57 protein-coding genes and 2 pseudogenes (2 of these 59 running past the window's edge) are annotated in these 54,801 nt (G+C 66.2%); 21 read left to right on the top strand and 38 right to left on the bottom strand.

What is annotated here, in order from left to right; genetic code table 11:
* The 4 genes from NQ204_RS01895 to NQ204_RS01910 form a co-directional block, all read left to right on the top strand.
* Positions 1–460 carry the final stretch of a glycoside hydrolase family 15 protein gene (locus NQ204_RS01895; protein WP_256642915.1) on the top strand. 1,382 nt of this gene lie to the left of the window's left edge, so 460 of the gene's 1,842 nt are visible here — the last part of the coding sequence; its start codon lies beyond the left edge, outside the window; the stop codon is at positions 458–460.
* Positions 461–498: 38 nt separating this feature from the next.
* Positions 499–1,392, top strand: coding sequence for an SDR family oxidoreductase (locus NQ204_RS01900; protein ID WP_256642916.1), 894 nt, complete (start codon positions 499–501; stop codon positions 1,390–1,392).
* Between the two features lie 129 nt (positions 1,393–1,521).
* Complete coding sequence (locus NQ204_RS01905) at positions 1,522–3,147, top strand: histidine kinase famiy protein (protein WP_488192332.1); 1,626 nt, start codon at positions 1,522–1,524, stop codon at positions 3,145–3,147.
* Between the two features lie 123 nt (positions 3,148–3,270).
* Positions 3,271–3,747, top strand: coding sequence for a hypothetical protein (locus tag NQ204_RS01910; RefSeq protein ID WP_256642917.1), 477 nt, complete (start codon positions 3,271–3,273; stop codon positions 3,745–3,747).
* A gap of 40 nt (positions 3,748–3,787) precedes the next feature.
* Here the strand turns inward: NQ204_RS01910 and glgX are convergent, their stop codons facing one another.
* The gene (gene glgX / locus NQ204_RS01915; protein WP_256642918.1) at positions 3,788–5,932 is read right to left on the bottom strand and encodes a glycogen debranching protein GlgX; all 2,145 of its coding nucleotides are present in this window, start codon (positions 5,930–5,932) and stop codon (positions 3,788–3,790) included.
* 623 nt (positions 5,933–6,555) lie between these two features.
* Between glgX and NQ204_RS01920 the strand changes: the two genes are divergently transcribed.
* Positions 6,556–6,963 (top strand): BLUF domain-containing protein, encoded by a 408-nt coding sequence (locus NQ204_RS01920; protein WP_116862315.1) that lies wholly within the window; start codon positions 6,556–6,558, stop codon positions 6,961–6,963.
* Here NQ204_RS01920 and NQ204_RS01925 read toward each other — a convergent pair.
* The 3 genes from NQ204_RS01925 to NQ204_RS01935 all read right to left on the bottom strand — a co-directional run bounded on the left by NQ204_RS01925 (position 6,948) and on the right by NQ204_RS01935 (position 10,406).
* Positions 6,948–7,124, bottom strand: a complete 177-nt coding sequence (locus NQ204_RS01925; protein ID WP_165835650.1) for a hypothetical protein — start codon at positions 7,122–7,124, stop codon at positions 6,948–6,950. The two genes, NQ204_RS01920 and NQ204_RS01925, sit on opposite strands and share 16 nt — an antisense overlap.
* A 301-nt stretch (positions 7,125–7,425) precedes the next feature.
* Complete coding sequence (locus NQ204_RS01930; RefSeq protein ID WP_116862316.1) at positions 7,426–8,733, bottom strand: chloride channel protein; 1,308 nt, start codon at positions 8,731–8,733, stop codon at positions 7,426–7,428.
* A 305-nt stretch (positions 8,734–9,038) separates the two neighbouring features.
* A complete protein-coding gene (locus NQ204_RS01935; protein WP_256642919.1) occupies positions 9,039–10,406 on the bottom strand; it encodes a putative bifunctional diguanylate cyclase/phosphodiesterase in 1,368 nt (455 codons plus the stop codon).
* A 312-nt stretch (positions 10,407–10,718) separates the two neighbouring features.
* On the opposite strand from NQ204_RS01935, the gene NQ204_RS01940 reads away from it, so the two are divergent.
* Positions 10,719–11,279, top strand: coding sequence for a fasciclin domain-containing protein (locus NQ204_RS01940; protein ID WP_256642920.1), 561 nt, complete (start codon positions 10,719–10,721; stop codon positions 11,277–11,279).
* A gap of 55 nt (positions 11,280–11,334) precedes the next feature.
* On the opposite strand, the gene NQ204_RS01945 is transcribed toward NQ204_RS01940, so the two are convergent.
* From NQ204_RS01945 to NQ204_RS01970, 6 genes and pseudogenes are all read right to left on the bottom strand, one after another.
* Positions 11,335–11,760, bottom strand: coding sequence for a hypothetical protein (locus NQ204_RS01945; RefSeq protein WP_256642921.1), 426 nt, complete (start codon positions 11,758–11,760; stop codon positions 11,335–11,337).
* Positions 11,761–11,806: 46 nt separating this feature from the next.
* Complete coding sequence (locus NQ204_RS01950) at positions 11,807–12,472, bottom strand: carboxymuconolactone decarboxylase family protein (RefSeq protein WP_256642922.1); 666 nt, start codon at positions 12,470–12,472, stop codon at positions 11,807–11,809.
* A 76-nt stretch (positions 12,473–12,548) separates the two neighbouring features.
* A pseudogene (locus NQ204_RS01955) lies at positions 12,549–13,035 on the bottom strand ((R)-mandelonitrile lyase).
* Between the two features lie 37 nt (positions 13,036–13,072).
* Positions 13,073–14,284 (bottom strand): MFS transporter, encoded by a 1,212-nt coding sequence (locus NQ204_RS01960; RefSeq protein WP_256642923.1) that lies wholly within the window; start codon positions 14,282–14,284, stop codon positions 13,073–13,075.
* A complete protein-coding gene (locus NQ204_RS01965; protein WP_256642924.1) occupies positions 14,284–15,318 on the bottom strand; it encodes an alpha/beta hydrolase in 1,035 nt (344 codons plus the stop codon). The genes NQ204_RS01960 and NQ204_RS01965 overlap by 1 nt, the downstream gene beginning before the upstream one ends.
* 13 nt (positions 15,319–15,331) lie before the next feature.
* Positions 15,332–16,387, bottom strand: a complete 1,056-nt coding sequence (locus NQ204_RS01970; protein WP_256642925.1) for an NAD(P)-dependent alcohol dehydrogenase — start codon at positions 16,385–16,387, stop codon at positions 15,332–15,334.
* 125 nt (positions 16,388–16,512) lie between these two features.
* Here NQ204_RS01970 and NQ204_RS01975 point away from each other — a divergent pair, with 125 nt between their 5' ends.
* Positions 16,513–17,409, top strand: coding sequence for a LysR family transcriptional regulator (locus NQ204_RS01975; RefSeq protein ID WP_116862325.1), 897 nt, complete (start codon positions 16,513–16,515; stop codon positions 17,407–17,409).
* Between the two features lie 39 nt (positions 17,410–17,448).
* Here the strand turns inward: NQ204_RS01975 and NQ204_RS01980 are convergent, their stop codons facing one another.
* The 4 genes from NQ204_RS01980 to NQ204_RS01995 all read right to left on the bottom strand — a co-directional run bounded on the left by NQ204_RS01980 (position 17,449) and on the right by NQ204_RS01995 (position 22,000).
* A complete protein-coding gene (locus NQ204_RS01980) occupies positions 17,449–18,402 on the bottom strand; it encodes an alpha/beta fold hydrolase (RefSeq protein WP_256642926.1) in 954 nt (317 codons plus the stop codon).
* Positions 18,403–18,609: 207 nt separating this feature from the next.
* Positions 18,610–20,253: an MFS transporter gene (locus NQ204_RS01985; protein WP_256642927.1), complete on the bottom strand. Its 1,644-nt coding sequence runs from the start codon at positions 20,251–20,253 to the stop codon at positions 18,610–18,612.
* Positions 20,247–21,578, bottom strand: coding sequence for an alginate export family protein (locus NQ204_RS01990; protein WP_256642928.1), 1,332 nt, complete (start codon positions 21,576–21,578; stop codon positions 20,247–20,249). The genes NQ204_RS01985 and NQ204_RS01990 overlap by 7 nt, the downstream gene beginning before the upstream one ends.
* 80 nt (positions 21,579–21,658) lie before the next feature.
* On the bottom strand, positions 21,659–22,000 hold the full coding sequence (locus tag NQ204_RS01995) for a hypothetical protein (RefSeq protein ID WP_116862467.1): 342 nt from the start codon (positions 21,998–22,000) through the stop codon (positions 21,659–21,661).
* 154 nt (positions 22,001–22,154) lie between these two features.
* Here NQ204_RS01995 and NQ204_RS02000 point away from each other — a divergent pair, with 154 nt between their 5' ends.
* The gene (locus tag NQ204_RS02000) at positions 22,155–22,922 is read left to right on the top strand and encodes a tetratricopeptide repeat protein (protein ID WP_256642929.1); all 768 of its coding nucleotides are present in this window, start codon (positions 22,155–22,157) and stop codon (positions 22,920–22,922) included.
* Positions 22,923–23,426: 504 nt separating this feature from the next.
* Here NQ204_RS02000 and NQ204_RS02005 read toward each other — a convergent pair.
* The 8 genes from NQ204_RS02005 to NQ204_RS02040 form a co-directional block, all read right to left on the bottom strand.
* On the bottom strand, positions 23,427–25,787 hold the full coding sequence (locus NQ204_RS02005; protein WP_256642930.1) for a TonB-dependent hemoglobin/transferrin/lactoferrin family receptor: 2,361 nt from the start codon (positions 25,785–25,787) through the stop codon (positions 23,427–23,429).
* Positions 25,788–25,913: 126 nt separating this feature from the next.
* Positions 25,914–27,365: a DUF2271 domain-containing protein gene (locus tag NQ204_RS02010; protein WP_256642931.1), complete on the bottom strand. Its 1,452-nt coding sequence runs from the start codon at positions 27,363–27,365 to the stop codon at positions 25,914–25,916.
* Positions 27,366–27,477: 112 nt separating this feature from the next.
* The gene (locus tag NQ204_RS02015) at positions 27,478–28,383 is read right to left on the bottom strand and encodes an EF-hand domain-containing protein (RefSeq protein WP_256642932.1); all 906 of its coding nucleotides are present in this window, start codon (positions 28,381–28,383) and stop codon (positions 27,478–27,480) included.
* 30 nt (positions 28,384–28,413) lie between these two features.
* On the bottom strand, positions 28,414–29,211 hold the full coding sequence (locus tag NQ204_RS02020) for a DUF4198 domain-containing protein (RefSeq protein WP_256642933.1): 798 nt from the start codon (positions 29,209–29,211) through the stop codon (positions 28,414–28,416).
* A gap of 144 nt (positions 29,212–29,355) precedes the next feature.
* Positions 29,356–29,604: a hypothetical protein gene (locus NQ204_RS02025; RefSeq protein ID WP_256642934.1), complete on the bottom strand. Its 249-nt coding sequence runs from the start codon at positions 29,602–29,604 to the stop codon at positions 29,356–29,358.
* A gap of 28 nt (positions 29,605–29,632) precedes the next feature.
* Positions 29,633–29,794, bottom strand: coding sequence for a hypothetical protein (locus NQ204_RS02030; protein WP_256642935.1), 162 nt, complete (start codon positions 29,792–29,794; stop codon positions 29,633–29,635).
* Positions 29,791–29,922, bottom strand: coding sequence for a hypothetical protein (locus tag NQ204_RS02035; protein WP_256642936.1), 132 nt, complete (start codon positions 29,920–29,922; stop codon positions 29,791–29,793). The genes NQ204_RS02030 and NQ204_RS02035 overlap by 4 nt, the downstream gene beginning before the upstream one ends.
* 36 nt (positions 29,923–29,958) lie before the next feature.
* A complete protein-coding gene (locus NQ204_RS02040) occupies positions 29,959–31,170 on the bottom strand; it encodes a YbfB/YjiJ family MFS transporter (RefSeq protein WP_256642937.1) in 1,212 nt (403 codons plus the stop codon).
* A gap of 164 nt (positions 31,171–31,334) precedes the next feature.
* Between NQ204_RS02040 and NQ204_RS02045 the strand changes: the two genes are divergently transcribed.
* The 5 genes from NQ204_RS02045 to NQ204_RS02065 all read left to right on the top strand — a co-directional run bounded on the left by NQ204_RS02045 (position 31,335) and on the right by NQ204_RS02065 (position 35,317).
* Positions 31,335–32,369 carry a YeiH family protein gene (locus NQ204_RS02045; protein ID WP_256642938.1) on the top strand — a complete coding sequence of 345 codons (1,035 nt, stop codon included), beginning with the start codon at positions 31,335–31,337 and terminating at the stop codon, positions 32,367–32,369.
* A 15-nt stretch (positions 32,370–32,384) separates the two neighbouring features.
* Positions 32,385–33,263: a LysR substrate-binding domain-containing protein gene (locus tag NQ204_RS02050; RefSeq protein ID WP_116862336.1), complete on the top strand. Its 879-nt coding sequence runs from the start codon at positions 32,385–32,387 to the stop codon at positions 33,261–33,263.
* Between the two features lie 152 nt (positions 33,264–33,415).
* The gene (locus NQ204_RS02055) at positions 33,416–34,021 is read left to right on the top strand and encodes a TetR/AcrR family transcriptional regulator (protein ID WP_256642939.1); all 606 of its coding nucleotides are present in this window, start codon (positions 33,416–33,418) and stop codon (positions 34,019–34,021) included.
* A gap of 98 nt (positions 34,022–34,119) precedes the next feature.
* Positions 34,120–34,803 (top strand): type 1 glutamine amidotransferase domain-containing protein, encoded by a 684-nt coding sequence (locus tag NQ204_RS02060; RefSeq protein WP_116862338.1) that lies wholly within the window; start codon positions 34,120–34,122, stop codon positions 34,801–34,803.
* 118 nt (positions 34,804–34,921) lie between these two features.
* Positions 34,922–35,317, top strand: a complete 396-nt coding sequence (locus NQ204_RS02065; RefSeq protein WP_256642940.1) for a hypothetical protein — start codon at positions 34,922–34,924, stop codon at positions 35,315–35,317.
* Positions 35,318–35,332: 15 nt separating this feature from the next.
* Here the strand turns inward: NQ204_RS02065 and NQ204_RS02070 are convergent, their stop codons facing one another.
* Positions 35,333–35,761: a hypothetical protein gene (locus NQ204_RS02070; protein ID WP_243402600.1), complete on the bottom strand. Its 429-nt coding sequence runs from the start codon at positions 35,759–35,761 to the stop codon at positions 35,333–35,335.
* Between the two features lie 417 nt (positions 35,762–36,178).
* On the opposite strand from NQ204_RS02070, the pseudogene NQ204_RS02075 reads away from it, so the two are divergent.
* A pseudogene (locus NQ204_RS02075) lies at positions 36,179–36,920 on the top strand (DNA/RNA non-specific endonuclease).
* A 117-nt stretch (positions 36,921–37,037) separates the two neighbouring features.
* Positions 37,038–37,964, top strand: coding sequence for a GAF domain-containing protein (locus NQ204_RS02080; protein ID WP_256642941.1), 927 nt, complete (start codon positions 37,038–37,040; stop codon positions 37,962–37,964).
* A gap of 126 nt (positions 37,965–38,090) precedes the next feature.
* Here the strand turns inward: NQ204_RS02080 and NQ204_RS02085 are convergent, their stop codons facing one another.
* The 4 genes from NQ204_RS02085 to NQ204_RS02100 all read right to left on the bottom strand — a co-directional run bounded on the left by NQ204_RS02085 (position 38,091) and on the right by NQ204_RS02100 (position 41,292).
* On the bottom strand, positions 38,091–38,642 hold the full coding sequence (locus NQ204_RS02085; RefSeq protein ID WP_256642942.1) for a cysteine hydrolase family protein: 552 nt from the start codon (positions 38,640–38,642) through the stop codon (positions 38,091–38,093).
* Positions 38,643–38,845: 203 nt separating this feature from the next.
* Positions 38,846–39,505, bottom strand: coding sequence for an NAD(P)H-binding protein (locus NQ204_RS02090; RefSeq protein WP_256642943.1), 660 nt, complete (start codon positions 39,503–39,505; stop codon positions 38,846–38,848).
* Between the two features lie 226 nt (positions 39,506–39,731).
* Positions 39,732–40,535: a DNA-formamidopyrimidine glycosylase family protein gene (locus NQ204_RS02095; RefSeq protein WP_256642944.1), complete on the bottom strand. Its 804-nt coding sequence runs from the start codon at positions 40,533–40,535 to the stop codon at positions 39,732–39,734.
* Complete coding sequence (locus NQ204_RS02100; RefSeq protein ID WP_116862344.1) at positions 40,528–41,292, bottom strand: DUF72 domain-containing protein; 765 nt, start codon at positions 41,290–41,292, stop codon at positions 40,528–40,530. Before NQ204_RS02100 ends, NQ204_RS02095 begins: the two co-directional genes overlap by 8 nt.
* A gap of 172 nt (positions 41,293–41,464) precedes the next feature.
* Here NQ204_RS02100 and NQ204_RS02105 point away from each other — a divergent pair, with 172 nt between their 5' ends.
* Entirely contained in the window at positions 41,465–41,866 is a 402-nt protein-coding gene (locus NQ204_RS02105) for a response regulator (protein ID WP_116862345.1), read from the top strand.
* A gap of 29 nt (positions 41,867–41,895) precedes the next feature.
* A complete protein-coding gene (locus NQ204_RS02110; protein WP_116862346.1) occupies positions 41,896–42,090 on the top strand; it encodes a hypothetical protein in 195 nt (64 codons plus the stop codon).
* An 18-nt stretch (positions 42,091–42,108) separates the two neighbouring features.
* Here NQ204_RS02110 and NQ204_RS02115 read toward each other — a convergent pair whose 3' ends face one another.
* The 4 genes from NQ204_RS02115 to cho all read right to left on the bottom strand — a co-directional run bounded on the left by NQ204_RS02115 (position 42,109) and on the right by cho (position 45,110).
* Positions 42,109–42,438 (bottom strand): hypothetical protein, encoded by a 330-nt coding sequence (locus NQ204_RS02115; RefSeq protein ID WP_116862347.1) that lies wholly within the window; start codon positions 42,436–42,438, stop codon positions 42,109–42,111.
* Positions 42,435–43,598 (bottom strand): zinc-dependent alcohol dehydrogenase, encoded by a 1,164-nt coding sequence (locus NQ204_RS02120; RefSeq protein WP_116862470.1) that lies wholly within the window; start codon positions 43,596–43,598, stop codon positions 42,435–42,437. The genes NQ204_RS02115 and NQ204_RS02120 overlap by 4 nt, the downstream gene beginning before the upstream one ends.
* Positions 43,599–43,697: 99 nt before the next feature.
* Positions 43,698–44,174, bottom strand: coding sequence for a DUF421 domain-containing protein (locus tag NQ204_RS02125; RefSeq protein ID WP_116862348.1), 477 nt, complete (start codon positions 44,172–44,174; stop codon positions 43,698–43,700).
* 78 nt (positions 44,175–44,252) lie between these two features.
* A complete protein-coding gene (gene cho / locus NQ204_RS02130; RefSeq protein ID WP_256642945.1) occupies positions 44,253–45,110 on the bottom strand; it encodes an excinuclease Cho in 858 nt (285 codons plus the stop codon).
* 179 nt (positions 45,111–45,289) lie between these two features.
* Between cho and NQ204_RS02135 the strand changes: the two genes are divergently transcribed.
* Positions 45,290–45,676 carry a sensory rhodopsin transducer gene (locus NQ204_RS02135; protein WP_116862349.1) on the top strand — a complete coding sequence of 129 codons (387 nt, stop codon included), beginning with the start codon at positions 45,290–45,292 and terminating at the stop codon, positions 45,674–45,676.
* Positions 45,677–45,772: 96 nt separating this feature from the next.
* Positions 45,773–46,639, top strand: coding sequence for an SDR family oxidoreductase (locus tag NQ204_RS02140; RefSeq protein ID WP_116862350.1), 867 nt, complete (start codon positions 45,773–45,775; stop codon positions 46,637–46,639).
* Positions 46,640–46,777: 138 nt separating this feature from the next.
* On the opposite strand, the gene NQ204_RS02145 is transcribed toward NQ204_RS02140, so the two are convergent.
* The 5 genes from NQ204_RS02145 to xth form a co-directional block, all read right to left on the bottom strand.
* Positions 46,778–47,467 (bottom strand): glycosyltransferase family 2 protein, encoded by a 690-nt coding sequence (locus NQ204_RS02145; protein WP_256642946.1) that lies wholly within the window; start codon positions 47,465–47,467, stop codon positions 46,778–46,780.
* Positions 47,464–48,051, bottom strand: coding sequence for a class I SAM-dependent DNA methyltransferase (locus tag NQ204_RS02150; RefSeq protein ID WP_116862352.1), 588 nt, complete (start codon positions 48,049–48,051; stop codon positions 47,464–47,466). The genes NQ204_RS02145 and NQ204_RS02150 overlap by 4 nt, the downstream gene beginning before the upstream one ends.
* The gene (locus NQ204_RS02155) at positions 48,048–48,800 is read right to left on the bottom strand and encodes a PIG-L deacetylase family protein (protein WP_256642947.1); all 753 of its coding nucleotides are present in this window, start codon (positions 48,798–48,800) and stop codon (positions 48,048–48,050) included. The genes NQ204_RS02150 and NQ204_RS02155 overlap by 4 nt, the downstream gene beginning before the upstream one ends.
* Complete coding sequence (locus NQ204_RS02160; RefSeq protein WP_116862354.1) at positions 48,788–49,726, bottom strand: acyl-CoA/acyl-ACP dehydrogenase; 939 nt, start codon at positions 49,724–49,726, stop codon at positions 48,788–48,790. Before NQ204_RS02160 ends, NQ204_RS02155 begins: the two co-directional genes overlap by 13 nt.
* Positions 49,727–49,861: 135 nt before the next feature.
* A complete protein-coding gene (gene xth, locus NQ204_RS02165) occupies positions 49,862–50,653 on the bottom strand; it encodes an exodeoxyribonuclease III (RefSeq protein WP_256643000.1) in 792 nt (263 codons plus the stop codon).
* A 274-nt stretch (positions 50,654–50,927) separates the two neighbouring features.
* On the opposite strand from xth, the gene NQ204_RS02170 reads away from it, so the two are divergent.
* On the top strand, positions 50,928–51,623 hold the full coding sequence (locus NQ204_RS02170) for an HAD family hydrolase (RefSeq protein WP_256642949.1): 696 nt from the start codon (positions 50,928–50,930) through the stop codon (positions 51,621–51,623).
* A 58-nt stretch (positions 51,624–51,681) separates the two neighbouring features.
* Here the strand turns inward: NQ204_RS02170 and NQ204_RS02175 are convergent, their stop codons facing one another.
* Positions 51,682–53,916: a TonB-dependent siderophore receptor gene (locus NQ204_RS02175; protein WP_256642950.1), complete on the bottom strand. Its 2,235-nt coding sequence runs from the start codon at positions 53,914–53,916 to the stop codon at positions 51,682–51,684.
* Positions 53,917–54,143: 227 nt separating this feature from the next.
* On the opposite strand from NQ204_RS02175, the gene NQ204_RS02180 reads away from it, so the two are divergent.
* Positions 54,144–54,422 (top strand): hypothetical protein, encoded by a 279-nt coding sequence (locus NQ204_RS02180; protein ID WP_256642951.1) that lies wholly within the window; start codon positions 54,144–54,146, stop codon positions 54,420–54,422.
* A 41-nt stretch (positions 54,423–54,463) separates the two neighbouring features.
* Here NQ204_RS02180 and NQ204_RS02185 read toward each other — a convergent pair whose 3' ends face one another.
* Positions 54,464–54,801: the 3' portion of a hypothetical protein gene (locus NQ204_RS02185; RefSeq protein WP_256642952.1), read on the bottom strand. It continues 10 nt past the right edge of the window; 338 of the gene's 348 nt are visible here — the last part of the coding sequence; the start codon falls outside the window, past its right edge; the stop codon is at positions 54,464–54,466.

The raw sequence follows: 54,801 nt of genomic DNA on the forward strand, positions 1-54,801 counted from the left end.
CGACCGCATCAGTGACTGGATCGAGACCCATTGCTGGTCCGATGCCCTGCAGGCGTTCGAGATGTACCCCGGCAGCGGCAAGCTGGATGCATCGGTGGCGCTGGCGGTGCGCTTCCGCTTCGACGGCCGGGACCGCCTGCTGGCCACCCTGCGCGCCATCGACCGCGAGCTGGGCCAGTCGGATTTCCACTACCGCTACTCGGGCATGCCCGAAGAGGAAGGTTGTTTTATCGCCTGCTCCTACTGGATGGCTGAGGCCTATGCGCGCCTGGGCTTCGTCGATGACGCCCGCGCCCGCGTGGATGCCCTGAACGGCGCACTTGGCCGCTGCCAGGGCGTGCTCAGCGAAATGGTGGACCCGGACACCGGCCACTACCTCGGCAACACCCCGCAAGGCCTGAGCCACCTGGCCCAGGTGATGGCCATGGCCACTGTTGAAGACTCCCAGCGCTGCCCCTGAGCGGCCCACTTTCCCCCGCCCAACGATAAGGATCGACCATGAATGATCGTCTGAAAATGCAGGACCCGCGCAGCCAGTATCCGCAGCCGCCCTTCCCCGCCCAGCCGCAGCCCGTCCCGGGCAAGGCCGCAGCCATGGACCCCGTGCCGGACCACGGTGAAACCAGCTACCAGGGCTCGGGCAAGCTGAGCGGACGCCGGGCACTGATCACCGGCGCCGACAGCGGTATCGGCCGCGCTGCAGCCATTGCCTATGCCCGCGAAGGCGCCGATGTTGCCCTGTCCTATCTGCCGTCCGAAGCCTCGGACGCGGAAGAAGTGTTCGCACTGGTCGAAGCCGAAGGCCGCAAGGCGCTGGCGCTGCCGGGTGACATCACCGACCCGGAGTGGTGCAGGACGATGGTCGAGCGCACCGTGGAAGCCTTCGGCGGCCTGGACATCCTGGTGGTCAATGCGGCCCGCCAGCAATATCGCGAAAGCATTGCCGAGCTGAGCGCGGAGGACTTCGACAAGACGATGAAGACCAATCTCTACGCCATGCACTGGATCTGCCAGGCAGCGGTTCCGCACCTGCCGCCGGGCGCAGCGGTCATCACCACGGCATCGGTGCAGGCCTATGACCCCTCGGCGATCCTGCTGGATTACGCCACCACCAAGGCGGGCATCGTGGCCTACACCAAGGCGCTGTCGGCACAGTTGGTCGAGAAGGGAATCCGGGCCAACGTGGTTGCGCCGGGTCCGTTCTGGACCGCGCTGCAGTCTTCCGGTGGGCAGCCGACCGAGGCGGTGACGAAGTTCGGCACGCAGGTGCCGATGAAGCGCCCGGGACAGCCGGTGGAGATCGCGCCGATTTATGTGCTTCTGGCTAGCCAGGAAGGCAGCTACCTGACTGGTGAAGTCTTCGGTGTAACGGGTGGTGCGGGCATCGCCTGAGCAACGTGCGGCTTAAACTGAACTGTTAAGACTGAACGCGGTCATTTTCACGCCGGTTGTGGCAAGGTGCCGGGCTCTGATGGGCCCGGTGCCATTCCGGTGATCCGATCCAACCGAACAGGGAATCGCGTGTCGAACGATCAATTCAAGGGCTTTCCTTCGCCGTCGGTAAGAAGCGAGAACGCGTTGCCGATCGGTGACAAGCGCTCGGACATCTTCTTCAGCGCCGTTGAAACCACGCGGATGCCGATGATCATCACCGACCCGCACCAGCCCGATAATCCGATCATCTTCGCCAACCGGGCATTCGTTGAAATGACCGGCTATGAGCGTGACGAGTTGATTGGCCGCAACTGCCGCTTCCTGCAGGGGCCGGAAACCGATCGTGACGCGATCGCCGAGATTCGCGAAGCCATCGCCGAGACCCGCGAGGCCGCAACCGAGGTGCTGAACTATCGCAAGGATGGTTCGACCTTCTGGAATGCACTTTTTGTGTCGCCGGTGTTCGATGACGACGGCAGGCTGGTGTACTTCTTTGGTTCGCAGCTGGATGTGTCGCGCCGGCGGGATGCGGAGGATTCACTTCGCCAGGCGCAGAAGATGGAAGCCCTCGGCCAGTTGACAGGTGGCATTGCGCACGATTTCAACAACCTCCTGCAGGTCATGTCCGGTTATCTGGAAATGATCACCGGCACCTCGGAGGAGGAGCTTCGACCCGACAGCTTCGTCAGGCGCGCGGCGACGCAGGCGCAGTCTGCCGCCAACAAGGCCGCGGTGCTGACCCAGCAGCTGCTGGCCTTCTCGCGACGGCAGAAGCTGGAAGGGCGGACCGTCAATCTGAATTCGCTGGTGTCCTCCACGGTTGAACTGGCCGAGCAGCGTGTCGGCGCAGACGTGGCGTTGAAGATGGATCTGGCGCCCGGGCTGTGGAACTGCAGGATCGACACGACCCAGGCCGAGGTGGCCATCCTCAACCTGGTCATCAATGCACGCGATGCACTGAAAGGACGCCCGGGCCAGCGCGTGCTGCTGACCACACGCAACGTGGAGGTCTCCAAGGCTGCGGCCGCCAATGAACTCGATCACCTGCCGGCGGGTCGTCTTGTCTGCATTTCAGTGCAGGACAACGGCAGTGGCATGTCGCCGGACATCGTGCGGCGGGTGATGGATCCGTTCTTCACCACCAAGGAGGAAGGTGAAGGTACTGGACTGGGACTGTCGATGGTCTACGGCTTCGTCAAGCAGTCTGGCGGCACCGTACGGATCGCCTCTGAGCCCGGCGCAGGCACAACGGTCAGCCTGTACTTCCCCGCCACGAACGATGCGCTGACCAAGGATGCCGCACCCACCAACATGGCCATGGACCGGGGTGGCAGCGAGCGCATCCTGATTGTCGAAGACCGCGATGATGTCGCCGAACTGGCGCAGATGCTGCTTGAAGCGGGGGGCTACCAGACCCGTATTGCCAACGATGGCGTATCGGCGCTGGCGCTGCTGGAACAGGGCGAGGTATTCGACCTGCTGTTCACCGATCTGATCATGCCGGGTGGCATGAACGGCGTGCTGCTGGCCCGTGAGGCCAAGCGCCGCCTGCCGAGGATGAAGGTGCTGCTGACGACCGGCTACGCGGAAGCGAGTCTGGAGCGTACCGACGCCGGCGGTTCCGAGTACGAGGTGCTGAACAAACCTTTCAACCGGCAGCAGCTGCTGCGCAAGGTCCGGCTGGTCCTGGAGGGGCCGACCGGCGTTGGCTGAGTGTTCGACTGACCTGAAGCGGGCAACCTGCGCTGAACCTCTGCGCAGCGCTCCATTGAGCGTACGCGGTGCGGCACCCACCTGATTCCTGCGCCCGAGCATGGGCGCCCTCAGGAGAAATACATGCCGCACCACGAAAAAATCGCCTTGTCCGGCGTTGTTGAACACGTGTTCGCCCACCGTTTCACCCTGCTGGCAGATGGCCGGCCTTACCTGGCGGATCTAGGGCCCAAGGGCGCCGACGCCTTCACCATCGCGCCCGGCCTGGCCGTCACTCTGGAAGGCGAACGTCGCCCTTCGGAGATCAAGGTGCTCAGCATCGCCCGTAAAGGTGGCAAGCGGGTGGAGATCGAGCACAAGAAGCCGCACCACGGGCCAGGCCACCATGCCGGGAAGCACGTGCAGATAGACCCCGCCGTCGCGCTGGATGCCGTGAAGCGGGCGGGATGGACACCCGCAGGCGAGCCGCAGCGTCACCCCAAGCACTTTGAGGTGCTGGCCCGCCAGATCAATGGCGACTGGATGGAGCTGCATGTGGACTTCGTGGGCGGGATCTACAAGCAGAAGCCCGCGTCCGCGCACAAGTGGGATATTGCCTAAACAACAGAAGCCCCGCGAAAGCGGGGCTTCTGTATATGGCTCAGCCTGCAGACACGGTCCCGCACCGGAACACGGTGAGGCTGCGCGGTGGGGCCAGGAAGTGGCCGGCACCCTGCAGTTCCTGTTCGCTCGCGAGGGCTGCATCCGTGGTCAACAGCATCGACCAGGCGAGCGAGGCGCCCTCGTCGTCCGGAAGGGCGAAATCGACCCCTTCGTGATAGGCGTTGATCACCACCAGCAGGCTCGCATCGCTGGCATGCTCGCGCACGCCTGATACCTGTGCCCTGCCCTCCAGCAGCAGCCCGACCGAGCGCGCACCCGCGTCATTCCAGTCCTCATCGGTCATCTCCCGGCCTGCGGGATTGAGCCAGGTCAGGTCGCGCACATCGGCCTGTTCGTTGTATTGACCGTTGAGGAAGCGGCCGCGGGTCAGGATCGGATGCCTTTGGCGCAGGGCCAGCAGATCGCGGACGAACTGGGCCAGTCGGCCCTCGGTGGTGTCGCGTTCCCAATCGATCCAGGCCGTTTCGTTGTCTTGGCAATAGGTGTTGTTGTTGCCGCCCTGCGTCTGCGCGCGCTCGTCGCCGGCAAGCATCATCGGCGTGCCCTGCGAAAGCAGCAGTGTGGCCAGCAAGTTGCGCATCTGTTGTTCGCGCAGCGCGTTGATCCCTGCATCGTCGGTCGGCCCCTCGGCGCCATGATTGCAGGACGAATCGTTGCTGGAGCCATCACGATTGTCTTCGCCGTTGGCGTCGTTGTGCTTTTCGTTGTAGCTGACCAGGTCGTTGAGCGTGAACCCATCGTGCGCGGTGATGAAGTTGACCGATGCCCACGGGCGGCGGCCGCGCCGATCGAACAGGTCTGCCGAGCCAGTCAGTCGCGTGGCGAACTCGGCCAGCTTGCCTTCGTCGCCCTTCCAGAAGCTGCGCGCGGTGTCGCGGAACTTGTCATTCCACTCTGCCCAGCCCGGCGGGAAGTGCCCGACCTGGTAGCCGCCGGGGCCGCAGTCCCAGGGCTCGGCAATCAGCTTCACCTGGCTGAGCAGGGGGTCCTGGCCAACCGCATCGAGGAAGCCGCCGCGCTGGTCGAATCCCATTGGCTCCCGCCCCAGGATGGTTGCCAGGTCGAAGCGGAAGCCGTCGACGTGCATTTCCTGCGCCCAGTAACGCAGGGAATCGCAGACGAAGCGAATGGCCTGCAGGTTGCTCAGGTTGAAGGTGTTACCGGTGCCGGTATCGTTGATGTAGTACCGCTTGTCTTCGGCCAGGCGATAGTAGGTGGCATTGTCGATGCCCTTGAACGACAGCGTCGGCCCGAGCTCATTGCCTTCGGCGGTATGGTTGTAGACCACGTCCATGAAGACCTCGAGACCTTTCCCGTGCATGGCCTTGACCATGTCGCGGAATTCGTCGCGGTGGCCGCTGGCCAGGTAACGACGCTTGGGCGCGAAGAAGGCCAGCGTGTTGTAGCCCCAGTAATTACGCAGGCCCTTTTCCAGCAGATGGTGGTCGTCCAGATAGGCGTGCATGGGGAGCAGCTCCACGGCGGTCACTCCCAGGCTGCGGATGTAATCCAGTACGGCAGGCTGGGCGAGGCCGGCACAGGTTCCACGCACGTCCTCGGCTACCTCGGGATGGCGCTGGGTGTAACCGCGCACGTGGGTCTCGTAGACGACCGTGCGGTTCCAGGGCGTGAGCAGGTGCTCGTCCCCTTCCCAGTCATAAGAATCTTCCACCACCACAGCCTTGGGCATGAATGGTGCGCTGTCACGTTCATCAAAGCTCAGGTCGCCGTCGGGGTGACCAATGGTGTAGCCGTAGAGCTCATCTGCCCAGGTCAGGTCGCCATCGATTTCGCGTGCGTAGGGATCGAGCAGCAGCTTGTGGTGATTGAAACGGTGGCCTTCAGCCGGGGCGTAAGGCCCATGCACCCGGTAGCCGTAGCGTTGGCCGGGCTTCACCTCGGGAAGATAGCCGTGCCAGATTTCGTTGGTGTACTCGGGCAGCTCGATGCGCTGTTCGTTGCCGTCGTCATCGAACAGGCACAGTTCGACCTTGGTGGCGTGTGCGCTGAACAGCGCGAAGTTGGTTCCCTGGCCATCGAAGGAAGCGCCCTGGGGAAACGGACGCCCTTCGCGGACGCGGGACGGGGTGGCGTAACGGGTGGATCTGACCTGGTCGCGCATGGGGGAGGCTCTGTGTTCCGGCTGCGGGTTTGCAGCCGGGGAGTCGGGAGCATCCCGGTCCTGCTGTAGAGACCATGTGGCGACGACATCACGCGGATTTGCAATGCGAGCCGCGTGCTGAAGCTTTCAGAATCGGGGGCTTGGGGTTCTATTTCCAGGCTGTCTATGGGCGTCCAGAGGTTCGCAGGCTGTCAAATACGCCCTGGCCTATGGCCTGGCGGTTGCTGCAATGCGTGCAGCTGAGCACGGCGCCGCCTGAAATCGCGGTCAGTCCGACCGGCTCGCACGCGACGAAGTCGCTGTCGCAGGTATGGCAGTGCGCGTGCACCTTCACGATGCTTGGCCCCGTTCCGCGGTCATTCTCACCGCGTTCAACCCGCTCCAGTCGAAACCGGCCTGTCTCGCCGGCTGCGCCGCAGCTGTAGTGATTCTCTCGCTCGCACATGGTCTTTCCAGCCGTGATGTCTGCCAAAGCATCCCTGTCGTGGGGAGAACGTGGTGTGCTGCAGCGTTGATCCCCATGTGAAACCACATGGCGCACGGCCGAGCCATTGGGCGGAAATGATCAAGCACGGCCTGACGGGAAGGCGTACATTATCTTCAGAACCTGACCGGACTGATCCATGCTGCGTGCTGTTGCCTATCGAAGCTTCGCTGTGCCGGGCATTGATGCCCCCCGCCTTGAACGCATCGTACAGGGTGCCCAGCGCTTCAACCGGATGGCCGGCGTCACCGGCGCAATGCTGTTCGATGGGTCGCGCTTCCTGCAGTACATCGAAGGGCCTGCGGATGGCATCGAGGGTGCCATCGGCCGCATCAGGGCCAGCAGTGACCATGTACGGCTGCATATGCTGGGTGACACCGTGGTCGAGGCCCGGCGATTTCCGGCATGGGACATGAGTTGCCTGATGCAGACGAACACTGTGCTGGACCGCTTGTTCGTCGCGCCTTGGGGTAGCTTGGGCGGTTCGTTGGATGACGCCGGGAACCCTGTCGGCGGCGCGCTGCTTCTGCGTCAGTTGCTGGGTTGATCCTCGACCGGCAGAGGCAGATCGACGCTGCTGTCTTCCACAGGGTCGAGAAACGCGTCGAGCTGCTCCGCACGCACGCCCTGCGTGGGTGCTGGTGCGGCTGTGATCGAGCCGGAGAACAGAAGTGCCGGAAACAGCAGCAGTGCAGCCAGTATTTTCATGGTGGTCTTCGGTGTGAGTGGAAGCCGCGCAGAGCTGCTGACGCTACGCCCAAACCTGACCCGGAGATCATCCCGATCAAAATGAGCCCATCAGCCCTCAATCCAGGACCACAGTGAAGCGGGGGGCCAACGCGGACGGGACCATGGCGGCCCGCTGCCGCTTCAGCGCAACCAGTCCATGGAAGCGGTCCGTGCGGCGTTGTAGTTTCGCTCTCCACCCCAAGGCTGGATTGAACAAACAGCGCATTCTCATGCTTCTGGCGGGCGGGTTCTGATGGTTTGCCCCAGCCAGCGGCGGGCACTACCGGGCTGCGTTGGGAAGCAGCTGCTCGGCCAGGCCGCGATAGATCGGCACGGGGCAGACCAGACCGGACACGGCGCGGGCGATCAGCACTGTGGCCAGGATCGGCAGCAGCAGGTCACCGCTGTCGGTCAGCTCAAGCGAGATGACCGCCGACGTCAGCGGCGCCTGGGTCACGCCGGTAAGGTAGGCGCACATGCCCAGCAGCACGAAGGCGCGCGGATCGACGGCGGGCATCAGCGCAGCCAGGTTGTGGCCGATGCCCGCGCCCACGGCCAGCGCCGGCGAGAACAAGCCGCCGGGAATGCCCGCGATGTACGAGGCCAGATTGGCAAGCAGTTTCATCAGGCCGAATTCGTGGCCGACCTCAGCATGGCCCTGCACCAGGCTGCGTGCCTGCTCATACCCGGTTCCATACGCACCATCGCCGAATGCGGCGGCCAAGCCGACCACCACCAGGCCGCACGCTGCGGCGAGCAGCACCGGGTGCCGCTGCCGCAGCGTGCCCAGCCAGCGCGGTCGGCCGGCCACGCTGGCCAGCACCATGCGCGCGAACACCCCGCCCAACAGGCCCGCCACCACCCCGCACAGCAGGATGGCCAACCAGGCCTGGCCTAACGGCATGCGTGCAGCCACGTGGCCGAAGTAGGTGTAGTTGCCGAGCAGGCCCAGCGAGACCACGCCGCCCACGATGACCGCGGTCAACAGCGTGCCCGAGAACCGATGCTCGAAGCGCCCGCTCAACTCTTCAATGGCGAACACGATACCCGCCAGGGGCGTGTTGAAGGCCGCCGCGATGCCGGCCGCACCGCCGGCGAGCAGGAAGTGCGACAGCTCTTTGGGATCCTTGAAGCCGAACCAGCGGCCGAACAGGTACATCAGGCTGGCGCCAACGTGGACAGTGGGGCCCTCGCGGCCGACCGATGCGCCACCGAGCAGCGAGAGCGAGGTCAACAGGAGTTTGCCGGCGGACACCCCGGGCGAGAGATTGACCTGCCGGAAGGTCTCATCGGGTTTTTCCAGCGCGGCGATGACCTGGGGAATGCCGCTGCCCCGGGTCGGGCGCAGGGCGCCGCTGGTCAGCCAGGCGAGCAAGGCGAAGATACCGGGTGTGAGCAGCAGCGCCCACCACGGCGAGTGGTCGATGGCGCGCTGGAACAGGCCGAACGCAGCGTCGCTGGCCTTGGCGAACAGAATCGCGACGAGCGCGACGGCCACGGCGCCGATCCACAGCGCGGCGCGGCGACGCCAGGCCTCGCTGCGCAGGTGGCCGGCCAGAGAGGCCTGGATACGGCGGAATGGGTTCATGCGGACCAGTATGGTCAGTCTCGGGCGCCTGGGAAAGCTGGCGCCGTGGCGGCTGACCTTGCGGCATGCGGTGGCTGGGCCGGGAACATCTGGCGCCAGCGACTACCCGTGCTTTGCGTTACAGCCCGAGGTCCGACAGTCCCGGGGGATCATCCGGCCGACACCCCAGCGGCCAATGGAGACCGCTGGGGCGCGTGAGCGGCAGGCGCAATGGCTCCGTCAGGACTTCGGTTCGGGCGCCAGGATGCGCTGCTCTGCGGCCTCAAAGCGGACGCGGACTATCTCACCTGCTGAAGCTGAGGGCTCTAGCCAGCGCTGCGGGGCACCACCAGGCAGTGGCCTCTCAGCCAGCTGACAAGTTCCGCCTTCGGCATAGGCTTGGCAAACAGATAGCCCTGGAAGTGATCACAGCCCAGACCCATCAGCAGGTCGCGTTGCGCCGCGGTTTCCACGCCTTCGGCCAGCGCGCTCATGCCCATCACCTGGGAAATCTCCACGATCTTGCCCAGCAGGTGCTGCGCGCGCTCCTGGGTGGTGGCCTCGTCAACGAAGTTGCGGTCGATCTTCAACTTGCGTACCGGTAACGTGCGCAGCGTGGACAGGCCGGAGAAACCGGTGCCAAAGTCGTCCAGCGCCCAGGTCACGCCCAGTGCTTCCAGCCCCTTCATCTTCTCGATCGTCTCAGCGGTCTCCGCCGACAGCGCCGACTCGGTCAGTTCCAGCTCGACCAACGCCGGATTCACCCCCGCATCGCGGATGACGGCGCTGATCGCTGATACGAAGCCGTCGTCCAGCAACTGGATGGGGCTGATGTTGACCGCCACCCGCAGGTTGCGGGTCTCGGCTTGGCTGGCCCACTGCACCAGCAGCTCGCAGGCCTGCCGCAGCACCTCAAGTCCGATGTCACGGATCGCGCCGCTTTCCTCGGCCTGCGCAATGAAGGCACCCGGCGGCAGCAGTTCGCCGGAAGGACGCCGCCAGCGAACCAGCGCTTCCACGCCAGTCACCACACCATTACCGCGCACCTGCGGCTGGTAGTGCACTTCGATCTCGCCATTGCGCACTGAGCGACCCAGCTCGCGCTCCAGGCGCAGCCGGTTGCCGATGTCCTTGCGGTAGATCGCGAAGATCGCGGCCAGTAGGGTCATCGATATGACCGTATTGGAGCGCGCGCCCCACACGCGGACTTCAATGGGCGGCGACGTGCCGGGGGCCAGGAAATCCAGCGCGCCGATGGCGAATGACGCAAACGTCGCCAGGCAGACCAGCGGGAACACCAGCGAGCCGTAACGCTCGCGCGCATCGAAGGTGAAGGCAGCGCCCGCCGCGAGCGGCAGCATGAACAGATGCCCAGAGCGCGGCACCCAGGCGATCGGGGCATCAATCACCGCCACGCCCACCACGGACAGGAATACGCCATGGGCGACGATCAGCAAAGACGTGGCATCGGCGCGCCGGCTGCGGGCCAGGGCGAGAACGCCGACCGCCATCACGCCGAGGAAGGGCGCGGCCAGCTCGGCGCGGTCAACGTAGAGGTAGCACGCCGTCCAACCCAGGCCCAGGAGAATGCATGAGACGCCGGCAAGCTTCAAAATGGTGCCGATCTTCCTGCGGCGCGGTGCCTCCTGGAACTTCGGCAGGCCCTGCCATTTCCGCGCTGCTCTGTTGGGCATCTACCGAAGCATCCTTTTGGCATCCGGAGCGCGCGTGGTCGCGCCCCGGACGGAGGGTAGCAAAGCCCGCGCCCGGGCCAAATAGTGTCGATTTTCTGGCGCGGGCCCGCTTCATGCGTCCTGCCCCTCATCACGCCTCGTCAACGTCGTTGAACCATTCAAAAGACGCTTGAAATCCGCTGCATCCAACCGGCCTCGATGGGACGTAGAGGTAGGCACAACGCGCTGCAAAAGCTGCCACTGGCGCGTTATCCGCAGGCACCCCTGCATTCATCAAGAGGCCGAACGGCCTCGTCCAGTGAGGAAACGAACATGCGTAGCCAGATCCAGCGTCTTGCCATTGCCGCGGGCATCGCGGTCGCCTGTACCGCACCCGCAGTGTTTGCCGCCGACAACCCGATGGTGGGCGGCGCACCGATGTATGCCAACAAGACCATCGTGGAAAATGCCTCCACGGCCAAGAACCTCAGCACCTTGGTGGCTGCGGTGAAGGCTGCCGGGCTGGTTGATACGCTGAGCGGCAAGGGCCCGTTCACCGTGTTCGCGCCCGCCAACGAAGCCTTCGACAAGCTTCCGGCCGGTACCGTGGATACGCTGCTGAAGCCTGAAAACAAGGCCAAGCTGACCAAGCTGCTGACCTACCACGTGGTATCGGGCACCTACACCTCGACCCAGCTGACCGCCGCCGCCCGCAGCCATGGTGGCACCAGCACGTTGAAGACCGTGCAGGGCGAGCCGCTGACAGTGAAGCTGCAGGACGGCAAGGTCTGGGTGATCGATGCCAAGGGTGGCAAGGCCTCGGTGACGACCGCTGATGTCATGCAGTCCAACGGCGTGGTGCACGTAGTCGACAGTGTATTGATGCCGAAGTGAAAGCGGCCGGCGGAGCCCATGCTCATGCATGGGCTCCGCTCTGCGGCGACAGCGCTCAGTGCGCCTGCTGCGGCCGGCGCGCGTCCAGTGCTTCCTTGATGCGCGCAATATCGCGGCCGCCCGCGTCGGCGAGACGACGGACCTGCTGCCGCTCTTTGCGCGGTAACGGCGCCGCATGATCGTGCGGGGCAGCTTGGACGAGCCGGGCGACCGCTTCGCGCAACGGCAGCTCCGGGTACAACCGCGCGGCACACCAGCGCTCTGCGAAGCGTTTGCCCTGGCGGATGCTGGCAGCTCGCACATCCTTGGTCCGCCACATCTTCTGCCCCTTCATCCAGAGGCGAACGCCCGGCCGTCCATCCGGAATGACCGCGGCTACTTCGCGCGCGTTCCACCACAACGTCCAACGCTCGCCGGTCTGCACCCAGCCAGAGGGGTTGGGTGCGCGCTGGAAGCCTTGATGTGCGGAGGACGCAAGCATGGCGCAGAGAATACGGAGGACGGTCTCACGGTCTGCGACGTCGGCGCTACGGCTGCATTTTCCGCTGCAGCGCCTGCCGGATCCGCTGCGCCGGCGCCCCATCCACGCGGGCCTCCAGTATGTCCGCGAGCTCGGCAAGTGCGCCCTGCTCCACGCCGATGTTCATGCTCATTCCGGTATGGGCGAATACCTGCGCCTCCGTACCCTCGATCACGGACAACATGCCGAGCGTTGCCAGTTCGCGGCTCTGCCAACCCAGGTTGTCGCGCGCGAAGAGGTCGCCGAACAGGTGGGTGCGCAGGTACGTATTGGCCTCGGGCGCGAAATCAAATAGCGGACCCGCCACCGGGGCACCAGCCAGCCGCGTCTGGTTGTCCGTCCCGACCTTCAATAAGGCCTCGCCCTGCGGCGCAGGTGTGCTGGGTTGGCGCCCGGCGTCGTCATGCAGGCCACGCGCCGCGCGTGCCTGCACAACCTCCATCAACTGACCCAGTGCGTTGAGGCTGCGGGGAAAGCCCGCGTAGGCGTACAGCTGCAACAGCACCTCGCGCACCTCGCTGATGCTGAGGCCCTCATCCAGTCCCGCGTCCAGCGTCGGCTTCAGGCGCTCGAAGTTGCCTGAGGCCGCGAACGCTGCAATCGGAACCAGCGCTTGCTGCCGGGGGCTCAGCGATGCAAGGGCCGGCATTTGGTTATGGGATGAGGTGTTCATGGGCAAGGGCTCCCGTGCGTTGGTGGCGGGCAGCCCCGCCAGGATGAGTGTGGCGAGCAGCAGCCACGAGCTGGCTTTAGTGGGCGTTGTACTGGGCGTCGTCCACCTTCTCCATCCACGCCACGTTGCGGCCATCCATCGTGCCGGTCACTGCCAAGTGGGTCATGGCGATACCGAGTGCGGCGCCGTGCCAGTGCTTTACGCCCGGCGGGCACCAGACAACGTCCCCGGGACGAATAACCTGCACCGGCTTGCCCCACTCCTGCACCAGCCCTACCCCACTCCTGCACCAGCCCTACCCCGCTGCTGACCACCAGCCTCTGCCCGGCCGGGTGGGTGTGCCAGGCCGAGCGCGCGCCCGGCTCGAAGGTGCCCAGGCCGCCGGATGCAGGAATGCCGCCCTCGGCCGGCCAGACCGGATCGATCCGCACGCGGCCGGTGAAGTACGCCTCCGGGCCGGACTGCGATGCCTGCTCGCCAGCGCGGGCGATGGTCTGCTGGCCGGCATGCGCGGCAGGCAGCGCCGTGGCGCCAAGGGCGAGCATGAGGATGGGAGTATTCATGGTGTTGGCTCCTGCGTGGAGGGTTCGGCGTAGAAGTTCAGGCGGGCTCGGATTGACTGCGGGTTACCTGTGCCGGCAGCTGGCGTTGACCCGCCGCGGTGCGCCAAGCCAGCACGACAGCCACGCCCAGTACGCCCGCACTGGCGGCGAAGGTGCTGCCGTGGCCACCGTGGTCGTACAGTGCGCCGCCAAGGGTGGACCCCACGGCAATGGAGCACTGCACGACCGCCACCATCAGACCACCGCCGGCCTCGGCGTCATCCTTGAAGGTGTCCGCCAGCCAGCTCCACCAGCCCACCGGTGCGGCGGTGGCGAACAGCCCCCACACCGTGAGCAGTGCGGCGACCGGCCAGAGCTGGGCGCCGAACGGCACGAGCAGCACGGCGATGGCCGCCATCAGCATGGGAATGGCTATCAGCGTGCGGTACAGCCCATACGTGAGTGCGCGGCCGACCAGTACGGTGCCGATGAAACCGGATAGCCCGATGGCCAACAGAACCATCGTTACCGCGGTGGTGCCCGCGTGGGTCACGGTTTCCAGGAATGGACGGACATAGGTGAACAGCGCGAACTGGCCCATGAAGAAGGCACCACAGGCGGCCATGCCCCATCGCACCTGCCGGCGCCGCAGCAGTGCCAGCACGTTGCCTGGCGCGGCGGCGGTGCGTGCAGGCATGCGCGGCAGGCTTGCCCACTGCCATGCGAACGCCAGCGCCGCGACCGGAAGCAGGCACAGGAACGCACCGCGCCAGCCGATGATCCCGCCGAGATAGCTGCCCAACGGAGCCGCGACCACCGTGGCCAGCGCATTGCCGCCGTTGAAGATGGCCAGGGCACGTGGGACCTGTGCGGGGGGAACCAGGCGCATGGCGGTCGCTGCCGACAGTGACCAGAACCCACCGACGACCACGCCGATGAGCGCCCGCCCGGCCATGTACAGCGAGTAGCTGTGCGCGGTGGCCACGACCACGCCGGACACCGCCATCAGCGCGGTGAGCAGCAACAGGACCGTTCGCCTGTCCATCCGCCCTGCCAATCGCGCAATCGACAGGCTGGTGAGCACGGCAAACGCGCCGGAGATGGCGATGCCATAGCCCGCCAGGCCCTCGCTCACCCGCAGGTCGACGGCCAGCGGTGTAAGCAGGCTGACCGGCATGAACTCCGAGGCGATCAGCGCAAACACGCACAGGGTCATCGCGAAGACGCCACCCCAATGTGCGCGTGCCGGTGCGTTGTGGACGTCGGCCATCACGGTGCCACCAATCCCTTCTGGAAGAACGCGGTCAGTCGGTTGAAGGGAACCAGCTGGGTGCGGTCGTACAGGTCCACATGCCCTGCCCCTTTCACCCAATAGAGTTCCTTCGGCTCGCCTGCACGACGATAGGCGTCTTCACTGAACTCACGTGAGTGGGCCTGGTCGCCGCTGATGAACAGCATCGGGCGCGGCGCGATGGTTTCGATATCGTTGAACGGATAGAAGTTGAGGAACTTCACCAGGCTGCTGAACAGCGGCATGGTGGTCTGGTCCGCCTGCTGCCCAGCCGGGGTATAGGCCCCCCGAGGGGTGCGGTAGAAATCGAAGAACTCACGCTGGACGTCCGGCGTCTCCGCGCTGAGTTCGGTGACCGTGCCCGGCACGTAACGTGGTGCGGCACCGTGGAATTCTGCCTGGCGCTGTTCGATGGCGGACTGGATCATCGTCTTGCGCTCGGCCAGATTCTGCGATGCATTGAGGCCATTGCGTGCTGCCGAGCCCATGTCGTACATGCTGACCGTGGCGATGGCCTTGATGCGCGGATCGATCTTCGCCGCGCTGATCACGAAGCTGCCGCTGCCGCAGATGCCGAGCGCGCCGATGCGGCGCGCATCAACGGTCGACTGGATCGCCAGGAAATCCACGGCGGCACTGATGTCATCGGCGTAGATTTCCGGCGCGACCATATGGCCCGGTGTCCCTTCGCTCTCGCCCCAGAAGGAAAGGTCGATCGCCAGGGTGACAAAGCCTTGCTCGGCCAGCCTCTGCGCATAGAGATTGGAGCTTTGCTCCTTCACTGCACCCATCGGATGGCCGACCACGATGGCCGGGTACTTCACCCCGGGTGTGCGGTCCCTGGGCAGGAACAGGTTGCCGGCTACCTTCATCTGGTACTGGTTGCGGAACGTCACCTTCTGCAAGGTGACGCGCTCGCTGCGGTAGAAATTGTCGGCGCCGCGGGAGAGGTCCTGCGCGGACGCCGTCATCGAGCCGGCCACCAGGCCGGCAAGGAGGAGGAAATGCTTCATGGTCGGGGTCTCTTCAGGCAGGAAGCGTGGCGGTGTCCATCACGAAGCGGTACTTCACGTCGCCCTTGAGCATGCGTTCGTAGGCCTCGTTGATCTGATCGGCACGGATCAACTCGATGTCGGCGACTACGCCGTGCTCGGCGCAGAAATCAAGCATCTCCTGCGTTTCAGCGATGCCGCCGATCATCGACCCGGCCAGCGTGCGGCGCTTCATGATGAGGTTGAACACCGCCGGCGACGGATGCGGCGTTGCCGGTGCACCGACCAGCACCATGCCGCCATCGCGCTTGAGCAGGACCAGGTAGGCGTCGAGATCGTGCGGGGCCGCCACGGTATTGATGATCAGATCGAACGATTTCGCGTGCGCGGCCATTTCGTCCGCCGAACGAGACACGACCACTTCATCGGCACCGAGCGCCACGGCCGCGTCGCGCTTGCTCTCCGAGGTGGTGAACGCAACCACGTGTGCCCCCAGCGCATGGGCCAGCTTCACACCCATGTGGCCCAGGCCGCCGATGCCCACGATGCCGACCTTGCTGCCCGGGCCGGCATTCCAGTGCTTCAGCGGTGACCAAGTGGTGATGCCGGCGCACAGCAGGGGTGCGACGGCGGCCAGCTGGTCTTCCGGGTGGCGGACGTGCAGTACGTAGCGCTGGTGCACGACGATCTGCTCCGAATAGCCACCGAGGGTATGGCCCGGCGCGTCGGCGGTGGCGCCGTTGTAGGTGCCAACCATGTTGTCGCAGTAGTTCTCCAGGCCATCGCCGCAGTCCTGGCAATGCCGGCAGCTGTCGACGATGCAGCCGACGCCGACCAGATCGCCCGCTTTGAAGCCCTGCACCTGGGCGCCCACGGCGACCACGCGGCCGACGATCTGGTGCCCGGGCACGCAAGGGTACAGGGTGCCGGCCCACTCGGCGCGGACCTGGTGCAGATCCGAGTGGCAGATGCCGCAGTAGACGATGGCGATCTGGACGTCATCGGCGCCGGGCGCGCGGCGGGCGATGTCGATGGTTTCAAGGGGGCGATCGCCCGCGTGGGCGCCGTAGGCTTTGACGGAGAGGGTCATGGCCGGTGCATCCTGGGATGGGGAGTGGTCACCATTCTGACCAGACCCCATTGCCTTGATTAGCCAATGGAACCTTTTAGGGTCTATTAGCGCTCTTAATCAATCCGTCATGCCACACTGGCCCTATGGCCAGACGCAACCTCAACGATCTCCTTGCCTTCGTCACCGTCGCCCGGGAAGGCAGCTTCACCCGCGCGGGGGCCGTGCTGGGTGTCTCCCAGTCGGCGCTGAGCCAGGCCATCAAGGCGCTGGAAGAGCGGCTGCAGATCCGACTACTGACCCGCACCACGCGCAGCGTCTCGGCCACGCCGGCTGGCGAGCGCCTGCTGGAGGCAATCGGAAATCGTTTTGATGAAATCGAGGCCGAGCTGGATGCATTGACCGAGCTGCGGGAGAAACCCGCCGGCACCGTGCGTCTCACCTGCGGCGACCACGTGCTGCGGACAGTGCTGCTGCCGCGGCTGCAGCCACTGATGCAGCGCTACCCGGACGTGAACATCGAATTCGACGTGAACTACGGCCTGCGTGACATTGTGGCCGATCGCTTCGATGCCGGGGTCCGCCTGGGCGAGAGCATCGACCGCGACATGGTCGCACTGCCGATCGGGCCACCGCTGCGCATGGCCGCGGTAGCGACGCCAGACTACTTCAGCCGGCACCCGGCGCCGAAAGTGCCGGCTGACCTGACTGCGCACAACTGCATCAACATGCGCTTCCCCACCACCGGCGGTCTGTACGTCTGGGAGTTCGAGCGACGCGGCCGGCAGGTGAATGTGCGGGTGGATGGGCAGGCGACCTTCAACAGTTCGCCGCACATCGTTCTGGCAGCGCTGCAAGGCCTCGGCATCGCCTTCCTGCCCGAAGAAGAGTTCGCGCCGCACCTGCAGGAAGGGCGGCTGGTCCGCACGTTGCAGGACTGGTGCCCGCCCTTCTCCGGTTACCACCTGTACTACCCGAGCAGGAAGCAGCACTCTCCTGCTTTTGCGCTGGTCATCGAGGCGCTGCGGGTTGCGGCCGATTGACGACAGACAGGGCCCCGGCAGAACCGAGGCCCCTGTCGCTTACTTTTCCTGCAGGAAGGTCAGCAGGTCCTGGTTGACCTTGTCCTTGTGGGTATCTGTCAGGCCGTGCGGCGCACCCGGGTACACGATCAGCTTCGCACCCTTGATGAGCTTGGCCGACTGGCGGCCGGAGATGTCGATCGGCACAATCTGGTCGTCATCACCGTGGATGACCAGGGTCGGCACGTCAAACTTCTTCAGGTCGGCGCGGAAGTCGGTGGCCGAGAACGCGGCGATCGAGTCGTAAGTGTTCTTGTGGCCGCCCTGCATGCCCTGCGCCCACCAGGCGTCGATCAGGCCCTGCGAGACCTTCGCACCCGGGCGGTTGAAGCCGTAGAACGGGCCCGACGGGATGTCCTTGTACAGCTGCGCGCGGTTATCCATCTGCGCCTTGCGGATGCCATCGAACACTTCGATCGGCAGGCCGTTGGGGTTGTCGGCGGTCTTCAGCATGAAGGGCGGCACCGCGCTGATCAGCACGGCTTTTTTGACCCGGCCGGTGCCATGGCGGCCGATGTAGCGCGCCACTTCGCCGCCACCGGTGGAGAAGCCGACCAGGGTCACGTCGTGCAGGTCGAGGGTGTCGATTACCGTGGCGAGGTCGTCGGCGTAGTGATCCATGTCGTTGCCATCCCAGGGCTGGCTGGAACGGCCGTGACCCCGACGGTCGTGCGCGATCACCCGGTAGCCGTGGTTGGCCAGGAAGATCATCTGCGATTCCCAGCTGTCCGAGTTCAGCGGCCAGCCGTGGCTGAAGGTGACGACCGGGCCGTCCTTCGGGCCCCAGTCCTTGTAGTACAGCTGCACGCCATCGGCGGTGGTGATGTAGCTGGCGGTGCGCACGGTGCTGGTGACGGCGGCCGGCGTGGCCGGTTCGGCAGCCTGGGCGGACAGACCGGCCTGGACCGACAGGGCCAGCGCGGCGGCGGCCAGGGTGCGGGTGATGGTTTTCATGGAGGAACTCGCGTGAGTGGGTGATGTAAGACGTACTGTGCGCCGGTGCGCAGGCGTTTCGATTACGTATGGTCCGTAATACTTGATACATCGTCTTGCACCGATGCGCGGATCAGCGCATGGGACGATTGCGGAAGCGCCTCATGTGCACAGGGCGCTCGTTGGGGCGCCCTGCGGTCCAACGCATTGCTGCAGACAACGGCGTTGTCAGATGTCCTGGTGGTGGTGTGCCAGCGGGGCCACGGGTGCCTCGCCACCGCCCACGAAGTGGCGGACCACGGGGGCACGTTCGCCCTTGTGCAGCGCCCGCAGCGCTTCCTGGATCAGCTTGTCGTCGGCGGTGATGCGTTCGTGCTGGCGAAGGTGTTCCAGCCAGGACGCCGCAACGAAATACTCCAGGTGGATGCCCGGGCTGGCCACATCCTCGACGACACCCCAGACCACCGCACCATCGCGGCGGCGGATGATGCCCAGCTGATGCATGTGTGTGTGGAAGGCCGCGCGGTCTGCGTTGTCGATGCGGTACTCAAGGGTGACCAGCACCGGGCCGCGATCATGCGAGACGGCTACCGACAGCTCCGGTGCGGGCCAGTGCCCGGCCGGACGCAGGTTCATTTCTTCGGTGCCGGCAATGCGCACGCGCCACACCAGCAGGCCACCGACCGCCGCACCGATGGCGGCCACCAGCAGGGCCAGTTCCGGCGAGGTCTGTTGCGCCAGTGCGCCCCAGCTCAGGCCACCAGCGGCCATGCCGGCCGAGAAGATCATGATGTACAGCGCCAGGGCGCGCGCACGCACCCAGGCCGGCACCGACGTCTGCGCTGCGATCTGCAGCGAGGACAACACGGTGATCCAGGCAAAGCCATTGATCATCATTACCGGCGGCAGCAGGTACCAGCTGCGCAGCAGCGCCAGGCCCACCAGGCTGGCCGCCAGGGCGAGCGTGGCCAGCAGCACCAGCATGTCCCGGTCGAGCTTTGCACGCAGCTTGGGCAGCAACAGTGCACCACCGACCGCGCCGATGCCGATGCAGCCCAGCAACATGCCGTACTGCCCTGCCCCGCCGTGCATCTGGCCGCGCACCACTACCGGCAGCAGCGCGTTGGCGGCGGCGGCAAAGAAGAAGAAGCCGACCGACTTGATCAGCACGGCCTGTAGCTTGCCGGCCTTGGTGGCGTAACGGATGCCTGCCTTGAGGCCGGCACCGAAACCTTCCGGCGGCAGGCTGGACGCGGTCGCGTCGCGCTTCCACGCCCACACCACCACCAGCATGGCGGCAAAGGTGATGGCGTTGAAGGCGAACGCGTACATGGCACCGAGCTGGGACACGATGACGCCACCGATGGCCGGACCAATCGAGCGCGCGATGTTGATGCCGATCGAGTTGAGTGCAACCGCCGACGCCAGCATCGGCTGCGGCACCAGTTCGGACACGATCGCGGCCTGGGCCGGCATCGCCATCGCCGCGCCGCAACCCATGCAGAACGTCAGCAGCACCAGCAGTTCCGGGCTGAGCATCTGCAGGTGGGTCAGCACGGCCATCACCAGTGCCACCAGCAGCATCCAGCCCTGGGTGACTATCAGGTACCTGCGGCGGTCGACGATGTCGGCAAGCGTGCCGGCGGCCAGCGCCAGCAGCACGATCGGCACCGTGGTGGCCGACTGCACCAGGGCCACCATCAGCGGCGAGCCGGTGCGCTCGGCCATGACCCAGGCCGCGGCCACGTCATTGACCCAGGTACCGATGTTGCTGGCCAGGATGGCCAACCACAGTGATCGGAACATGCCGATCTTCAGCGGGGACCAGGCACCGGCCTGGGGAGAGTTCTGTGATGCGGTTGCATTCACCATTGCCATGCTCCAACGATTGAGGCGAACAGCGTGTCCTGGCCGCCGGCCTGCTTCAGCGCAGGACCCGCATCCATCCAGGCCAGCTGCAGCTGCCATTGCCAGTGTTCGCTGGCTTGCCAGCGTGTTTCGGATTTGTATTGATTGCCGATGCGGCCGGAACCGCCTGCCGTACCGGGCAGTGCCACAAGCGGCGCCGGCGTGGTGTAGACCGCATCGGCGCGGCGGTGCTTCCAGGCCAGCTGCACGCCCAGTTCGGTGGTCACCGTTTCATGCAGGCGCAGGGCCAGCGTGGGCTGGATGTCCATCAGGTTGGCCGGGGCCAGCAGGCTGGCTTCGCTGAAGTACGCCGACTTCGGGTACAACGCATTGAACGTGCCCAGGCGACCATCGTGCAGGTTGCCATCGCCACTGGCGATGTCCGCCTTGACGCCCAGCCGCGGCTGCAGCGGGACGTTCTGCCACTGCCAGCCGGTATCGGTGGCGACCGTCCAGGCACGGATGTCCAGATCGGTCGCCGCCGTGCGTAGTTCGCCGCCCTGTGCGACCAGCTCGGTGTTCCAGTCCAGGCCGCCTGCACGGCCAAACCAGCGCGCGCCCAAGGTTCGCCGGCGCTCGATGCCGCTGCCGGCGGCGAAGCGACCCGCCTCGCGGCGGTAGTCCAGCAGGTACAGGTCCCACTGGCCCGGGCCGTGGCCGCGGGCGGTGGTGGCGTAGGCACCCCACAGATGCGCGCCGCGTTCGCCGCGGTCATCGAAGGCGCCCGGCCGGTTCTCGACCGCGCGCAGGGCCATCAGGTCCAACGTGCCCAGGCGACCGGCCCAGCCGACGCGCGCACCGTCGAAGGCCAGGCGGATGTTCGGCCCGTCACGCACCGACAGCAGCCGAGAGCTGCCATAGCCGGCTTCCTGCCTTCCGAGCTGCACGTGCATGCCGTTGGTTTCCCAGCGCCAGTAGGCCTGCTGGATGTCCAGTGCGCCGCGATCGGTCTTGCCCGGGCCGCCGGCCTTGCCTTCTTCGGTATGGGCGCCCAACTGCAGCATGGCCTGCCAGTTGTCCTCGCGGTAGCGCGCCGATGCGAGGGCGCGCAGCAGCCCGTAGCCGTCCTCGCTTTCGCCGATGCCGAACCGGGTCGGTTCGTAATACATGCCGCGCAGGCGCAGCGAGGCGTCCAGCTGCAGCTGGCCATCGCCGAGGTTGGTGCAGGCGCCGCCGTCACAGGCCAGCGCCAGTGACGGCGTGGCCAGCAGGGCCAGGGGCAGAAGTACCGCACACGGGCGGGCAGCCTTTGCTGGCCGCGTGGCTTCGGAGGGAACGGTGTGGGCCATCGACCGCAGGGGTTCGTGGGGGCAGCACAGCTTGACGCTGCCTCGCGTGGCGACGTAGCCCTGTTGGTTGGCTGCGTTGATTACTCTTTCGGGTTACGTGCGGCGCCCACCAGGTCGATCACGCGCCGGCCAAAGGAACAGGCGTCGAGGGAATACGCGCCTGGCCCAAGCAGCAACAGGCCCAGCGGCAGCAGGACGAGCGCGGTCAACGGCCCGCTCCAGAGCATCACGCCGGTCGCCAGCCGCACGGCGAACAGGGTGAGCCATCCGGCCGCGACCAGCGCCGAGACCAGCAGCGAGGCGGCGGTGTGCCACGGGTCGTCACCGATCGACAGGCACAGCGATGCGGCCAGGCACAGGCGCATCCAGAGCAGCCCGATGCAGGGCGCCCTGTCAGGGAACATCACGTAAAGCCGCTGCAAGATCGCTGCCCCTGAGCCATGAAGCGCATTAGTAGCCGACGCGATCGGTTTCCACCTGCCCCGAACGGGGTATATCGAACCCTGCGTCAGCCCGGCGAACCGGGTGGCGCGATCCCTTATAGTTCCACCCTTCAGAGCGAACTGTCGGCACACCATGCCCTACATTGGAATCGGACTCCACTTCATCGCGGCCATTTATTTCGCCGTCCACGCCATTCGCTCGGGCCAGAGCCTGTACTGGCTCCTGCTTCTGTTCTCGTTTCCGCTGCTGGGCAGCCTGGTGTATTTCGTGGCGATCTACCTGCCCGAAATCCGCGATTCGCGCGGTGCCCGTCAGGTGGTTCACTCGGCCAAGCAGTTCATTGACCCGGGCAAGGGCGTACGCAATGCGCGGGCGGAGCTAGATCGCACACCCACCGTGCAGAACCGCGTAAGGCTTGGGATGGAGCTGCTGGGCTCCGGCCAGGCCGAGGAGGCCAGGACGCTGCTGGAGCAGGCCGCAAGCTCCCCGCTGGGCGATGACCCCTACATCCTGACTGGCCTGGCGCGTGCGCGCCTTGAATCCGGGAACGCCACGCTTGCCGTTGAGACGCTGCAAGGTCTGTTCGCCCGCCACCCGGATGTGCGCCGCAAACCCGAGCAGACCCTGCTGTACGCGCAGGCCCTGGCAGACAGCAATGCCCCGGGCGCCCAGGCGGCCTTCGAGCGCGCCGTGGAATGCGGCAACGATGCTGCGGCGCGCTGCCTGTACGCCGAGTGGCTGCTGGCCCAGCCGGATGCGGCGGACCGTGAGAAGAGCCGCAGCTTGTTTACCAGCATCCTGGACGATGCCCGGCATTGGTCGCGCCATGCGCGCAGCCACAATGCGCCGTGGCTGGAGCATGCCAGGGCGAGGTTGAAAGAGCTGGAACGGGCGCGCTGAGCGCCAGTAGATCCGCGCCATGCGTGGAGGGTCGTCCGCGCAGGCACCCCACCCGTGGGTCGCCCTCAGCGCTGGTTGTCCTTGAGTAACAGCCAGGTGATCAGCGTGTCGTCCGGCCCTTGGGGGTCAAGGCGCAGACGCATGGGCTGACCCTGGATGCCCGTTTCGCGCTGGCCGACCTGCTGCGCACGGATGTGGATCTGCAGATCACGGCGAACCTGACCCGCAACTGGTCACGGGTGGCGTCGGTACCGGAACCGGACGACCGGCTGGCCGACCAGACGCCCCTGAGCGGTAACGTGGGTCTGCATTGGCAGGCCTCCAAGCGTTTCTCCAGCAGTGTGGACTACAGCTACAGCGGCGGTGGCACCAACCGGCTCAGTGCCGAGTGGGCATCAAAGTGCAGTATGAGAAGAGACTGTAGAGCCATGCCATGCGTGGATGCGTTCCGTGCAACGAGGTCAGATCCCTTTCCTGCGGAAAGGGATCCGACCCCTGCCCTGCTTACAGGAAGTCGTAGCTCAGGGTGAAGCGTACATTGCGCCCCGGCTGCGACCAGCGGCCGATGCCATCAGGGCTGGTTGCACCCTGGAAGATCGCGGTACCGGCACCGGCGGTACGCACGCGGTTCCACAGGTAGTACTCCTTGTCGAACACGTTGTAGACGCCGGCCGTCAGGTTGATCTTCGGGGTGATGGCGTAGCTGCCGAACACATCCAGCAGCGTGTACTCACGTGCCTTGTAGGCGTAGACCGGCACCACTTCGACGCCGTAGCTGCCGTTGGTGATGCTCTTGCCGTAGTCCGACGGGGCCTTGCGCTGCTGGTGGGTGATGTTGGCGGTGACGCTCCAGCGGCGCGACGGCGCGTTGTAGGTCAGGCCGCCCACGGCCTTGGCCGGGATGATGCTGGCCAGCGGCTCACCGTCGTTGTCGGTGCCTTCGTTGTACGAGTAGGCCACACGGGCCAGCCAGTCATCAGCCAGCAGCCACATGCCCTCGGCTTCCACGCCCTTCACTTCCACGTCGCCGCGGTTGATCGGCATGGTGTAGGTGTAACCGTTGCTGACCACGCCGCGGCCGTTGCGGTACTGGATGCCTTCGTCGGCCAGGTACTGGGCGGTGTCGATGAATTTGCTGTACTTGTCACGGAACACCGACACGCCCACGCGCAGGCGATCGCTCTGGAAGCGCCAGCCCATCTCCAGGTTCAGGCTGCGCTCGGCAGCCAGGTCCGGGTTGCTCCGGCCATCGGGCAACGACACGGTGGCACCGTCGGATACGCGGGTGTAGTCAGTGCTGGACGCGCTGCCGTACATGTCGTTCACGCCCGGCGCGCGGAAGCCACGACCGCCCTGCACCCACAGCGACTGGGTGTCGGTGAACTTGAACTCGGCGCCCAGGTTCCAGGTCGGCGAGGCGAACCTGGAGACGCCGACGCTGCCCGCGTCGTCCTTGTAGCCCGACTGGCCGTTGCCGCCGGCCGAGGTCTCCGGGGTGTACTTGTAGCTGTCGTAACGCAGGCCGCCGGTCAGGCTGAGGCGGTCGTCGAGCAGCCGCACGCGGTCACGCACGTAGGCGGTCAGGTCGGTTTCGCGGGTGTCCGGCCACAACGACGGATCGGTATCGCGGGTGAACAGGCTGCCATCGTTGCCCCAGCGCGAGTCCACCGAGTTCCAGTGGATCTTTGCCTGCTGCCAGGCGGCACCGTAGACGATGTCATGGCGCGGGCCGGCGGCTTCAACGCTCTTGTCAAAGTCCAGGGCGACGCGGTTGCGCTTCTGCGTGTCCCAGCGGTTCTCCTGGCGCGAGCACGGGTCGGTGGTCGAGCATCGGGTGCCATAGGTGGCTGCGGTGCCGTTGGCCACCAGCACGTTGGTCTGGCCCTGGATGTAGTTCTTCTGGTAATCGGCGGTGGCTTCCATGCTGTCGAACAACGCGTTGTCCGCGCGCCAGGCGTACTTCAGGCCGTAACGGTCGCGGTCGCTGCGGTCTTCGGCGCTGCGGAAGAAGTACGAACCGGTGCCGTCGCTGCGGGTCCAGTTGTCGACATCGTTGGTGGAGCGGGCGCGCTCATACACCACGCCAAGGGTCTGGGTGTCGGTAGCCAGGAAGTTGACCTTGAACAGCAGGTTGTCGCTCTCGCGGTCGACCGGATCGGGCGTGCGGCGGCCCGGGCCAAGGCGATCGATGGTGGTGCCGTACCAGGATTCGGTCTCGTGGCCATCGCGCTTGGTGTAGACCAGCAGCGATTCGAGCCTGCCGGTGCGGTTGGCCAGGGTCAGCGACCCCATGTTCTCGTCGCTGGAACCGGTGTAGCCATACTTCACCGAACCGAAGCTGTCGTTGCCGCTGGCCTTGAGGAAGTCGGCCGGGTCCTTGGTGATGAACATCATCGCGCCGCTGAGCGCACCGCTGCCGGCGGTGATCGCGTCGGCACCCTTGATGATCTCCACTGTCTTCACTGCTTCCAGATCGACGCTGCCGCGGCCGGAACGGAAGAACTCATAGGGCTGATAGGTGCCCGGGTCCATGCTCTGCGGGAAGCTCAGGCCGTCCAGGGTGATGGACACGCGATCCGCTTCCATGCCGCGGATGTTGAACCCGTTGAAACCGGCGCGACCGAGATCGACCATTTCCACGCCGGGCACGTAACGGATGGCGTCTTCCATGCTCTGCGCGCCCTGCTGCTGCAGGTTCTTGGCCGACAGCGTGGTGACGTTCTGGTTGTCGGACTTCCTGCGCGTCTCGGTCACCTGGATGGTGTCGAGGGTGCTGTCGGCTTCGAGCGCGGCCGCACGGGCGAGAGCCGGCACGGCGAGGCTGGTGGCAACGGCCAGGGCCAGCAGTGAGGGTTGCAGTTTCATCGGGAACTCCGCAGTTGTGGAAGGTGGTTGTGCCCGTGGGCGATGTGGCCCTGGGCGTTCCTGGCTGCGGAGCGCCGGAGTGCGGCGCGGTCTGCGTTGCTGGGAGTAATCGGTACTTGGGGGTGATTAGGGCCTTGAAACCTGCAGGCTGCCGATCTCGCTGCTGCCCTGCGCCTTCGCGGGAGGACTGCGGTCCTGGCCGGTATCGATCGGCACGGACAGGAATTCGTGACCACCGCCCTGCCGCGCGGCCTCGACCTGCACGCGGTACGCACCAGGCGGCTGCGCCTGGCCGCGATCATCGCGACCATCCCAGGCCACCGAATAGCGGCCGGGCATGCGGGTCGGCCGGGCGATGCCCTGGATCGCCGGCAGATCGTCGCGGCCGTAGCGGCGCCACCACTGGGGCAGATCCTGCAGGTAGCGCGAGCGCTCGCCCAGCACCAGCAGCTGGCGCACCGGGCTGCCATCCTCGCGGGCGATCCACATCGCCAGATAGGGCGCGTGATAGCGCTCGCTGGCCAGGTTGGGCACCTGGTAATCGATGACCAGCTGCTCGGGCGCAATGGCTGCACCGTCGGTGGCCAGCAGCAAGGCCGGCCAGCGCTGCGAGGCGAAGGCGGTACCGGTGTCGCTGACGATGAGTGCGGCGACGTCCGGCATCGCATCGGCCAGTTCCAGCCCGGGGCGGATCGGCATCACCGACAGCGCGGTGGCCAGCGCATCGGCGCTGCTCGCATCTGGCGCCACCACCGTCGCCGACGGTGCGAACCGCATGGGCCAGCCCGACCAGGGGTCGAGCATGTGGCTGTACTGACGACGTCCCACCGTGTAGCCACGGGTGGCATGGCCGCTGGCAGCGATGGCCTGCGCGCGCAGCGCCACGGTGGCGAGCGCGGGCCGGTTGTCACGCGGTGCACGGGCGTCGGCAACGCCCACCGGCCAGGGTTGCCCTGCCCCGCTGGCCTGCCAGTAACGGGCATCGCCGCCGATGTCCAGACCGATCGCGGTGGCGGCAGGCGCTGCTGCACGGGCGGCGGCGAGGGCGCGATCGATGATGTAGCCCTTGGCCAGGGCATCGACATCGAACACCACTGTCTGCGGGCGGGTCACCGGCTCGCAGCCGTCAAGGCTGACCTCGGCGCTGGCCGCAGCCGATGCCATTGCACGCAGCTCCTCGCGCGTCGGCAGAACGCCGCTGTCCTGCGCCTGCCGCCAGCGATGTGCCAGCGTACCCAGGCGGCAGCTGAAAAGCCCTTCGGTACGTGCCCGCCACTCCTCGCACAGACGCAGCACGGCGCGCAGATCGCCGGAAAGCTGCTGGGGCCCGCTGCTGGCATTGAAGCGACTGAGCTCGCTGTCCGCGTGCCAGCGGCTGAGCACGGCATCCAGCCGATCGATCTCGGCGAGCGCCGCATGCTGGGCGGCAGCCGCCTGCGCTGCAGGCGCGTCAATGCGCAGGTCGAGCGAGGTGCCGAGCACATCGTCGCGGTGCAGTTCGGCAGCGCCGGCGCTGCCGGCATGCAGTCCGCACAGCGTCACGCAGGTCGCCAGCAGCAGGTTGAAAAGGGACGTCATCGAGGGCTCGATCAGGCACGGGACCTCCCGGACCACCTGATGCAGGCGGCCCGGTCAGCGGAAAGAACAACGGTTGCAACGGCGGGTCACCCGCGCGGGCTGACCCCGGCAATCAACGGCGCGGTGCGGGCGCCGGCACCTTGGCGTCGGCCGCATCGACCATGCCATCCTTGTTGCGATCGGCGGTTTCGAACAGGCGCTTGCCCGAGACCTGGTACTCGGCGAAGGTCATGTGGCCATCCTTGTCTCCGTCCAGCACGCCAAAGCGCACGTGCACCTGGCGGTCGCCGCCCTGGTTCAGGGCATCGATGCGGCGGTCCACGCGAGTCTCGAACTCGGCCAGGTACTCATCCAGGTTCAGCTGGTCATCGCCGCTGCTGTCGGTGCGGGCGAACTGCGCATCGCGCACGCGCTGGTACTCGGCGCGGTCGACCTTGCCGTCACTGTTCTCGTCGTACAGCTCCAGGAAGCCGGCCGCGGTGTGGCTGGTCGGCATGCCCAGGCGGCTGCGCTGCTGGTTGTCGAAGCGCTGGGCGCCGACGGCGGTCTTTGCCTCGCGCTGCAGTGCAGCCTTGGCATCCTTGCCCTTGCTGGCCAGTGCTTTCTGCCCGCCCTGCCAGGTCTGCTCGCCGGCGGCATCGAACTCGGCGCGCGAGACCTGGCCATTCCTGTCGGTGTCCAGCGCGCCGAAGCGGGCCTTGGTATGCTCGACCTGGGCGGCGCGTTCGCGCTCGATCTCCGCGGCCACGCGGGCATCGAACTCGGCCACGTACTCGGCTTCTTCGATAGTGCCGTTGCGGTCGGTATCGGTTGCATCGAAGCGGGTGCGGCGGAACGTCTCGAACTCTTCCCAGGTCACGCGGCCGTCGCCGTTGTCATCGTGCTCGGCGATGAACGCCAGCACGTTGTTGCCGTGGCCGCCCACCAGCGGGCGCGGGCCGGGCGCGGTCTGTGCGGAAACAGCGGAAGAAAGCAGCAGCGTGGCAACGCACGCACTGGCAAGCACGGTGGTTTTCATGTCGACCTCGGAGGCGGTGTTACGGGGAAATCAGGGATTCAGCACGCGGAACGAGAGCGTGACGCTGTTGCTGTACTCGGCCACCGGCGCGCCGGCGGGTGCAGCGGTGCGGTGGCGGGTCAGCGCGATCCAGGTGCCGGCCGCGGACAGCGGCAAGCGCACGTGCCCGGCGGCATCACTCTTCAGGTTGAGCACCTGCGGGGTGCGGTCCGAACTCCATACCGCCTCGTTGACTTCCACGGCCTGGTCGGCCAAGGGCTTGCCGTCGTACTGCACGATGAAATCGAAGGTCTCACCCACGTACAGGTCGTTGGGATGGGTGACCGGCACCAGCTCCACGCCCTTGTTGCGCGGCGCCAGCGCGGCGCGGTCGGGATTGCCGACGGTGACGTAGGTGTCGGCCTGGGTGAGCGACTGGAAATCAGAGATCACCTTGGCACCGGCCGGAATCTTCACCGCCGGGTCGCGCGAGCTCTCGCGCTTGCCATTCTGTTCCCAGGTGCGGAACAGCGCGCCCAGGCGCGGGCCGGTGCTGAGGCGGTAGGTGCCCGTGCCGGCCGGCAGCGTGTACTCGGCCACGGTGCGGGTCTTCATCACCTGCGAGGCCAGCGGCGTCTGCTTGCCGTCCGGGCCGGTCACCGAGAACTGGCTGTCATCGAACGCGGTTTCAGGGACGAAGAAGGTCTCGGCGAACGAGGCATCCATGGCAACGGTCTGCCCTGCCCGCGGCGAGAAGGTGCTGGGCACCAGGTAGGGCGTATGGGCGTGTGCCGGCAGGCATGCAGCCATTGCCAGCGCGGCGGCGGCGAGCAGGGAAAGAGTCTTCATGGGGCCTTCGTGTCGGTGAGCGTGGGCGCTGGCGAGACGAAGGTCCGGGGCTGGCGGACGGAATGCTATGCCAATTGAGATTGGTTATCAATTGGTGAAATCTGGCGGAATGTATCGTTGGGCATCACAGCCCACCAGCGCCCCTCAGCGCACAGTGCCGAGGGCGACCAGGAAACCGATCAATGCCAGCCCGTAGCCGGCCAGCAGCACACCGGCGACAAGCCTTCGCCTTTGGCCGCCCACCGCAACTGACAGAACGACGCAGGCGATGGACGCCGCCGCGCCGATCAGAAATGCCTGGAACAACCCACTGCTGCCGAGAGACCCGCGCCAGGCCAGGAACCCGGCGCATGCCAGTGCGATGGCGGCTGCCACGGCCCAGAGAATCTTCATGGCGTCGGCTTGGCCCAGGTCTGGTGGGCTAGGCGCGCACGAGCGCCATCCATCGGTAGCCGACATACACCGCACCGGCGGCAATGGGCAGCAGGCTGATCCAGACCGGCAGCTTCAGCACGAAGGACAGCACGACGCTGGCGACCTGTACCGCGACCGAAACCGCGACCACCCAGCCGTTGAACATCACGACAGCGGCCGCGTCCTCATCCCAGCGATTGGCGGCCGCCCCTTCACGGCGCGATGGCGGCCCAGCATCCAGACATCGATGAAGAAGTCCGCAATGCCTTCCAGCAGGTCCCCAATGAAGCCAGACATGTTCAATCCTTGAGCGTCGGCGCATGGTGCCGATCTTCAGCGTCGACTGCGCTGGCCGCCAAGCGTGACCGCGCGCTCACGGCAATCCGCCACATACAGCAGCAGCGCCCCGCAGCCCATCAGCGCCGCCGTGGCCACAATCGCGCCCTGGTAGCTGCCGGTCGCCCTGGCCATGTACCCGGCGATGACCGGCCCCATGATCTGCGCTACGCCATAGCCGAGAGTGATGCGGGCCATGGCCTTGGAGGGATTGGACGGCACATGGCGGCCAACCAGCGCCAGGGTGAGGCTGACGATGCCGACGAAGGTGGCGCCGAACAGCGCTGCCGACAACAGATTGATCGCCGTGCCGGACGACACCGCAGGCAGCAGCATGCCCATGCCCTGCAGGACGTAGGCCAGCAGCAGCGCCCGGATGGCACCGAAGCGTCGGGCGATGCGATCCCAGACAAAGGTGGACGGCAGCGCGGCCACGCCGACGACGACCCAGACCCAGCCGCCCCTGCCCTGCAGCACGGGCAGCTTTTCCAGGATGGCGACGATGAAGGTCGCACCGATGACGAAGCCGAAGCCCGCACAGACATAGGCCGCGTTGAGCAGGCGCATCCACGCGGATGAGGTGGCCGGTGGCGGCGGGCCCTGCGCAACCGCAGTGCTCGGCGTGGATGCCGGTGCGGGCATCCACAGCCAGGCCGGCACGAAGAACAGCAGGCCCAGCACCCCCAAGGCGATCCACTGCCCCGACCAGGTCAGCGCAAGCAGGGTCAGCACCACCGCCGCACCTGACACCACGATGCCCAACCCCATGCCAGTGAAGTGCAGGCCCAGATCCGGGCGCCGCCCGTGCTGCAGCAGCCAGTTCAGCACCAGGCCCGAGGCCAGCAGCAGCCCGGCCACGCTGGACAGCCCCGATAGGAACCGCAGCGCGCCCCAGGCCACCCGGTCGCGGGTCAGCCCCATGGTCACGGTACTGGCCACGGCCACCACCAGGCCGATGCGGTAGAGCACGTACTTCCGGCGAAGGTCGCCCGCCGTTGCCGTCAGCAGCGTGCCGGCCATGTAGCCGGCGTAGTTGATGGCAGCCAGCCAACCGGCGGCGACGTAGTCCAGGCCGGCCTGCGCCTTCATGATCGGCAGCATGGGCGTGTAGGCGAAACGGGCGAGGCCGACAGTAAGCACCAGCGCGCAGATGCCGGCGAAGATGGCGCCAAAGGGCGTGGTGTTTCCATCAACAGCGGCTTGGTTCATCGCATCGTGTGCCGTGTTCGCCCGATCGGGGCCGTTGCCGATGGTACAGCGCCGGGCCGCAGTCGTTGCCATGCCATTTCGATATGGGATGGCTGCATTATTTGTATTGGATGCATGGCTCGCGGAAGACCACACTGGCCATCCCAACCCACGCAGCTGCTGAAATGAACCGCCCGCTCTCCACCACCCCGTCCTGGATCCAGCACCATTACGAAGGCCTCCTGCTGACGGCCGCCGTCACCACCGTCGCACTCGTGCTGGGGCATTGGCTGCCACTGGTCGGTGGCCCGGTGTTTGGCATCGTGCTCGGCATCGTGCTGAAGAACCTGCTCGCGCCGGGCAGCCGCTTCGATGCGGGCATCCGCTTTGCCGGCAAACAGGTGCTGCAGTGGTCGATCATCGCGCTGGGCTTCGGGCTCAGCCTGGGCGAGGTGCTGCAGACCGGCATGGCATCGCTGTCGGTGACCCTGGTGACGATGTCGGTGGCCTTTCTCAGCGCCTGGCTGCTGGGACGCTGGCTGCGCGTGGACGGCAAGATGACCGTGCTGATCGGCGTGGGTACGGCGATCTGCGGTGGCTCGGCGATTGCGGCAGTCACGCCCATCCTCAAGCCCGACGATCACGAAACGGCGTTCTCGATCTCCACGATCTTCCTGTTCAACCTGGTGGCGGTGCTGCTGTTCCCGCTGCTCGGCCACCTGATGCACATGAGTGACCAGGGCTTCGGCCTGTGGGCAGGAACGGCCATCAATGACACCTCGTCGGTGGTGGCCGCCGGCTACGCCTACAGTGATCTGGCAGGTGGCTACGCGACCATCGTCAAGCTGACCCGCTCGACCCTGATCATCCCCGTGTGCCTGGTGCTGACCGTGGTGATGGCGGCGCTGGCGAAGCGGCGCAGCAACACCGAAGGCGCTGCGAGTGGCTTCAATCTCGGCGTGATCTTCCCGTGGTTCATCCTGTGGTTCCTGGTGGCTTCGGGCCTGCGCACCGCCGGCTGGGTGCCGGACGCCGCGCTGCCGGTGCTGCACACGCTGGCTGAAGTGCTGATCGTGTTCGCGCTGTCCGCCATCGGCCTTTCTGCCAACCTGCGGCGCATGGCCGCCACCGGCGTCCGCCCCATCCTGCTGGGCCTGGGTGTGTGGGTGGCCGTGGCGACCAGCAGCCTCGTGGTGCAGTACTTTATCGGGCAGCTCTGACCGAAACCCACGCGCATGAACCTCCATCACCTGGCCATCTTCCATGCCATCGCCGAGACCGGCAGCATCTCCGCTGCTGCGATCCGCGTGCGCGTGTCCCAACCGGCGCTGTCGAGGGAATTGAAGGATTTCGAGGGGCGTCTGGGGGTGGTGCTGTTCGAGCGGCTGCCGCGCGGCATGCGGCTGACCGAACCGGGCAAAGTGCTGCATGCCTACTCGGCACGATTGTTCGCGGTGGCCGACAGCGCACAGGCGGCGATGCGCGATTTCGCCGATGCCCGCGCCGGGCAGCTGTCGATGGGCGCCAGCAACACCATCGGTACCTATGTGCTGCCGCGTTTCGTCGCCCAGTTCCGCACCCTGTTCCCGCAGGTGGGTATTTCCCTGTTTGTCGGCAACACCGAACAGGTTGCACAGGGCGTGGCCGACCTGCGCTTCACCGTCGGCTTCGTCGAAGGACCGGTCCGGGTCGAAGGCGTTGTTGCCGAAGAGTTCAACCGCGACGAGCTGATCCCCGTGGTGGGTGCGCAGCATCCGTTGGCCGGTCGCAGGCGCGGAAAGCCGACCGACATCAACGGGCTGCCGTTGCTGATGCGCGAACCCGGCTCGGGCACCCGTGAGCTGATCGGCGAGATGTTGCAGCAGCTGGACGTGGAGACCGGCAGCATCGTGGAGTTCGGCAATACCGAGGCGCTGAAGCAGGCCGCGATCCACGGCGGCGGCATTGCCTGGCTGCCCAGCATCAGCGTGGCGCGTGACCTGCAGGACCGCAGCCTGGTCCGGCTTCCGGTGCGGGCGCTGGGGTTGCAACGGCCGCTCAGCATCCTGCGCCGCGAAGGGGCCTACCAGGTGCCGGCGGTCGAGGCCTTCCTGCAGAAGGTGCGCAAGGGCTGAGCGGTGCGAAGCGCTGCTCCTCTCCTGTAGCCGAGCCCCTGCTCGGCTGAAGGCCCTGAGTCGAGCATGGCTCGACTCTACGAAAGGCGGTCAAGCGCACGCGCCTGAGACGTCCCTAGACGACCGGTCTAATTGAGAGTATCGTCACTCCCATGAACCCCGCCCCCGACATTGCAGGCACCGACGTCCGCCAGAAGATCCTGGCCAGCGGCCGCCGCACCATGGGCGGCAAGGGCTTCTCGGCGGTCGGCCTGAACGAGGTGCTGACCGCCGCAGGCGTGCCGAAGGGCTCGTTCTACCACTACTTCGGCTCCAAGGAGGCCTTCGGCGAAGCACTACTGCAGGACTACTTCGACGAATACCTGGCCGAGATGGACCAGATCTTCGGCAGCGCTGGCCAGAACAAGGCCGAGCAGCTGGAGCGCTACTTCGCCGCGTGGATGGAAAGCCAGTCCTTCGAGGACTGCCAGGGAAAGTGCCTGGCGGTGAAACTGGGCGCCGAGGTGGCTGACCTCTCGCCGGCCATGCGTGCGGCCCTGCGCAGCGGCACGGCCGGCATCATCGTGCGCCTGACGCGGGCGATCGAAGGCGGCCAGGCCGACGGCTCCCTGGCCAGCAACGGTGATGCCGCCGCGCTGGCACAAAGCCTCTATCAGCTGTGGCTGGGCGCCAGCATCATGGTCAAGATCGTGCGCGGCCCGCAGCCCTTCGAGAACGCGCGCCTTACCACCCGACAGATTCTGCATCCCTCACGCTGAGCGAGGGATGCGTAAGACACACTCCCCGTGGAGTGTTTTTTACGACCGAGCCTTAGACGACCGGTCTACTGCTTCATCCTTCCAACAGGAGCACCACCATGAAAGTCCTCATCGTTCTGACCTCGCACGACCAGCTTGGCGACACCGGGCACAAGACCGGCTTCTGGCTGGAAGAACTGGCAGCCCCCTACTACGCCTTCAAGGACGCAGGCGCGGAGATCGTGCTGGCCTCGCCCAAGGGCGGCCAGCCGCCGCTGGACCCGAAGAGCAACGAGCCGGCGTTCCAGACCGAACTCACCCACCGCTTCGAAGCCGACGCCGACGCCAAGGCGCAGCTGGCCGCCACCGTCCGCCTGGACAGCGTCAACGCTGCCGACTTCGACACAGTGTTCTACCCCGGCGGCCACGGTCCGTTGTGGGATCTGGCCAATGATGCCCACTCCATCGCGCTGATCGAATCGTTCGTCGCCAGCGGCAAGCCGGTCGGCCTCGTCTGCCACGCACCGGGCGTGCTGCGCCAGGTCAAGGCGCCCGATGGCACGCCGCTGGTCGCCGGCAAGCAGGTCACCGGCTTTGCCAACACCGAGGAAGACGCGGTGGGCCTGACCCAGGTCGTGCCCTTCCTGGTGGAGGACATGCTGAAGGACCTGGGCGGTGACTACAGTAAGGGTCCGGACTGGGGTTCGTACGTGCGGCGCGATGGCCTGCTGGTGACTGGCCAGAACCCGGGCTCGTCGGCCGAAGCCGCCACGGTGCTTATCCAGGCAGTCGCCAAGGCCTGAGAGCCATGAAGGAGCGATCCGGCGCACACGCCCGGATCGCTTCGCTCCCCCGTGCTACGGTGCGCACACAGGCATGCTGCGTCTTTGCCAGAACGTTCCCCCACACCGGGCAGTTCCCATGAAACGCACCCAGGCGACACCCAGCACGTCCACCGATACGGCGCCGCCCGATCTGTTCGGCGCCCTGCGCCACATGCTGCTGCGTCATCGCGATGGCCTGCTCGTGGTCCAAGATACGGACCAGCATTTCTACGCCAACTGCCGCACGCCGGGCGCCAACGGCAAGGCACAGTTCTTCGGTGCGGTGAAGGTGTCCGGGCGCAAGCACGCCCTCCACCTGATGCCCGTCTATGACCATCCCGAACTGTTGGCTGGCATCAGCCCTGCGCTGAAGCAGCGCATGCAGGGTAAGTCCTGCTTCAACTTCGACCGCTGGGATGAGCCACTGCTGCAGGAACTGCAGGCGCTGGTGGACCAGGGCGCCGCCCGTTACGCGGCTGAAGGCAGGCGCTGAGGCCTGCCGGCGCGCCTAGCGTTCCCGGCAACGCAGCCACCCGCCCGACGGCGACGCCACCTGTTCCCAACCGTTGGCCAGCCGCCGGAAAGCCTGGCCACCAACGCAGGCAGTGCCGGTCCGCTTCGCTTCGGCCGAACCCAGCGCAGGCAGCGCGCTCACCTCGGTGGAGGGGCCGGGACGACCGGCCTGGCGGGCTTCGTTCTGCAGCGTAGTGGCCTCGACCCCATCGCAGTAGGCCTTGGCGGCGGGATGCGGATGCTTCGGCCACGCGTACTGCGCGCAGTTGAAGGGCGTGGTGCTCTTCGCCATCGAGTTGTGGGCCGGCCGTGGCGCGGCCGGCAGCGGTTTTCGCGCGGGGCCGGTTGCGGAGCGGATCTGCTGGGCGGCGGCCGGAAGTGCGGCGACCAGCAGCCACGCCAGCACCAGGGGGCGAACATCCATGACCTGTCCTCGTTCCTTGAGTCTGTACTGCGGTGGCGCACGCGTGTGACGCGTCACGCTTCCGATGGATCAACGCGCTTATTCTGCCGCAAATCCCCCGCCCGCCGATACCAGCCCGCGCGCCCGCCATGCGCAGGTTTCACCCTGCGGTCTGCGATCTGACACACGCAGGACGCTTGCGCCGGGTCACCACTCCGGACATCCAGCGTTGACCTGAAAGCGACACGCGCTGACGCTTACGGCACCGCGCGCCACCTCGGTGGCCAGGGAGCGCGGTCGAGTTCCTCCTGCATGACCGGCACCCGCCGGGTTCCAACCGCAGTCCTCACCCACCCACACGCGCAGTGCCTCCGCATGGCGAACGCTTTTACCGTGAGGGCGTCCTGCGTCCTGGAAAAACCTGACGGAGACACTGTAATGCGCCTTGCGACGTTCCTGTTCGTCCTGGTCCTCAGCGCCTTTGCCGGCGCCGCCCACGCGGAAACGGTCAACCCTCGACAAGGGCGGCTTCGTGCTGACCTATCACTGCAGCATCCACGGCGCCACGCGGTACGAATACACCCTGCTGGCCGATACCGGCACGGCCAAGCGACCGTCCAGCTTCTACAGGGACACGGACCTGCCCACCGGCTGCCTGGGCCAGAACAGCACCGCGTCGTACGCCAGCATCCATGCCGGCTATGACCGTGGGCATCTGGTCACCTCCAACCACATGGACTACGACACCACCTACATCCGCCGCGCCAACTTCATGACCAACATCGTGCCGCAGGTGTCCAGCTTCAACCAGGGCATCTGGGTGAAGGCCGAGACCGTGGCCGAGTGCTACCGCGACATCGCGCCGGTGGACGTCTATGGCGGCGTGGTCTACGGCGATGCCGCCAACGATTACTTCCTGGCCAGCCACGGCATTCCGACACCGGAGTTCTTCTGGAAGACGATCATCACCCGCGACCCGCAGACCGGTACCGCCAAGGCGATCAGCTGGATCATTCCCCATGAGGCCAACGTAGGCAGCCTGGACAACTACCTGGTGACCATCGCCGACCTGGAAGAACTGCTCGGCGCCAGCTACGTGGCGATCAACGCACCGGCGTCGCTGAAAAACATGGTGCCGGCGACCACCTGGCCGCAGCCGGCCGGCTGCGACCTGGGCTGAGTCCCGCACCCTGCCCCGGCCATGCGCTGGGGTACGGGCCGGGTGCGGCGGTGGTTCATCCATTGAATGCAGGCGTGCTCTAGCATGAGCGACGACTTTTGATTGCCCAGGATCATCATGACGGATCATTCTTCTGCCGCATTCACTGAAACCGAACGCCAGCACGCGCTGGATGCGCTGCACGTGGTCGGCAGCCTGCCCGAGCCCGCCTACGACGATATCGTGAAGGTGGCGGCCGCCGTCTGCGGTACGCCGATGGCTCTGGTGACCCTGATCGATCGTGATCGCCAGTGGTTCAAGGCCCGCATCGGCGTGGATGGCAGCGAAACCGACCGCGACGTGGCGGTGTGCGACCACGCCATCCGCCAGCCCGAGCAGCTTCTGGAAGTGGGTGACCTGAAACAGGACAGCCGCTTCGTCGACAACCCGGTGTTGAATGAGATGGGTGCGCGCTTCTACGCGGGCATGCCGCTGGTCACCCGCGAAGGCGCGGCGGTCGGCAGCGTCTGCGTGGTCGACCTGACCCCTCGTTCGCTCAGCCAGCAGCAGCGCGAAGCCCTGCAGGCCCTGGCCCGGCTGACCATGAATCTGATGGAAGCGCGCAGCCGCGAGCGCGAGCAGGAAGTGGCGACCATCCTCGAGCAGAGCCCGCTGGTGGAAGCCGCGCACGCCACCACCGGCACCGCCTGCACCGTGGTCATCCTCGAGCTGCAGGACCTGGCCGGCCTGGCCGAGCAGATGGGCGAACGCAGCCTGGAGCGCCAGCTGCAGCAGCTGGACGTGGCGCTGGAGCAGTGCCTGGATGCCGGACGTGGCGACAGCATCAACCGGGTCACCGGCAGCGGCGAGTTCATCGCGGTGCTCGGCAGCGACCAGGCCGCCGAGACCCTGGCCGCCCTGCAGGCCGTGGCCGACGGTGCTTCCTCGCGACTGCAGCGGCCGCTGCTGATGGGCGCCGCAGGCGGTACCGGCGAGGAGAGCACAAGTGCGGTCTTCCTGCGTGCCGACCGTGAGCTGAGCGCGCGCAAGGACGAGCAGCGCTGAGCGAGGGTGACTGTGCCAACCCAGGTGGCCATCTACCAGACCGGCTGATGATCCTGCCCTGGTAGCCGCCAACCTTGGTTGGCGACGGAGCATCGACGGCCCGCCAAGGTATGCGTCGTGGAAGGCCTACGCTGCCGCGAACGCGCAGTCAGCGGTCTCCACCAGAGTTACAAAGGCCGTTCCCAGCGTGGCGTTGTGGTGCTCGACGATGGTCTTCGCCGCCAGCACCGGCGAGTCGGTGGTGGTGTGCGCGTCGGCCACCAGCACGGCCGCAACGCCGAGGTCGCGCGCGGCGCGGCAGGTGGTGTCCACGCAGTAATCGGTCTTCATGCCGACAATCACCAGCTCCTCGATGCCGCCCGCGGCCAGTCCCTCGGCCAGGCCGGTCTCGAAGAAACAGTTGGGCCGCGTCTTCTCGAACACGGTGTCGCGCGCCGGATCGATGGCGAGGTCGGCGAGCAGCTGCGACAGCGGACTGTCGCAGGCCAGCGGCGAGCCTGCGGGGCCGACATGGCGTGCGACAAACACCGGGGCACCGGCGGCATGTGCGCGGTCGATCAGCGCATTGATGTTGGCCAGCACGTCGTCAGCGCGGTATGGGCGGTGCGCGCCGTTGAACAGGCCGTGCTGCATGTCGATGACCAACAGGCCGCGGCGGGGGATTCGGGAAGAGCTCATGAGGTTTCTCCTGTGGGATGGGTACGGACGGAGAAACGAAAAGACCCCGTCAATGACTGGCGGGGTCCTGAGGGGTGGCGCTACATCACGTCACGTAACGACCTCACGACCTGCCAGCGGCAGTCGTGGTGGTAGTGGTGACGGTGGCGGCTCGGAAGACCATGAATCCGATGCTGCGTCAGCGCGGGGTTGCGGTCAAGCCCTTACGCCGGTGACAGCGCCTGCAGCGCGTCGAACACCGGGGTGTCGCCCTCGGTGAGTTCGATGATGCAGCGGCGCAGCTGCGGGTGTTCGATCAGGGCCAACAGCGTGGCAGCGACGTCGGCGCGGGCGATGTTGCCGTAGGGAATCGCCAGACCGGCGCGCACCCGGCCGGTGCCAGGTTCATCGCTAAGCGTGCCCGGGCGCAGGATCACCCAGTCCAGCGGGCTTTCGGCCAGATGCACGTCGGCGCGTTTCTTCACCACCATGTAGTTCTCGAACGTATCCGACAGGTGCTTGCCACGCCCGGCCTCCGGGAAGGCCGATACCAGCAGAAAGCGCGGCACTGCGGCGGCCTGTGCAGCGGCGACGGCCAGTTCCAGTCCGCGTCCATCGATGGCGTCGGTCATCGACGCGCCGCCCTTGCCAGCGGCACCGGCCGAGAACACCACCACGTCGCAGCCTTTCATCAGTGCCGCCAGCGCGGCGACATCCAGCTGCAGCAGGTCGCCCTGCACCGGGCGTGCGCCGAGGGCGGTGAGTTCGGCGGCCTGTTCCTGCGCACGGTGCAGTGCCAGTACGCGGTGGCCGCGTGCGCTGGCCTGCTGGGCCAATGAACGACCGACCTTGCCGGCCGCGCCGACGATGAAAACCTGGCTCATGCTGGATCCTGTGGGGGGGAGCGGTGTCCAGTGTGGAGCGTCCAGGTCGAACACAGCGTGATTGGCAGACATGACGCTCCCTCACTCACCGAGACTCCCCATGGCCATCAAGACCGCCGAAGACCTCTTAATCCACCAATTGTCGGATATCTACAGCGCCGGCGCGGCTCGCCTGGCGTCGTCGTCGGCATGCAGCTTCAACGCCACCGTACTGACAGGTCAGCCGTCAACGCGGAACCTTCGGGCGTGATCGCCGGGAAGATGCGGCCTGCTCTGTCGTCAGCGATGGAGCATCTTCCGGTCCGTACAGGTGCTGGCAACACGGGCAGAAGAACGTTCGGCGCCGCGTGGTCCCCATGTACAGTTTGCTGATTGGCCCACCACAACCCGGGCATGTTTTCCGGGCGTGCACCTCCCAGTGCTTTTTGAGTTCGTGCCCACGCTTCCAGCGCAGGAAGTCGAAGCTGTAATTGCGCGCCTCATGGATCAGGCGGGTCAACACACGGGGAGGCAGGTTCCCTACCCGGCTCCCAGGATGCACGGCGATACGGAACAGCACTTCATTCTTGATGATGTTACCAACGCCGGAGAACACGGCCTGATCCAGCAGGGCGTCGCAGACGAGCACATCGGGCATGGCTTTCAGCTTGCGGCGTGCCAGGTGTGCATCCCAGGCGTCGCTCATCACGTCCGCCCGCCAATCGTAGACATCGTCCAAAGGCTGTTCGATCAGCTTCACCGAGCACGCGTAGAAGTTCAACTCGTCTCTGTCGAACTGCAAAGCAACCCTCGGCACGGCATCCTTTCGCTCGTTGATACGGTAGCTGCCGAACAGCATGAGGTGGATCCGCAGCGTGACGTGGCTGAACTCCAGCAGGAAATGCTTGCCCCAGCTGCGTACCGCCTTTATCCGGCGTCCTAGCAGGGGTGTCAGGTCCACCCGGCTGTTGCCTCCGACATGGCGCACGGTCCTGCCCTTGAACCGGGCCGCCTCTTCGCGTAGCAGGACAATGGAGGGGCCTTCAGGCATGGCGGTTCTCCTTCAGCAGGGTTTGCAGGCGCAGCGCGTTGGGTATGGCGTGACCCTGCGCGGTGTTGTCCAGGATGATCCAGGCCGGACCTTGGCCGGCAGCTGCACCTGCCGCCTGGGCAAGCGCGCGCAGGTCCCTGTCCGGGTAACTGCTGTAGTACATGCGCGGTCGACCGTGCCACCGCCAGTAACTCCAGTGCCGCGCGCCACCGGGCTCAGCCGCGCGGGGAACCCGCGCGGGATCGGCGGCGACGCGTGCGATGCCGTGACGCTCCATCAATGCGTCAGCCGGCGCCGAGAACCAGCTTTCATGCCGGGGTTCGCAGGCAATGGCTACGTCCGTGCGACGCTTGACTGCGCGGAAGAAGGTCGATGCCACGCGGGCATCAAAGTCCAGGCGCGGCGGCAGTTGCAGGAGCAACGCGCCCAGCCGGTCGCCCAGATGGTTCACTGCATGGATAAAAGGGTCAAGCAAGGGCGCCGCCCCCCGCAGGCCGGCCTCATGACTGATTGCCTGCGGCATCTTTACCGAGAACCGGAAATGCGCGGGCACGGCCTGCGCCCATCGTGCATAGGTCTCTGGCTTGTGTGGGCGGTAGAACGAAGAGTTGATCTCCACCCGCGAAAAGCGGGTCGCATAGCGCTGCAGTGCACTCTGCCCCTCGCCGAAGTCCCCTGCATATGCGGACGGCAAGGACCACCCTGCGCAGCCTGCCTGAATGGACTCAAATGGCGAGGTTTGAGGCGCGGTCTGCATGAATCCAGCTTCCCGCACCCCGCGTCCTGCGGGGGTGAACCAGGCACGCGTCCCGTGTGAAAGGCCCGCGCAGGCGCAGCAGTTTCGCATGTCGCACACAGCGGGCAGTCACTGCCTTGATGCCCAGAAGCGGACAGTACCTTCCAATAAGAAGTAATGATCAGGGTTTGGCATGCAGAAGTACGGAAATGAACAGACGAAGGAGCATTGTCTGCTGCTGGTGGAAGACCAGCTGGACCTGGCTGAACTGGTCGAGGATGCGCTGGCGAACGAAGGAAACACCATCACGCACGCTGAAAGCGTATTTGAAGCCCTCAACCTCCTGCGCAGCGAGCGGTTCGATGCCGCCATTCTCGATATCGAGCTTGGCGACGGCGTCGTGTTTCCGGTAGCCGATCGCTTGGCGGAGCTGGGCGTGCCCTTCCTGTTTGCCTCCGCGGTCTACGACCAGGTCGTGCCTGCGCGGCACCAGAAGGCGCGCTTCGTAGCCAAGCCGTTCCACATCCCGCAGCTGCAGGAAGCGGTGAACCAGACGCTCGCCCAGAGCCGGGCCAGCCATCCGGCATCGCGCTGATGCCGCATCTACTGCAAGGAATTTCTTCAATGAGCAAGCTACCGTTCAATCCCACAGGTGACGCCAGCGATCAGGACAAGGCGCATACACCGGATAAGGTCCGTACCGATCAGAGTTGGAAGAAAGGCAGGGACATGCCGGAACAGGACGAGACAGCACATCCCGACGATTACGAGCGCCCAGAGGTCGATCCGACAGGTGATCATCACCGCTCGAAGCCCTGAGTTGCTTTGCCCAGAACGTCAAAGTGAGCCGAACCAGCTCGCGTACGGCGTATTCTTCACCAGACAGCGGTTGTAGTCCTTGCCGCCATCTGTCCACCACACCGGGCCGCGCTCGCCGAGGCCTCGTTTAGCCACATCCACGGCGCGGCGCGCACTCCGCAGCGCCATCGCCTCGCCGTTCCTCAGTGCCGCCTGTACCGCGCGCCGCGCGTCCATGAGCGCCGCCACCCACCGCGCACGTTCGGTGGCGGTGAGATTCGGGTTGGTCGCGCGCCAGAGTCGGCTGCGCACCACGATGTAACGCTTGTCCGGGGTCAGTGGAGCACCGCGCGCACGATCGCTTGTCACGGGGTCAGCACGATCTTCCGGCAGTCATCGTCTTTCGCGTCGAACATGGCATAGCCCTGCGCGGCGTCGGCCAGGCTCATCCGGTGCGAAATGATGTTGCCGGGGTCCAGCTTGCCCTCCAGGATGGCGGTCAGGAGCTCAGGCATGAGGCCCTGCACATGGGTCTGCCCCATCTTGAAGGTCAGGCCCTTGTCGAATGCATCCCCCAGAAGGAAGCCGTGGATGAAGCCGGCATAGACGCCAGGAATACTGACGACGCCGCCACGGCGAGCGGCAGCAATGCACTGGCGGATCGCAACACCGCTGCTGCCTTCCAGTTTCACTGCGGTCAACGCAGTTTCAAGCGAGCTGCCCTCCGCCTCGAAGCCAACCGCCTCGATACAGGCATCCACGCCTCGTCCGCTGGTCTGGCTGACGATGTAGTCGGCGGGATCTTCCACCTTGCTGAAATCGATGGGCGTGATGCCATAGGTGCGCTGCGCGAAATCCAGCCGATACGGCAGATGATCGACCATGAAGATGGTTTCCGCACCCAGCAGGCGGCAGCAGGCAGCGCTCATCAACCCCACCGGGCCTGCACCGAAGATGGCAACCGTCGAGCCCTTCTTCACTCCGGCGTTGAGTGCGGCCTGGTAGCCGGTCGGCAGGATGTCGGACAGGAACAGCACCTGCTCATCTGCCACGCCGTCAGGGATCCGCAGCGGACCCACGTTGGCCTTGGGCACCCGCACGAATTCCGCCTGGCCGCCCGCGACCCCACCGTAGAGGTGGCTGTACCCAAACAATGCGGCCGGCGGCATCATTCCCTTCGCATTGAGCGCCGCGCCTTTGCCGGGGTTGGTGGTCTCGCACGCGGCATACTCCGCAAGCTGGCAGTGGAAGCATTCCCCACAGGCGATCACGAACGGGATGACCACGCGGTCACCAGGGCGGACCTGGGTCACGCCCCTGCCAACCTCTTCCACGATACCCATGAACTCGTGGCCCAGCACGTCGCCGCTGTGCAGGTCGGGAATCTTGCCCCGGTACAAGTGCAGGTCAGAGCCACAGATGGCGGTGGCGGTAACCCGCAGAATGAGGTCGTCCTCGGCAGCGAGTACCGGATCGGGTACGGTCTCAACGCGGACATCCTTGCGGCCGTGATAGGTCAGCGCCTGCATCATCGTTCTCCTGCCGTTGGGGGCTGCAGCATTGCATGGTCACCGCTGTGCCGGCGGTGACATTACCGTGTGCGGCGCGTGCATTCCTCTGCTGCGGCTTCAGCGGTCTTCGGCATCCACGGTGATCTCTCCCGAGGTCTCCAGCATGGCCAGTTCGATCTGGTGATGGCCATCGCAGCCTGCCTTGCGCATGGCCACGTCCAGGTCCTCCGGCGCTACGTTGCAGCGGCGCACCTGGTCCCAGAACACCTTGCCGTTGCGCACCAGCACGACCGGCGCGCCTTCAACCCAACGGTGCAGCCGACGATTGCGCGCGGTCACGTAGCCGACCAGCCAGTTCAGACCCAGCAGCGTGGCTGCAAGGATGAGCCCGCCAAGCAGCGAGGTGTCCTCGCCGATCAGCGAGTTCTGGACCGCCGTGCCCAGCAGGACGATGACCAGCATGTCAAACGGTGCGGACTGCCCGATCGATCGCTTGCCACTGAGGCGCGTCAGCAGCAGCACCACGACATAGACGGCGGTGGCGCGTAGTACGAACTCGAACCACGGCATGCCCAGCTCGAACAGATCGCTCATGGTCTTCTCCCTGCATGGCCTGCCCGGAGGGATACAGAACAGGTCGTCCACGCTGCGTGACTCCGTCTGAGCGGGCTCCTACAGCGCGTGCAGGGCCCATTGACCCAACAACAGCCCCTTGCGAAGGATGCGGTACGCGTCGCGGTCGAAGACCGGATCACTGCGGCGCACGCGCCGGGCAGCGGCCAGGGTCTTCGCGCTGCCATGATAGAACCATCCATCAACGACGTGGAATTGCCGCATCGCTTCGCCGCGTTCCTCGATGGCCACGGGCCCGGCGTAGGGCCATTCGGCAATCTCCAGCAGCGTGAGCGCATCGGCCAGCCGCTGCTGATGCTCGGCAAGGGTCTCGCCGCCGCAGCAGGCGCCGGCACACTGGCGCAGCATCGAGCGGAAGCACGGGCGTCCAGAGGGAAGCCGCTCCAGGCCCAGCAGCGAATAACACAGGCGGTTCTCATCCGCCACGCGGCGCAGCGATTCACGTGCGGCGCGGGCACTTGAGTAGATGCCGTACAACATCGGCGTGGAGGTCAGATCCACCTCTGACGAGTTCACCACGCTGATCTCGCCCCGGTACAGACGGAGGCTGAATTGACGCGGCAGGCGCCGCAATAGGCGGTTGTACAGCGGGCGCTGTTCTTTCACCATCGCGGCCTCCAGCAGCTGCGCTCCCAGGTCCCCGGCCATCGGCAGGTGACTGATGCGCTCGGACTGGCGCAGCATCGCAGCTTCCTCGGCCGTCCGTAGATGGTCCATCACCCGCGTGCGCAGGTTGATGCTCTTGCCGATGTAGAGCGGCAGGCCACCCTCGCGGCCGTGGAAGGTGTAGACACCGGGCTGTGCAGGCAGCGCCTGCGCCTGCTCGCGCAGATGCTCGGGAAACACATACCCGGCGGCGCGGGCGGAACGGCGCGCGGCCTGCGCATTGGAAGGCATCAAGGGCAGCAGTCAGGACAGTGGCACCAGCGATGCATGATAGGCAAGCGCCGCAGAACCGCCAACGCGTAGCGGCGCACGCCACTGAACGCTTCACGTTGATGTCGTCGACACCTGCCATGCACGCCCCCGACGCGGGCGCCTCGACCACTCTGATACCCCCCGTACGGAGAAGGACCATGACGCAGGACCATTCCGGTGCCCTCGGGCGCACGCGCTGGGCCATTGCCGAGGGCTATATCCCCGGCTGGAGCAACGGCCGTGAGCCTGAGCTGGAGAGCCACGAGACGTGCTGCATCCTCAATGCCGGCAGCACCGATGCCCGGATCAGCCTGATGCTGTACTTCGAGGATCGCGAGCCGCAGGGCCCCTACATCTTCACCGTTCCTGCCCAGCGCACCTGCCACAAACGCTTCAATGATCTTCAGGAACCGGCACCGGTGCCGCTGGGCGTTGGCTTCTCCTGCGTCATCGAGTCCGACGTGCCCGTGGTGGTGCAGCACACGCGCCTGGATTCGCGCCAGGCGGCAAACAGCATCATGACCACCATCGCGCACCCGCTGTAGGCCGCGCCCTGCACGCCGTGCCGACATTGCCGGGCCACGGCGTTTACCGCGGTGTGCCCACACTGGCACCCCCCCTCCCCCACAGAGGATGCACGCATGCCAGTCCCCAACTACCCGAAGCCGCCATTCAAGGCGCAGCAGCAGTCTTTCCCTGGCAAGACCAGCAAGCTCGACCCGAAGCCGGATCACGGCGAACAGAGCTACCAGGGACACCGCCAGCTTGAGGGCAAAAAGGCACTCATCACCGGTGGCGACAGCGGCATCGGTGCAGCCGTGGCCATCGCCTATGCACGCGAAGGTGCGGATGTAGCGATTGCCTTCCTGGAAAGCGAGAAGGACGATGCTGCCGCCATCGGCAAGCTCATCCAGGAGGCTGGCCAGAAGGCGGTGCTGATCCCCTGCGATATCAGTGACGAGGCGCAGGCCGAGCAGTTGATCCAGCGCGTCGTGAATGAGCTGGGCGGCTTGGACATCCTTGTCAACAACGCCGCCTACCAGCGCTACTACGAATCGTTTGACGAGATCACGATGGACGACTGGCGCAAGACGTTCGATACCAATGTCCATGCGCTGTTCAACCTGACCCGCCTCAGCGTTCCGCACCTGAAGGACGGCGGCTCGGTCATCAACACCGCGTCGGTGAACTCGAAGAAGCCGACGCCGAACATCCTGCCGTACTCCACCACCAAGGGTGCGGTCGCCAATCTCACCATCGGCCTGGCGGGCCTGCTGGCCGAAAAAGGCATCCGGGTCAACGCGGTCCTCCCAGGCCCGATCTGGACGCCGTTCATTCCTGCTGGGATGGCCGCAGACGAGGTTGAGAGCTTCGGCAGCCAGACCCCGTTCGGCCGCCCTGGCCAGCCCGCCGAGCTTGCGTCTGCCTATGTAATGCTGGCAGCGGACAGTGCCAGCTATACGTCTGGCGCGCTGCTTACCATCTCTGGTGGCGCTGTGACCCTGTAACCTGCTGCTCGCCTGCCGCAGGGCATCCCCTGCGGCGCAACCCAGCATGCGCTGGTGAGGCAGACGGCTGTTGCCCTGCCCTGCCCTACCCGATGGAATGAGGTGACTTATCGCCCGCAGCGGAATTGCGGGTTTCTGTCAGTTCGCAAGGGAAAGCTGAGGTGACGGCGAAGCCTCAGCAGCGGCCAGGCTGGCGAGGTAGTCGGCAAAGCCACCGACGGCGCGGCCTGACAACCGGCCGCTGGTGGTCACCACGGGCGCGCTGGCCCAACGGATCGACGCACCCGTCGATTCCAATCGACACACCAGGTCCACATCCTCGGAGCACCGCTTGGCTGCAAAGCCCCCCGCGCGCCGGTAGGCAGTGACCGAGACCCCGAGGTTGGCCCCATGCACGCGACCATGCCCCTCACCCCAGTGCTCACTGCGCTGGAAGCAGCTGCGCAGCCACGCCTGCTGCGGCGCCAGAGGGCCGAGATCGACGACGCCACAGAACACGTCGCTGCCTGCGGCACGCTGGGCCACCAGCCAATCGGGCGGGACGACGCTGTCTGCATCGGTACTGGCCAGCCATGAGGCGCCGCGCTCGACCAGCACGGCCGCCGCGGCCGCGCGCGCAGCGCCCACACACCGCGCCTGCAGGCTGAGCGTCTCCGTCGCCATCCGCGCACAGACCTCGGCGCTACCATCCCTGCACGCATCCAGCGCGACGATGATCTGCACCGGTTCGCCTGCCAGCCCCGGATGCGCTGCAGCGATGGCCAGCGAGCGCAGGCACGCCGCCAGGTGCTCGGCCTCGTCATGCGCCGGCACCAGCACGCCGATCATCTCAGGCCCTCGTTGCTGGCCAGCGAGAGCGGCCTGCGCGTCCAGCCCTGCAGGATGAAATCGCTGTCGCGGTAGCAGAACGCCTCCTGCAGGCCCTGCCCGAGCCGCTCATGCACCAGCGCGCTGCGGCTGGCCCGACCCGGGAACGACGGCAGCCAGTGGCAGGCAACCAGCAGGCCGTCGTCCTTCATCGCGGCGTGCAGCCCATCGCGCAGTTCGACCAGCGCTTCCGGGCCCAGGTAATAGCCCATCTCGCCACACACGATCAGATCGAAGCGACCGGCCGGCCACTGCTGCGGGTGCTGCGCGCAATGCACCTGCACATGCGGCAGATGGGCCAACCCGCGGCGGGCCTGGAAAGCCGCGCGCGGACTGATGTCGGTGGCCAGCAGTCGCTCGCAGCGGCCAGCCAGACGCTCGGTGAGCACCCCGTTGGAACAGCCCAGCTCCCAGCCGCGCTGGAAGCTTGGCTGGGTCAGGCTGGCCATCAGCAGGTCGCGCTTGCGCTCTTCGTACCAGCGGGTGCGGTAGCCGAACGGATCGTCGTTGGCGTGAAGATCATCGAAGTAGGGCTGGGCGCTCATGCGAAATAAACCTCGTGATTTCTATAGAAGCGGGTAAGTACATGGGCCGGCAGGATGGGCTCGGCGTGCAGCCGGGAGATATCGCCGGTCTGGGTGCGGAACTGCGCGATCGCTTCGCGCTTGTGCGCGGCGACGGCTGAAATGTCGAGCAGCTTCGGCTGCTCCCACGCCATGTGGGCGCAAGCGGGGTCCAGCCAGTGCCAGCCCCAGACGGGGTACTCCAGCCGCCTGCAGCCGGCGGCCCGGGCGGCCCGCCAGGCGGCGCGGCCAGCCGCTTCATGATCGGGGTGACCATCGAAACGCCAGGGCGCCAGCACCAGGTCATCTTCGCGCAGGGTCTGCCACAGCCAGTCTTCGAGGCCGGCTTCGTGGTCGGTGACGCCGCCGTCGGCAATGCCAAGATGGACAATGGCACCGGCATCAATGGACAGCGCACCCAGGGCGTCGCGCAGCTCTTCACGGCGTGCCTGGCGCAGGCGCTGCGGCGTCCACCAGCGCTCGCCCGGGTAGCAGGCCTCGCCGTCAGTCACCGCAATGACCTGCACCTCCAGGCCGATCCCTGCGGCCGCACACAGCAGCCCGCCACACGCCAGCACCTCGTCATCCGGGTGCGGTGCGACCACAACGAGCCGGCGTACGCCTGCACACAGTTCCGCGAGCGCGGTTTCAGGTTGTTGCCAGAGCCAGTCGCAGTGTTCCCAGGCACGCTCGTCAGAGCCCTGGCCGTGGATGGTGGCTACAGCGACCATGGCATCACCTGTCGGGCGCACTGCTCGCCGAGCCATTGCCAATCCTTGTCGGCGTGGCTCTGGCGCATGAACACCGTCAGGTCCGCCCAGCGCCGGGCGTGGGCATCTTCCATGCACATCGGTGCGGGGCCAAGCGCGCGGCCGGCCAGATCGAGCACCTGCGTGGCGGCGCGCTCGACGACGCTGCGCACGCGTACCACCTGCACCCGGTGTGTCAGCTGCGGTGCCGCGTCGATGGCCATGGCCAGTTCACGCAGCAGTGCCGCTGCCGGTGCCAGTGCCAGATCGACCTTGCCCAGCAACCGTGCGCGCAGGCCCTCGCTGCAGCCGTGCTGCATGCGCTCGGCCAGCGCTGTCGCCGCGCCGAACCATACCGCCGCGATCCCAGCGCCACCGTGCCAGAAGCCCGGTCGTTCCAGGTAGCCATTGATCGGACCCACCGCTTCGGCCTGCGCACCATCAAAGCGCACCGTGGTGGACGGCACACCGGCCATGCCAGCGGCGGGCCACGGTTCGCCCTCCATGCAGTGCCACTGCGATGCGTCCACCTTGTAGAGCTGTACACCCGCCTCACCGCGCACGGTCACCAGCGCGGTGTCCACCAGATTGCTTCCCGAGCACCACGGCTTGTCGCCGCGCAGCCGGCCGTCGTGCTCCGCCCGCAGCGTGCAGGCCGGGCCCTCGGCCGCCCATACCGCCAGAAGTTGTTCTGAAGGCAAGGGCACGCGCAATTCGTGCAGGATCGCGATCGCATCGTGATGGGCTTCAAGCACCTTGGCTAGGCACAGGTCTTCATGACCCAGCGCTGCGAGTGCACGCCAGCGTTCAAGGGTGCGGCCCTGGCCCGGAAGCGGGAGATCAGGCACCTGCAACAGGCGCTGCCTGGCAAGGTTGGACAACGGGGGAGGCAGGACAGGAGCGAGCATTTCACAGACGTCGCAGGGGACAGATCTGGAACGTAGGCCTTCCCTGGTCACGTTGCTGTCTTGCCGATGTATCCGCGGGATGATTGCCGTGGATAGGTATCATCACGGCAGCTGCCCAACGTTACGCTGAAGCATTCAGATGCTGACCGAAATCCATGTCGGCGCGTGATCACTGGCCTTGTCCTGCAGGCGCACCCAGCGATCGACCCCTGCATCCTTCAGCCGAGGCGCAAGCACCGGATTGATCAGCAGATGATCGATGCGGAGCCCGCGGTCGCGCTCGGCGTGCTGGCGGAAGTAGTCCCAGAACGTGTATATGAACTGCTCGCCGTGCACTTTCCGCAGCGCATCGGTCCAGCCCTGCGCCAGCAGTCGCTCAAACGCGTCGCGGACCTCGGGCTGGAACAGCGCGTCACGCTTCCACGCCTTGGGGTCATACACATCCAGGTCACTGGGGATCACATTGAAGTCGCCCATCAGCACCGACGGGTGTGGAAGATCGACCAGCGAGCGGGCATGGCCCAACAGTCGCTGCATCCAGCGCAGCTTGTAATCGAACTTCGGGCCGGGCTGGGGGTTGCCGTTGGGCAGGTACAGTGCGCCCACCACGATCCCATGCACGGCCGCTTCCAGATAACGGCTCTGGCTGTCCTTGGGATCACCCGGCAGCCGGCGACGGCTTTCTATCGGCATTGCATTGCGCGCAAGCACTGCGACACCGTTCCAGCGCGCTTCGCCGCACCAGATCGCGCCATAGCCCGCCCGCTCCAGCTCCGCTACCGGAAACGCGGCATCCGTGGCCTTCAGCTCCTGCAGGGCGACGATATCCGGCGCTTCCCGGTCCAGCCATGCCAGCAGATGCGGCAGCCGCGGACCGATTCCGTTGACGTTGAAGGTGGCGATGCGCAGTGTTTTCCGACGCGGCAAGGGGGGGGCTCCGGCTGGCCTGATACACGATTCGAGGGCTGCCAGTATCCGCGCGGGCGGATGCACGCCCGGTGCAGGGCCATTCAGGGGCGCGCCGATAGCCGTAAAGTCGAGCTTGCTAGACTGCCTTTGCCGCGGCATTGCGTGCAGTCGAGCAAGCTCGACTCTACCAGCAAGCCGGATCGCGGCGTTCATCGAGGCGCGGGGTGCCCGCCCCCGGCCTGTGGGAAAATAGCGCACAGCTTCGCCCGTTGGTTGTTGCAAGGAGTTCCTGATGTCCCCCTTCCCCTTCGATGCCGTGCTGTTCGACTGCGACGGCGTCCTCGTCGATTCCGAGCCGCTGGTGGCCCGCGTGCTGTCGGAAATGCTGAGCGAGCGCGGCTGGCCGCTGACCCAGCAGCAGGCCGGTGAAATCTTCCTCGGCAAGTCCGTCGCCGGCCTGGCCGGCCTGATTGAGGAGCGTACCGGCAAGCCGTTCACCGATGAATGGCTGGATGAATTCCGCCGCCAGCGCAATGTCGCGCTGGAACGTGATCTCACTGAGATTCCCGGCGCCCCGGCAGCAGTGCGCGCGATCCAGGTCGCGACCGGCGGCAGGATTGCCTGCGCCTCGGGCGCCGACCTGCTGAAAGTGCGCCTGCAGCTGGGCAAGATCGGCATCCTCGATGCCTTCGCCGGACAGATCTTCAGCGGCCAGGACCAGCCGCGGACCAAGCCGCACCCGGATGTGTACCTGGCAGCCGCCGCCGCACTGGGCGTGGACCCGGCCCGCTGCGCGGTCATCGAAGACACCGTGACCGGCGCCACCGCAGGCGTGGCCGCGGGTGCCAAGGTGTTCGGCTACAGCCCGGGCGGCCAGTATCACAGCACGCCCGAAGCCCTGCGTGCGGCCGGTGCGCACGTGATTTTCGAATCCATGCACGATCTGCCGGCCGTGCTGGCCGCCTACGCCGCCGACGCAGCGGCGTGATCGACGTCGCCGCCGCCCAGTCCGGGTGCGGCGGCAGCCGTGCATTACCCGGCCTGCATTACCAAGTAAAGCGCGCCGTCGCCGTGACCGTGCGGCCGGTGCCGTAGTAGCACGAGGACACGCCAGTGCAGGTTGACACGAAACGCTTGTCGGCCAGGTTGCTCAGGTTCAACGACAGCTGCGTGCCCACCGCACCGTACACGCCGATCTCGTAGCGGATGGCCGCGTCCCACAGGGTGTAGGACGGAATGCGGTACAGGTTGGCACTGTCACCGTAGGTCGTGCCGTTGTAGCGCATGCCGGCCGCCAGGCTCAGGCCTTCCAGTGCACCGCCCTGGAAGCTGTAGTCACCCCACAGCGATGCGGTCCAGTCCGGCACCATCGCCAGTTCCTTGCCAGCGTAGCCGTTGTTGCTGCGGGTCACTTCCGATTCCATCCATGCTGCAGCGCCGATCACGCTGAAACCCTGCAACGGGGTGACGCGGCCTTCCAGTTCGACACCGCGCACGCGGCCCTCGCCATCCTGCACCTGGCACTGGCTGGTGCCGGTGGTGCCGCAGGTGTTGTGGCTGCTGACCGGGTCGTCGGTCAGCACGTTCTGCTGGCGCAGGTCGTACGCCGATACGGTGATCAGGCCATCAAAGCTGGCCGGCTGGTACTTCAGGCCCACTTCCCACTGCTTGCCGGTGATCGGGTCGAACGGCGTGCGCTCGTAGGACTGCGTGGCCGTGCTGCCGGCCGGCTGGAACGATTCGGCATAGCTCAGGTACGGGGTCAGGCCGTTGTCGGCCACATACAGGATGCCGGCGTTGCCACTGAAGGCATCGTTCTTGATGTGGCTGGGCGTGCGTGCGCCATAGCGATCGGTGGCCACGGTGTAGGACTGGGTCCAGGTGTCATCCTTGGTCCAGTCGTAGCGACCACCGACGGTGAAGCGCCACTTGTCCAGCGCGATCTGGTCCTGCAGGTAGGCACCGGTCTGGCGGTTGATGCCGCCGGAATAGCCGACAGAGGTGGTGGCCGGGATGTAGCCGCTGTACACCGGGTTGAAGATGTCGATGGCGGTAGGCGTATCGGTAGCCGTGCCCATCGCGCCGCGCGCGGCGGTCCAGTCGGCCTTCTGCCAGTCCACGCCCAGCAGCAGGGTGTGCTCGGCAGCGCCGGTACTGAACTTGCCGGTCAGGCGCGTATCAGCGGTATCGCCGCGCGAATCACCCTCGCCCCAGGTAGCGCGGCGCTTCTGCGTGCGGCCATCGGCATTCAACGCGCCATTGGTCACCACGCTGCGGAAGGTCGACTCCACGTTCAACCGGCGCGCGCTCTGGCTCAGCGTCCAGTGCTCGTTGAAGGCGTGCTCGAACAGCCAGCCGCCCGACCAGATCGTGCGGTCGTAGGTGTTCCAGGTCGGCTCGCCGATGAAGGTGCTGTTCTTCATGTACCTATAGGGCGTCGCGACCAGGGTGCCGGCCATCGGCAGGAACTGGTAGGTTGAGCCGCCATCGTCGCGCTGGTACAGGCCCAGCAGGGTCAGGCGCGTGCGCTTGGCCATCTGGAAGGTGTAGCTCGGCGCCAGGAACCAGTGCTCCTGGTCGGTGTGCTTGATCTGGGTGTCGCCGTCACGGTACAGGCCGACCAGGCGACCCAGGTGACGCTTGTCATCGCTGCCCGCGCCGACATCGAAGGCGGTGCTGTACTGGCCGTTGCCATCCACGCCCAGCTGCAGCACCTGCTGCTGGTACGGGGTGGGCGTCTTGCTGACCTGGTTGACCATGCCGCCCGGGGCCACCTGGCCATACATCACCGCCGAAGGGCCCTTGAGCACTTCCACGCGGTCCAGGTTCCAGCTGTCGACCATGGTGCGGTTCCACTGCCCGCCCTGCGGCGCGCGCATGCCATCGACGGTGACGTTGTTGCTCCAGCTGCCGGCATCGAAGCCGCGGATGCGGAAGTCGTCAACACGGTTGTCAATGCCGGTGCTTTCCAGCGACACACCCGCCACGTAGCGCATCGCCTCATTGAGGTTCTGCACGCCGCGCGCGTCCAGTTCCTCACGCGCGATGACCGACACCGACTTGGCCATCTCGGCCACGGGGGTATCGGTCTTGGTCGCGCCGGACGTGTGGGTGATGGTGCGGTAGGCGTTGACGTGCACCGCGTCCAGATCGGTGGGCGTGGCGCCATCGGGCATTGCCGGCTGGGCCTGCGCGGCCAGCGGCAATGCCAGCAGCGTGGCAACGGACACGGACAGCAGCGAGCGCATCGGCTCGCGGGGAAGGGAACGGGCGTTGGACATGGGGGACCTGCTTCTTGGGGGCGCGCCTGGGGGCGGCGGCAGCGGCGCTGGTTAAGGGCGCGTTGAATGATAGCAGATGCGAATGGTTCCCACTAACATTGAAGCGACGATCGGTCGCAGCCTGACGCAACGACAGGCCGAGCACGGTGCCTTGACCGACCTTCCCTATCCTGTCTGCGCGCCGCACGCCTGCGGCGCATCCGCAATGGAACGCACGAGGAGAATGCATGACCCGTCTGCACACCCTGATCGTCACCGCCGGCATGCTGGCCGTCAGCCCGCTCGCTTTGGCTGAAACGGTGAACCTGACCAACAGCGCCGACGGCGCCAACCGCGATGCCGGCATCACCGCGGTCAAGAAGAAGCTCAGCGACGCCTGCACCGAGCGCAAAGGAACGCCGAAGGCGGACTCATTCGAGGTGGTCTTCGAAAAGACCAGCGAGAACCCGAACGTGCCCAAGCCGTACTACGTGGACGGCAAGATGCAGTGCGAGCTGCCGGGCTGACTTCCTGCGGGCTGACTGGGCGCGCAGGCCTGTCCGTGCGGTCAGGCCTGCAGCCAGGCCCAAAGCAACCCCAGCGGCAACGCCGCAACCAGCGCGATGCCCCCCAGGCACCCTGATCCGCCTCCCGTCGCCGAGGACTCCCTGTCCCGCTGTCCCGGCGGCTGCGACCGCAGCCACTGCCGGTGGCAGGATTGGCAGAAAAAGGCGGTTTTCCCGCGGCGCCATGCCTCCAGCGTCCGCGCATTGTGGTGCGCGGCCGATCCACAGCTCCGGCATCGGTAGATCCGCGATGGCGGCTTGGCGCGCAAGCGACGGCCGCCAAATACGGCGCCCACAACGATCACGGCGATGACCACGACGATCAGAAACCCTGGTGTGA

Source organism: Stenotrophomonas testudinis (assembly GCF_024499815.1).
Classification (GTDB): domain Bacteria; phylum Pseudomonadota; class Gammaproteobacteria; order Xanthomonadales; family Xanthomonadaceae; genus Stenotrophomonas.

Coding starts and splice junctions, on each gene's coding strand:
- NQ204_RS02120 (WP_116862470.1), bottom strand. CDS start 43,598: ATGCAGGCGCTGACCTATCACGGCCGCAAGGATGTCCGCGTTGAGACC.
- NQ204_RS01980 (WP_256642926.1), bottom strand. CDS start 18,402: ATGAAAACCATCACCCGCACCCTGGCCGCCGCCGCGCTGGCCCTGTCG.
- NQ204_RS02155 (WP_256642947.1), bottom strand. CDS start 48,800: ATGGTCGCTGTAGCCACCATCCACGGCCAGGGCTCTGACGAGCGTGCC.
- NQ204_RS02070 (WP_243402600.1), bottom strand. CDS start 35,761: ATGGATGTTCGCCCCCTGGTGCTGGCGTGGCTGCTGGTCGCCGCACTT.
- NQ204_RS02150 (WP_116862352.1), bottom strand. CDS start 48,051: ATGAGCGCCCAGCCCTACTTCGATGATCTTCACGCCAACGACGATCCG.
- NQ204_RS02125 (WP_116862348.1), bottom strand. CDS start 44,174: ATGAGCGATCTGTTCGAGCTGGGCATGCCGTGGTTCGAGTTCGTACTA.
- NQ204_RS02025 (WP_256642934.1), bottom strand. CDS start 29,604: ATGAAGATTCTCTGGGCCGTGGCAGCCGCCATCGCACTGGCATGCGCC.
- NQ204_RS02140 (WP_116862350.1), top strand. CDS start 45,773: ATGCCAGTCCCCAACTACCCGAAGCCGCCATTCAAGGCGCAGCAGCAG.
- NQ204_RS01925 (WP_165835650.1), bottom strand. CDS start 7,124: ATGAAAATACTGGCTGCACTGCTGCTGTTTCCGGCACTTCTGTTCTCC.
- NQ204_RS02170 (WP_256642949.1), top strand. CDS start 50,928: ATGTCCCCCTTCCCCTTCGATGCCGTGCTGTTCGACTGCGACGGCGTC.
- NQ204_RS01970 (WP_256642925.1), bottom strand. CDS start 16,387: ATGACCCTCTCCGTCAAAGCCTACGGCGCCCACGCGGGCGATCGCCCC.
- NQ204_RS02045 (WP_256642938.1), top strand. CDS start 31,335: ATGAACCGCCCGCTCTCCACCACCCCGTCCTGGATCCAGCACCATTAC.
- NQ204_RS01975 (WP_116862325.1), top strand. CDS start 16,513: ATGGCCAGACGCAACCTCAACGATCTCCTTGCCTTCGTCACCGTCGCC.
- NQ204_RS02000 (WP_256642929.1), top strand. CDS start 22,155: ATGCCCTACATTGGAATCGGACTCCACTTCATCGCGGCCATTTATTTC.
- NQ204_RS01990 (WP_256642928.1), bottom strand. CDS start 21,578: ATGGCCCACACCGTTCCCTCCGAAGCCACGCGGCCAGCAAAGGCTGCC.
- NQ204_RS02050 (WP_116862336.1), top strand. CDS start 32,385: ATGAACCTCCATCACCTGGCCATCTTCCATGCCATCGCCGAGACCGGC.
- NQ204_RS02005 (WP_256642930.1), bottom strand. CDS start 25,787: ATGAAACTGCAACCCTCACTGCTGGCCCTGGCCGTTGCCACCAGCCTC.
- NQ204_RS01930 (WP_116862316.1), bottom strand. CDS start 8,733: ATGAACCCATTCCGCCGTATCCAGGCCTCTCTGGCCGGCCACCTGCGC.
- NQ204_RS02010 (WP_256642931.1), bottom strand. CDS start 27,365: ATGACGTCCCTTTTCAACCTGCTGCTGGCGACCTGCGTGACGCTGTGC.
- NQ204_RS01985 (WP_256642927.1), bottom strand. CDS start 20,253: ATGGTGAATGCAACCGCATCACAGAACTCTCCCCAGGCCGGTGCCTGG.
- NQ204_RS01935 (WP_256642919.1), bottom strand. CDS start 10,406: ATGCCCAACAGAGCAGCGCGGAAATGGCAGGGCCTGCCGAAGTTCCAG.
- NQ204_RS02095 (WP_256642944.1), bottom strand. CDS start 40,535: ATGCCTGAAGGCCCCTCCATTGTCCTGCTACGCGAAGAGGCGGCCCGG.
- cho (WP_256642945.1), bottom strand. CDS start 45,110: ATGCCTTCCAATGCGCAGGCCGCGCGCCGTTCCGCCCGCGCCGCCGGG.
- glgX (WP_256642918.1), bottom strand. CDS start 5,932: ATGCGCGACCAGGTCAGATCCACCCGTTACGCCACCCCGTCCCGCGTC.
- NQ204_RS02180 (WP_256642951.1), top strand. CDS start 54,144: ATGACCCGTCTGCACACCCTGATCGTCACCGCCGGCATGCTGGCCGTC.
- NQ204_RS02065 (WP_256642940.1), top strand. CDS start 34,922: ATGAAACGCACCCAGGCGACACCCAGCACGTCCACCGATACGGCGCCG.
- NQ204_RS02160 (WP_116862354.1), bottom strand. CDS start 49,726: ATGCTCGCTCCTGTCCTGCCTCCCCCGTTGTCCAACCTTGCCAGGCAG.
- NQ204_RS02085 (WP_256642942.1), bottom strand. CDS start 38,642: ATGAGCTCTTCCCGAATCCCCCGCCGCGGCCTGTTGGTCATCGACATG.
- NQ204_RS02040 (WP_256642937.1), bottom strand. CDS start 31,170: ATGAACCAAGCCGCTGTTGATGGAAACACCACGCCCTTTGGCGCCATC.
- NQ204_RS02060 (WP_116862338.1), top strand. CDS start 34,120: ATGAAAGTCCTCATCGTTCTGACCTCGCACGACCAGCTTGGCGACACC.
- NQ204_RS01900 (WP_256642916.1), top strand. CDS start 499: ATGAATGATCGTCTGAAAATGCAGGACCCGCGCAGCCAGTATCCGCAG.
- NQ204_RS02020 (WP_256642933.1), bottom strand. CDS start 29,211: ATGAAGACTCTTTCCCTGCTCGCCGCCGCCGCGCTGGCAATGGCTGCA.
- NQ204_RS02135 (WP_116862349.1), top strand. CDS start 45,290: ATGACGCAGGACCATTCCGGTGCCCTCGGGCGCACGCGCTGGGCCATT.
- NQ204_RS02110 (WP_116862346.1), top strand. CDS start 41,896: ATGAGCAAGCTACCGTTCAATCCCACAGGTGACGCCAGCGATCAGGAC.
- NQ204_RS02035 (WP_256642936.1), bottom strand. CDS start 29,922: ATGTCTGGCTTCATTGGGGACCTGCTGGAAGGCATTGCGGACTTCTTC.
- NQ204_RS02145 (WP_256642946.1), bottom strand. CDS start 47,467: ATGATCGGCGTGCTGGTGCCGGCGCATGACGAGGCCGAGCACCTGGCG.
- NQ204_RS02105 (WP_116862345.1), top strand. CDS start 41,465: ATGCAGAAGTACGGAAATGAACAGACGAAGGAGCATTGTCTGCTGCTG.
- NQ204_RS02100 (WP_116862344.1), bottom strand. CDS start 41,292: ATGCAGACCGCGCCTCAAACCTCGCCATTTGAGTCCATTCAGGCAGGC.
- NQ204_RS01940 (WP_256642920.1), top strand. CDS start 10,719: ATGCGTAGCCAGATCCAGCGTCTTGCCATTGCCGCGGGCATCGCGGTC.
- NQ204_RS01910 (WP_256642917.1), top strand. CDS start 3,271: ATGCCGCACCACGAAAAAATCGCCTTGTCCGGCGTTGTTGAACACGTG.
- NQ204_RS02080 (WP_256642941.1), top strand. CDS start 37,038: ATGACGGATCATTCTTCTGCCGCATTCACTGAAACCGAACGCCAGCAC.
- NQ204_RS01950 (WP_256642922.1), bottom strand. CDS start 12,472: ATGAACACCTCATCCCATAACCAAATGCCGGCCCTTGCATCGCTGAGC.
- NQ204_RS02015 (WP_256642932.1), bottom strand. CDS start 28,383: ATGAAAACCACCGTGCTTGCCAGTGCGTGCGTTGCCACGCTGCTGCTT.
- NQ204_RS02175 (WP_256642950.1), bottom strand. CDS start 53,916: ATGTCCAACGCCCGTTCCCTTCCCCGCGAGCCGATGCGCTCGCTGCTG.
- NQ204_RS02090 (WP_256642943.1), bottom strand. CDS start 39,505: ATGAGCCAGGTTTTCATCGTCGGCGCGGCCGGCAAGGTCGGTCGTTCA.
- NQ204_RS01945 (WP_256642921.1), bottom strand. CDS start 11,760: ATGCTTGCGTCCTCCGCACATCAAGGCTTCCAGCGCGCACCCAACCCC.
- NQ204_RS02055 (WP_256642939.1), top strand. CDS start 33,416: ATGAACCCCGCCCCCGACATTGCAGGCACCGACGTCCGCCAGAAGATC.
- NQ204_RS01960 (WP_256642923.1), bottom strand. CDS start 14,284: ATGGCCGACGTCCACAACGCACCGGCACGCGCACATTGGGGTGGCGTC.
- NQ204_RS01920 (WP_116862315.1), top strand. CDS start 6,556: ATGCTGCGTGCTGTTGCCTATCGAAGCTTCGCTGTGCCGGGCATTGAT.
- NQ204_RS01965 (WP_256642924.1), bottom strand. CDS start 15,318: ATGAAGCATTTCCTCCTCCTTGCCGGCCTGGTGGCCGGCTCGATGACG.